The sequence below is a fragment of the Streptosporangiales bacterium genome (genome assembly GCA_009379825.1).
Classification (GTDB): Bacteria; Actinomycetota; Actinomycetes; order Streptosporangiales; family WHST01; genus WHST01.
In genome coordinates this window covers 1-45,710 of the sequence record WHTA01000047.1, presented here as the reverse complement: position 1 = coordinate 45,710, position 45,710 = coordinate 1, and the positions used below count along the sequence as shown (strand labels likewise).

The 45,710-nt window shown below is 68.8% G+C and carries 44 protein-coding genes and 2 pseudogenes; 27 read left to right on the top strand and 19 right to left on the bottom strand.

All coding sequences use genetic code 11. The annotated features are described in order from the left end of the window. Positions 1-441: 441 nt before the first annotated feature. The 3 genes from GEV07_20365 to GEV07_20355 all read right to left on the bottom strand — a co-directional run bounded on the left by GEV07_20365 (position 442) and on the right by GEV07_20355 (position 4,812). A complete protein-coding gene (locus GEV07_20365) occupies positions 442-2,034 on the bottom strand; it encodes a hypothetical protein (protein ID MQA04970.1) in 1,593 nt (530 codons plus the stop codon). A 613-nt stretch (positions 2,035-2,647) separates the two neighbouring features. Further along, on the bottom strand, positions 2,648-3,934 hold the full coding sequence (locus GEV07_20360; protein MQA04969.1) for a divalent metal cation transporter: 1,287 nt from the start codon (positions 3,932-3,934) through the stop codon (positions 2,648-2,650). A gap of 113 nt (positions 3,935-4,047) precedes the next feature. After that, entirely contained in the window at positions 4,048-4,812 is a 765-nt protein-coding gene (locus GEV07_20355; protein ID MQA04968.1) for a phosphotransferase, read from the bottom strand. A 12-nt stretch (positions 4,813-4,824) separates the two neighbouring features. Between GEV07_20355 and GEV07_20350 the strand changes: the two are divergent. Beyond that, positions 4,825-5,286: pseudogene (locus tag GEV07_20350) on the top strand (aldo/keto reductase). A gap of 18 nt (positions 5,287-5,304) precedes the next feature. Here GEV07_20350 and GEV07_20345 read toward each other — a convergent pair. Further along, a complete protein-coding gene (locus GEV07_20345; protein ID MQA04967.1) occupies positions 5,305-5,682 on the bottom strand; it encodes a DoxX family protein in 378 nt (125 codons plus the stop codon). 223 nt (positions 5,683-5,905) lie between these two features. Between GEV07_20345 and GEV07_20340 the strand changes: the two genes are divergently transcribed. The 3 genes from GEV07_20340 to GEV07_20330 all read left to right on the top strand — a co-directional run bounded on the left by GEV07_20340 (position 5,906) and on the right by GEV07_20330 (position 9,262). Beyond that, positions 5,906-7,582: a DNA-binding response regulator gene (locus GEV07_20340; protein MQA04966.1), complete on the top strand. Its 1,677-nt coding sequence runs from the start codon at positions 5,906-5,908 to the stop codon at positions 7,580-7,582. Between the two features lie 130 nt (positions 7,583-7,712). Further along, a complete protein-coding gene (locus tag GEV07_20335; GenBank protein ID MQA04965.1) occupies positions 7,713-8,549 on the top strand; it encodes a methyltransferase domain-containing protein in 837 nt (278 codons plus the stop codon). 38 nt (positions 8,550-8,587) lie between these two features. Then, positions 8,588-9,262, top strand: coding sequence for a hypothetical protein (locus tag GEV07_20330; GenBank protein MQA04964.1), 675 nt, complete (start codon positions 8,588-8,590; stop codon positions 9,260-9,262). Between the two features lie 34 nt (positions 9,263-9,296). Here the strand turns inward: GEV07_20330 and GEV07_20325 are convergent, their stop codons facing one another. From GEV07_20325 to GEV07_20310, 4 genes are all read right to left on the bottom strand, one after another. After that, a complete protein-coding gene (locus GEV07_20325; protein MQA04963.1) occupies positions 9,297-10,364 on the bottom strand; it encodes a nitronate monooxygenase in 1,068 nt (355 codons plus the stop codon). Between the two features lie 66 nt (positions 10,365-10,430). Beyond that, the gene (gene katG / locus GEV07_20320; protein ID MQA04962.1) at positions 10,431-12,665 is read right to left on the bottom strand and encodes a catalase/peroxidase HPI; all 2,235 of its coding nucleotides are present in this window, start codon (positions 12,663-12,665) and stop codon (positions 10,431-10,433) included. A gap of 29 nt (positions 12,666-12,694) precedes the next feature. Next, positions 12,695-13,126, bottom strand: a complete 432-nt coding sequence (locus GEV07_20315) for a transcriptional repressor (protein ID MQA04961.1) — start codon at positions 13,124-13,126, stop codon at positions 12,695-12,697. A 40-nt stretch (positions 13,127-13,166) separates the two neighbouring features. Next, positions 13,167-13,481: a hypothetical protein gene (locus GEV07_20310; GenBank protein MQA04960.1), complete on the bottom strand. Its 315-nt coding sequence runs from the start codon at positions 13,479-13,481 to the stop codon at positions 13,167-13,169. An 81-nt stretch (positions 13,482-13,562) separates the two neighbouring features. Between GEV07_20310 and GEV07_20305 the strand changes: the two genes are divergently transcribed. From GEV07_20305 to GEV07_20295, 3 genes are read left to right on the top strand one after another with little or no spacing between them, the layout of a single operon-like run. Further along, positions 13,563-13,925, top strand: coding sequence for an alpha/beta fold hydrolase (locus tag GEV07_20305; protein MQA04959.1), 363 nt, complete (start codon positions 13,563-13,565; stop codon positions 13,923-13,925). A 12-nt stretch (positions 13,926-13,937) separates the two neighbouring features. Beyond that, positions 13,938-14,123, top strand: coding sequence for a hypothetical protein (locus tag GEV07_20300; protein ID MQA04958.1), 186 nt, complete (start codon positions 13,938-13,940; stop codon positions 14,121-14,123). Further along, the gene (locus GEV07_20295; protein ID MQA04957.1) at positions 14,120-14,494 is read left to right on the top strand and encodes a hypothetical protein; all 375 of its coding nucleotides are present in this window, start codon (positions 14,120-14,122) and stop codon (positions 14,492-14,494) included. Before GEV07_20300 ends, GEV07_20295 begins: the two co-directional genes overlap by 4 nt. Positions 14,495-14,557: 63 nt before the next feature. Here GEV07_20295 and GEV07_20290 read toward each other — a convergent pair whose 3' ends face one another. Both GEV07_20290 and GEV07_20285 read right to left on the bottom strand, forming a co-directional pair. Further along, positions 14,558-15,634, bottom strand: coding sequence for an OmpA family protein (locus GEV07_20290; protein MQA04956.1), 1,077 nt, complete (start codon positions 15,632-15,634; stop codon positions 14,558-14,560). Beyond that, positions 15,631-16,179 (bottom strand): hypothetical protein, encoded by a 549-nt coding sequence (locus GEV07_20285; GenBank protein ID MQA04955.1) that lies wholly within the window; start codon positions 16,177-16,179, stop codon positions 15,631-15,633. The genes GEV07_20290 and GEV07_20285 overlap by 4 nt, the downstream gene beginning before the upstream one ends. Before the next feature lie 130 nt (positions 16,180-16,309). Here GEV07_20285 and aceB point away from each other — a divergent pair, with 130 nt between their 5' ends. Continuing rightward, positions 16,310-17,911, top strand: coding sequence for a malate synthase A (aceB, locus tag GEV07_20280; GenBank protein MQA04954.1), 1,602 nt, complete (start codon positions 16,310-16,312; stop codon positions 17,909-17,911). 34 nt (positions 17,912-17,945) lie between these two features. Here the strand turns inward: aceB and GEV07_20275 are convergent, their stop codons facing one another. Further along, on the bottom strand, positions 17,946-18,629 hold the full coding sequence (locus GEV07_20275) for an RraA family protein (GenBank protein ID MQA04953.1): 684 nt from the start codon (positions 18,627-18,629) through the stop codon (positions 17,946-17,948). Positions 18,630-18,641: 12 nt separating this feature from the next. Further along, positions 18,642-18,827 carry a hypothetical protein gene (locus GEV07_20270; GenBank protein MQA04952.1) on the bottom strand — a complete coding sequence of 62 codons (186 nt, stop codon included), beginning with the start codon at positions 18,825-18,827 and terminating at the stop codon, positions 18,642-18,644. Positions 18,828-18,955: 128 nt separating this feature from the next. Here GEV07_20270 and GEV07_20265 point away from each other — a divergent pair, with 128 nt between their 5' ends. Both GEV07_20265 and GEV07_20260 read left to right on the top strand, forming a co-directional pair. Next, positions 18,956-19,387 carry a hypothetical protein gene (locus GEV07_20265; GenBank protein MQA04951.1) on the top strand — a complete coding sequence of 144 codons (432 nt, stop codon included), beginning with the start codon at positions 18,956-18,958 and terminating at the stop codon, positions 19,385-19,387. 378 nt (positions 19,388-19,765) lie between these two features. Further along, positions 19,766-20,704 carry a pyridoxal-phosphate dependent enzyme gene (locus GEV07_20260; GenBank protein ID MQA04950.1) on the top strand — a complete coding sequence of 313 codons (939 nt, stop codon included), beginning with the start codon at positions 19,766-19,768 and terminating at the stop codon, positions 20,702-20,704. A 92-nt stretch (positions 20,705-20,796) separates the two neighbouring features. Here the strand turns inward: GEV07_20260 and GEV07_20255 are convergent, their stop codons facing one another. Next, positions 20,797-21,948 (bottom strand): MFS transporter, encoded by a 1,152-nt coding sequence (locus GEV07_20255; protein ID MQA04949.1) that lies wholly within the window; start codon positions 21,946-21,948, stop codon positions 20,797-20,799. 101 nt (positions 21,949-22,049) lie between these two features. Here GEV07_20255 and GEV07_20250 point away from each other — a divergent pair. Beyond that, positions 22,050-22,487: pseudogene (locus GEV07_20250) on the top strand (AsnC family transcriptional regulator). 8 nt (positions 22,488-22,495) lie between these two features. Here GEV07_20250 and GEV07_20245 read toward each other — a convergent pair. Further along, positions 22,496-23,947, bottom strand: a complete 1,452-nt coding sequence (locus GEV07_20245; protein ID MQA04948.1) for a hypothetical protein — start codon at positions 23,945-23,947, stop codon at positions 22,496-22,498. Positions 23,948-24,485: 538 nt separating this feature from the next. Here GEV07_20245 and GEV07_20240 point away from each other — a divergent pair. The 5 genes from GEV07_20240 (at position 24,486) to GEV07_20220 (ending at position 30,943) form a co-directional block, all read left to right on the top strand. Beyond that, positions 24,486-26,576, top strand: coding sequence for a hydantoinase/oxoprolinase family protein (locus tag GEV07_20240; protein ID MQA04947.1), 2,091 nt, complete (start codon positions 24,486-24,488; stop codon positions 26,574-26,576). A 28-nt stretch (positions 26,577-26,604) separates the two neighbouring features. Next, on the top strand, positions 26,605-28,815 hold the full coding sequence (locus GEV07_20235) for a 5-oxoprolinase (protein ID MQA04946.1): 2,211 nt from the start codon (positions 26,605-26,607) through the stop codon (positions 28,813-28,815). 9 nt (positions 28,816-28,824) lie between these two features. After that, positions 28,825-29,322 carry an acetone carboxylase subunit gamma gene (locus GEV07_20230; protein ID MQA04945.1) on the top strand — a complete coding sequence of 166 codons (498 nt, stop codon included), beginning with the start codon at positions 28,825-28,827 and terminating at the stop codon, positions 29,320-29,322. A 3-nt stretch (positions 29,323-29,325) separates the two neighbouring features. Next, complete coding sequence (locus GEV07_20225) at positions 29,326-30,216, top strand: 3-keto-5-aminohexanoate cleavage protein (GenBank protein ID MQA04944.1); 891 nt, start codon at positions 29,326-29,328, stop codon at positions 30,214-30,216. A gap of 415 nt (positions 30,217-30,631) precedes the next feature. Continuing rightward, a complete protein-coding gene (locus GEV07_20220; protein MQA04943.1) occupies positions 30,632-30,943 on the top strand; it encodes a hypothetical protein in 312 nt (103 codons plus the stop codon). Between the two features lie 154 nt (positions 30,944-31,097). Here the strand turns inward: GEV07_20220 and GEV07_20215 are convergent, their stop codons facing one another. Continuing rightward, on the bottom strand, positions 31,098-32,435 hold the full coding sequence (locus tag GEV07_20215) for an MFS transporter (GenBank protein ID MQA04942.1): 1,338 nt from the start codon (positions 32,433-32,435) through the stop codon (positions 31,098-31,100). A 60-nt stretch (positions 32,436-32,495) separates the two neighbouring features. Continuing rightward, positions 32,496-32,939: a heme-binding protein gene (locus tag GEV07_20210; GenBank protein MQA04941.1), complete on the bottom strand. Its 444-nt coding sequence runs from the start codon at positions 32,937-32,939 to the stop codon at positions 32,496-32,498. Between GEV07_20210 and GEV07_20205 the strand changes: the two genes are divergently transcribed. After that, positions 32,840-33,940 carry a dihydrodipicolinate synthase family protein gene (locus GEV07_20205; GenBank protein ID MQA04940.1) on the top strand — a complete coding sequence of 367 codons (1,101 nt, stop codon included), beginning with the start codon at positions 32,840-32,842 and terminating at the stop codon, positions 33,938-33,940. The two genes, GEV07_20210 and GEV07_20205, sit on opposite strands and share 100 nt — an antisense overlap. 4 nt (positions 33,941-33,944) lie before the next feature. On the opposite strand, the gene GEV07_20200 is transcribed toward GEV07_20205, so the two are convergent. Continuing rightward, positions 33,945-34,478 (bottom strand): flavin reductase, encoded by a 534-nt coding sequence (locus tag GEV07_20200; protein ID MQA04939.1) that lies wholly within the window; start codon positions 34,476-34,478, stop codon positions 33,945-33,947. Then, on the bottom strand, positions 34,478-35,953 hold the full coding sequence (locus GEV07_20195; GenBank protein MQA04938.1) for a 4-hydroxyphenylacetate 3-hydroxylase: 1,476 nt from the start codon (positions 35,951-35,953) through the stop codon (positions 34,478-34,480). Before GEV07_20195 ends, GEV07_20200 begins: the two co-directional genes overlap by 1 nt. 91 nt (positions 35,954-36,044) lie before the next feature. On the opposite strand from GEV07_20195, the gene GEV07_20190 reads away from it, so the two are divergent. From GEV07_20190 to GEV07_20145, 10 genes are all read left to right on the top strand, one after another. Then, positions 36,045-36,617 carry an amino acid synthesis family protein gene (locus tag GEV07_20190; GenBank protein ID MQA04937.1) on the top strand — a complete coding sequence of 191 codons (573 nt, stop codon included), beginning with the start codon at positions 36,045-36,047 and terminating at the stop codon, positions 36,615-36,617. A gap of 112 nt (positions 36,618-36,729) precedes the next feature. Then, on the top strand, positions 36,730-37,902 hold the full coding sequence (locus GEV07_20185; protein ID MQA04936.1) for an amidohydrolase family protein: 1,173 nt from the start codon (positions 36,730-36,732) through the stop codon (positions 37,900-37,902). Between the two features lie 388 nt (positions 37,903-38,290). Then, complete coding sequence (locus GEV07_20180; GenBank protein MQA04935.1) at positions 38,291-39,067, top strand: MarR family transcriptional regulator; 777 nt, start codon at positions 38,291-38,293, stop codon at positions 39,065-39,067. A 95-nt stretch (positions 39,068-39,162) separates the two neighbouring features. Then, positions 39,163-40,026, top strand: a complete 864-nt coding sequence (locus GEV07_20175) for a xanthine dehydrogenase family protein subunit M (GenBank protein ID MQA04934.1) — start codon at positions 39,163-39,165, stop codon at positions 40,024-40,026. Further along, positions 40,023-40,535: a 2Fe-2S iron-sulfur cluster binding domain-containing protein gene (locus GEV07_20170; protein ID MQA04933.1), complete on the top strand. Its 513-nt coding sequence runs from the start codon at positions 40,023-40,025 to the stop codon at positions 40,533-40,535. Before GEV07_20175 ends, GEV07_20170 begins: the two co-directional genes overlap by 4 nt. After that, positions 40,522-42,957, top strand: coding sequence for a molybdopterin-dependent oxidoreductase (locus GEV07_20165; GenBank protein ID MQA04932.1), 2,436 nt, complete (start codon positions 40,522-40,524; stop codon positions 42,955-42,957). Before GEV07_20170 ends, GEV07_20165 begins: the two co-directional genes overlap by 14 nt. Continuing rightward, positions 42,954-43,658, top strand: a complete 705-nt coding sequence (locus tag GEV07_20160; GenBank protein MQA04931.1) for an enoyl-CoA hydratase/isomerase family protein — start codon at positions 42,954-42,956, stop codon at positions 43,656-43,658. Before GEV07_20165 ends, GEV07_20160 begins: the two co-directional genes overlap by 4 nt. Before the next feature lie 13 nt (positions 43,659-43,671). Further along, on the top strand, positions 43,672-44,457 hold the full coding sequence (locus tag GEV07_20155; protein MQA04930.1) for an FCD domain-containing protein: 786 nt from the start codon (positions 43,672-43,674) through the stop codon (positions 44,455-44,457). Beyond that, on the top strand, positions 44,450-44,947 hold the full coding sequence (locus GEV07_20150) for a flavin reductase (GenBank protein MQA04929.1): 498 nt from the start codon (positions 44,450-44,452) through the stop codon (positions 44,945-44,947). The genes GEV07_20155 and GEV07_20150 overlap by 8 nt, the downstream gene beginning before the upstream one ends. Then, positions 44,944-45,567 carry a UbiX family flavin prenyltransferase gene (locus tag GEV07_20145; GenBank protein MQA04928.1) on the top strand — a complete coding sequence of 208 codons (624 nt, stop codon included), beginning with the start codon at positions 44,944-44,946 and terminating at the stop codon, positions 45,565-45,567. The genes GEV07_20150 and GEV07_20145 overlap by 4 nt, the downstream gene beginning before the upstream one ends. 26 nt (positions 45,568-45,593) lie before the next feature. Here the strand turns inward: GEV07_20145 and GEV07_20140 are convergent. Next, positions 45,594-45,710: IS982 family transposase (locus GEV07_20140; GenBank protein ID MQA04927.1), on the bottom strand; the 117-nt coding region annotated here is incomplete at its 5' end.

Here is a 45,710-nt window from a genome sequence, read left to right as displayed (position 1 = left end):
GTGGACTACCTTGAGCATGGGCGTACCTTCCCGAACCAGCGCGCCAACGCTGGCCCTGATCAGAACTGCATGGGCTTCAGATCATCCTTCGAGAAGGTACGCCCCTCCCGAAGCACATCCACAGGTTCTGATCATTGCTCCTCGTCTCGGCGGCTCTCGCCTTGATGTCGACGATCGTCATCGGCGTGTATGTAAGGATTTCGCCGTGACTGGACTGGGTTCAGGACCGGGTGATCTCTCTGCGCAAGGTTGCTCGGCTGATGCTATGGCGCCCGCCAATGACCAAAGACGCATCGAGGCGGGATCGCAGGGAGAACGGCCCCTCGGGCCTAGTGCCTGAGGGGCCGTTTTCATGCCTTGTGCTAGCGGATCTGCTGACGATGAGGGTTGGTCGAGGCCTCGCTTGTCTGGATAACGGTGCCGCCGCAGGGCCAGGCGTTACTAGTCCATCGTCTGCGGGTTCAGATGATCCACGATGCCGCCCCTACTGGGCTTCTCGATCAACGTGCGGAACACCACCATGCCCCTCGCGGAGTCAGGCGTATGCACACCGTCCGATGCGTAGACGGGAATCCCTGGCCCGCGCTTGAACAATGGGCCTGTGTAGGGGTATGCCGACCAGTTGTCCGAGCCCTGTGGGCCAGGGCCGGCGATGTCGTAGTACGCGATCTCCTTCAGTCTTGTCGGCTTGCTGAAGTCGATCACGTCGACTCCGCCTGTGTACCAGGCGTTGACCAGCAGGTCCCGCTTGATACCCATGACCGCCATGCCCATGTGAGCCGAGCAGTACGCGGTCGGGGCCGGGTCGGGCCGCAGGTCGCCCACCTGGAACTCGCTCAGGAAGGCTCCCGTGGCGACACGCGAGAAGAACATCCGCCCGGTCTTGTGTTCTCCTGCCGGGTGCCAAGGCCGCGCCTGCCATGTCGTCATCGGCGGGCAGCCGCTGCCGAAGGACTCGTCGACCCAGTTCACGACGGTCGCATCGTTGTTGAACATGGCGGAGTGGAAGAAGTCGATCGCTCCGGGGATGTTCCCGCTGCCGCCCGAGCTGACCGCGTCGTCGGCGACCTGGATCGGGTTGGCCGTGTCGGGAATTCCGTTCTCGTCGATCCGCCACACCTGGCCCTGCTCGGCGCAGGCGCCCCCGGCCAGGCGCGCCTGGACGTGGACGACGATGTCGTGGCAGGCCACCGCGGCGGGTTCGAACGGACCAGGGCACGGCTCGCCAGGACCGGTAACCGAGCGCTCGCACCAGTCGTTGACCCCGTCCGGGTCACCTGGGTAGCTGATCGCCGGCTGGGTCGCCAGCTCGCTGGCCGCCGACGGGTCGTCGAGCGGCACCTCGACTACCTGGATGACGCCATGCTCCGGGTTGGCCGGGCTGCCCGGATCCTCGTCGTACGGGTTCGTGGTGTTCAGGTGCTCGGTGTCACCACAGGTAGGCCCCGCACGCAGCGGGTAGGACGAGACGTAGACGAGGAGTTTGTTGGTCTCGTCCACCTCGCCCGGCCACAGCGTAATGGTGTGTGCGCCGCAGTCGGTGTACACCGCTTCGACCTGGGTGATCTCGGCGAAGGGGTCGGCGGGATCGTCGCTCATCTCGAAGATCCGGACGCCTTCCCAACCGGTCGGATCACCGTGGTCCGCCGACCGTGCGGCTCCGCACTCGGAGGACGCCATGGTGCGGTCCACGGCCAACATCATCAGGTCGGCTACACCGTTTCCGTTGCGGTCCCAGACGATGGGGTCGTTCTGGAGCCCGTCACACGAGAAGTCCCTCACCAGCCGCGGACCGGCCGGGTTCGAGATGTCGAAGATGCGGAAGCCTCCGACCGCGCGGTCATTGCGGTAGTAGCCGACGAACGCGTGGTTGCCCAAGAACGCGAGATCGGAGTTGATCGCCGAGTTCGGGGACGTCGACAGAAGCTTCATGTTGCGGTGCTGGTCCGCGTTGTGCGATGCGCCCGCTGCGCCGGGCATCGTGCCGAACGCGACCACCATCGCGAGGCCAAGCGCCAGAAGTACTCTCCGCATGCCACACCTCCATTGGTGGGCTAGAAGACATGGGGACGGACGTTCGCCGCCAAGGTGCGGCTTCAACGGCACTCCATAGGCGCCTCCTTGACAACTGGCGCGCCGACGATGGCGGCCTACCCGGCCGGATGCCCGGGTAGGCCGCCCGGAGTTCCTGCATCAGCCACAGGCCCTTCTGTAGTACACGAACCGGCCGCTGGTCGCGTAGTCCGGATGGAAGGCGAGGCCGAGCAGGATGAAGTGGCCGCTGAACAGTGTCTTCGCTAGCGACCCTCAGGGGGCGAGTCATGGCCGCTGATAAAGAGCATCAAGACCGGGCAGTGAAGACAACCGAGACGAGTCGTCGCATATCGCACCTCCATTGGTGTATCGATATGCGCAGAGGCAGACCCCCCGGGCCGTCTGGCTGGTGCGCGCCTACCCGGGGATATTACGCCGGACGGCACGCAGTTGGTACCGCTCGCCTGTGTCCGGATCCGTACCGACACGACGTGATGAGTCACGTCGACGGCGTTCTTGCTGGTCAGAATTGACCGGACGAAGGGGTGAGCAGGGAAACGATCATGGGCCAGCGCCCCAGGGTCAGCGCCTGGGGCCGGCTTCATGCCCTGTGCTAGAAGAGCCCGATGATCTCGTTCACGGCCATCGCGACGAACAGCAGCAGTGCGACTGCCATGACCACGTTCGTCGGGATCTTGTTGCGGAAGTCCTTCTCGATGTTCCGCGAGTTGAGCAGCCACAGCAGGGTGCCCGCCATGAAGGGCACGAACAGAGCGCCGAGCGCGGCGTAGATGATCACGAGCAGCACGGGTTCGTCGAAGGCGTGCAGCAGCATCGGTGGGAATGCGCACCAGACCAGGAAGCCACGGAAGTACCAGCTCTTCTCGGTCAGGTACGTGTCGGCCTTCTCGTCTGGCGCCTTGGAGACGGTCCTGGCGTAGTCGGCGAAGAGATAGGCGCCGGCGTTCCAGCCGCCGAGGATGGAACCCGCTGCCGCGGACCAGAAGCCGACCAGGAACAGCCACTTGATGAACGTGCCGAACCGTTCGCTGAGCGGGCCGGCAAGGGTGACCAGGCCCTCTTCCCCGTCGATGGTGGTGCCGGTGCCGTACAGGACACTCGCGCCGATGATGAGCATCGAGATCATGAAGACGGCAGTGATGATGTAGCCGACGCTCGAGTCGACCCGCATCGTGGGAATCCAGGACGAGCTCCGCCAGCCTCGCTCGCGTACCCAGTACGTGTAGGCAGCCAGCGAGTAGGTGCCGCTCACCCCGCCGATGACACCGAGTGCGTAGAGCACGGAACCCTCGGGCAGGGTGGGCACCAGCCCGGTGAGGATGTTCTGCTGCAGCCCCGGGAGCAGGAAGATCGCGAGCGCTACCACGGTCACGAACATCAAGCCGACGAAGAACTGCATGATCCGCTCGAAGAGGCCGTAGCGCCCGACGAGCAATATGCCGAAGCCGAGGATGCCGTGGATGATGGCCCATCCCCAGACCGGCATGAGCCCGGGGAACATGGCATTGACGGCGAGCGCGCTCGCCGATGTGATCGCCGCGCCGAAGAAGAACGTCACGAGGCAGAGGTAGACCACGAAGTATCCGCTGGCGACCCGGCTGAGGGAGTGCCAGCCCTGGACGATCGTCTTCCCCGTCGCCATGTACCAGCGGCCCATCCCCTCGACGAGCGAGAACTTGATCAGCGCTCCCAGGATGATGGCCCAGATGAAGACGGTGCCGAACTGCGTGCCGGCAACCAGGGCCGTCACCATGTCCCCGGCTCCCACCCCCGTGGCCGCGATGATGAGCCCCGGCCCGACGATCCTGAGTCTTCCCCTGAACTTCGTCGGAACCTGCGTCGCGGAATGCTGCCCTTCGGTGGCGCCGGTGTCGGCCATGGCAAGCCTCCTCATGCTTGGGCACCCAACTGTGCCGGACTAAATCACGTTGGGGAACCCCCGTGTGACGGAGCGCAGTCTTCAGCAGGTGGCCCAGCTCGCGGCGGGACGCCTCAGCCTTCGTCCAGCACCGCCCTGATCACGTGCCGGGCGTTGTGCGCCATCGCGGGGTTCGTCGTCCGGTAGTACGGCAGTGCGATCAGCGCCTGCGACAGCGTCCGCCCGCGGCCACGACGCCAGGACGCGTCGTCCACGTCGAGCGCCGCACGAAAGACCTCTCTCGCACCGGCCGGCAGCAAGTTCCACGCCGGGAACAGGTCGCAGGCCGGGTCGCCGAACCCCATGCAGCCGAAGTCGAGCACAGCAGTCAGCCTGCCGCCGTCGCCCAGGAGATTGCCCGGCATCAGATCGGCGTGCAGCCACACCGGCGGCTCCGCCCATCCTGGCGCCCGCAGCGCGTCGTCCCATACGGCGGCCACGGCGTCGCAGTCGACGCCCTCATCCGGAACTCCGCGCAGGCTCTCGATCGCCGCTCGGGTATCCGCGTCGAGCGAGGCGACCGGCCCGCCTCGGTGTGCCTGCGGCGCAGCCGGCAGGGTGATGCTCCGGATCGCAGCCACGAACGCGGCCAGGTCCTCGGCAACCAGGACGGGCTCGCTCAGTGCCCCTGCTACGGGATGCTCGCCTGCCAGCCACCGGTACACCGACCACGGCCACGGATACCCCTGGGCGGGCTCCCCGGCTCCGAGCACCTCAGGTACGCGCGTGGGCAGACAGGGCGCGAGACGAGGCAGCCACTCCTGCTCCATCGACACCTCCTCGACCCCGCCCTGCACCACCGGCAGGCGTACGACCATGTCGTCGACCAGCCGGTACATGGCGTTGAGCGTGTATCGAACTGCATGCCGTCGCACCTCGACCGGCTGCTCGCGGCCACCTCGGTCGTGCCCGCCGTCAACCAGATCGAGGTCCACCCCTACTTCCGCCAGTCCGAACTGCTGGCCTACGACGACGAGCACGGTATCCGCAACCAGGCCTGGTCGCCGATCGGCGGGATCACCTTCTACCGGGACGGCAGCAAGGGCTCCACGCTCGAGGACCCGGTCATCGTCGCGGCGCACGGCAGGTCGCCGGCCCAGGTGATGCTCCGCTGGCACCTGCAGCAGGGGCGGCAGGTGATCCCGAAGTCGGTCACGCCGTCGCGGATCGCGGAGAACTTCGACGTCTTCGACTTCGCACTGACCGACGAGCAGCTCGCCGCGATCGACGCGCTCGACACCGGCGTCCGCGGCGGCCCGGAGCCGGACCAGATCACCCGCGAGAACTTCGGTATCGAGATCCCAGAGGCCTGAGCCAGCCGCCGCATTGGGTCAGCTGATGAAGGACTGAGGATCGAAGCGGCCCCAGGCCACGAAGCCGGCCAGGGCGAGGTAGACCAGGGTCGCCGCCATGCTCTTTGTCTCGGAGCGACGAAGGTGCACGATGAATGCACCCACCATCACCAGCACCAGACCGAGCGCAGCAAGCGGCACCAGCACCGGTGCGATGTCGAGCGCGGCCGGCAGGATCAGACCGATCGCGGCCAGTATCTCGAGGGCACCGATCGTCTTGATGGCGCCGGCACTCCAGTCCTCGACCCAGGCCTGCTTCTTGGCGATCTTCTCCTTGGGCACGACGATTTTGGCGCCGCCGGCGAAAGTGAAGACGACGGCGAGCAGGCCGGCTATGATCCACAGAGCGATGTTCACGAGGGTTCTCCTTGCAGCGTTGTCAGCCGTACGACGACGCAGCCCGGCGGAATGTGAGCTTGCGATGGCTTTCTGTGCCAGACCTTGCGGTATGGGTGAGCCAGGACGGCTGGTGGCCGCGCATTGTCACCAGGGCTATCCCGGGCCGCCCCTGTCGTGCGAGATCCATCGCTGGCAGCGTCGGCAACCGATGTGACGCGTCGTGTTGGTCTACTTTGGGTAGATGGGTCACCGAGAGACCGGATCGGTCGCGGGGGCCACGACTGTGCTCGAGCGGGGTCGGGCCGCCTGTCTTCGTCACCGCTGGGTCGACGCCTTCGCCGACCTGTCCGCGGCGGATGACCGCTCGGCTCTCGACGCTGCCGATCTGAACACGCTGGCGAACGTCGCCTACCTGATCGGCCGCGACACCGTGGCCGTCGACGCCTTCCAGCGTGCCCATCAGGCCTTCAGGGAAGCCGGTGACGTGGGCCAGGCAGTGCGGTGTGCGTACTGGCTCGGACTGGTGTTGATGGGATCCGGCCGGCATGCAGAGGCGACCGGCTGGTGGGCGCGCGGCCAACGGCTGCTCGACGAGGAGGGGCACGATCGCGTCGAGCAGGGCTACCTGCTGATCCCGCCTGCGCTGCGGGATCTGCAAGGTGGCGACCCGAGCGCCTGCTACGAAGGATTCTGTGCGGTGTTCGCGATAGCCGACCGTTTCCATGACCCGGACCTGGATGCGTGGAGCAAGATAGGGCGCGGGCGGGCGTTGGTACGGCTGGGGGAGGTCGAACGCGGCCTCACCTTGCTGGACGAGGCGATGGTCGCGGTGACCGCAGGCGACACCTCGCCGATCGTGACCGGGCACGTCTACTGCGTGGTGCTCGTCACCTGCCGGGAGGTGTTCGACCTACGGCGGGCGCAGGAATGGACCACGGCGTTCAGTCGCTGGTGCGCCACCCAGCAAGGGTTGAAGCCGTACCGGGGTCAGTGCCTGGTGCACCGCTCCGAGATCATGCAGCTGCGCGGCAACTGGTCCGAGGCCATCGACGAGGTCCGGCGGGCGTGCGCGCACCTGGCCGACCCGCCGGGCGATCCGGTGCTTGGCATGGCCGAGTATCAGATGGGGGAGCTGTTGCGGCTCCGCGGTGAGTTCACCTCGGCCGAGGATGCCTATCGACGCGCGGGTGAGTGCGGACATGCCGTCCAGCCCGGCCTCGCCCTGCTCCGCATGGCCCAGGGCCGCACCGAAGACGCCGTCGCGGCGATCCGCAGAGTGGCCGCCGAAGCCGAGGGCGACCGCGTCGAGCGAGCCAGGGTGCTCGCCGCGTACATCAAGATCATGCTCGCGGCGGCCGACGTCGGTGCAGCGCGTGCCGCGACGGAAGAGCTGGAGCGGCTGGCCTCGGATTTCGACACCGTCTACCTGCACGCTGTCGGCGCGGCCGCTCGCGGTGCGGTCACGCTCGCGGAAGGCGATGCCCATGCCGCGTGTGGCTCGTTCCGGCGCGCCTGGCAGGCGTGGCAGGACCTCGATGCGCCCTATGAGGCGGCCGAGGTGCGGCTGTCGATGGCGAAGGCATGCCGTGAGCTGGGCGATCACGACACCGCGGAGATGGAGCTGCGTGCCGCCCGCAGGACGTTCGAGAACCTCGCCGCCGCTCCGGCGATGGCTGCGGCGGCGGAACTGTCTCGGGACGCCGCCCGCGCCGATGGGACAGGGCTGACACGCCGCGAGCTGGACGTGCTGCGGCTCGTGGCTACGGGGGCGACCAACCGAGAGGTCGCGCATGCCTTGGCGATCAGCGAGAAGACGGTCGCGAGACACATGAGCAACATCTTCGGCAAGCTCGGGGTCACGTCCAGGGCCGGCGTCACGGCCTACGCTTACGAGCACGCTCTCCTTCCCGGACGCTGACCCGGCTACGCAATTCTTCCCACGCGCCGCCCACCCGGAATTGGGTGTTTCGTTCGAAGCGGCGAAGGCGTCGCATCCCCGATCCTCGGACCACGGCCAGCCCGAATGTCCTGGCAAGGAGATGACACTGATGTCCACACAAGTACCGTCCACTGAGCAGATCCGGCAGTCGTGGGAGATGGTGGCGCCCGGGTTCGATGAGTTCGTCTCGCCGCTGACGATGACGCTCGGGCAGGTCGTTCTCGACGAACTCGGTGTCGGGCCGGGGACCGTGTTCCTCGACGTCGGCGCGGGCAGCGGCGCCCTCGCCATTCCCGCGGCGCGGCGAGGCGCGGACGTGCTCGCCATCGACCTGGCCCCGACCATGATCGAGCGGCTCAACGCACGTGCGCGGGGAATGCCGAACCTGCGAGGCCGCGTGATGGACGGCGAACACCTCGACCTCGCGGACGACTCGTTCGATGTAGCCGCCTCGGTCAACGGCGTGACGTTGTTCCCTGGTGTCGACGGCGGCATCGCCGAGATGGTGCGGGTGACGAAGCCGGGCGGCAGGGTCGTTCTCGTGTGCTTCGCATACGGCATCGAGTACGCGGAGTGGGTCGCGTTCTTCTTCGCGGCGGTAAGGACGGCGGTGCCCGATGCACCGCTACCTCCGGTGGATCCACCGCCGCTGCCGTTCCAGCTGGCGGATCCGCAGAAGTTGCGGACCAAGCTCGTCGAGGCCGGGCTGGCCGATGTCTCGGTCGAGGTGGCGAGCTGGGATGTCCAGGTGCAGTCCGCGGCGCACTACTGGGACGTGGTCACCGCGAGCAACCCGATCGCCACGCGGATCGTCACCCAGCTCACTACCCAGCAACAGGCGGATGTGCGGCAGGTGATCGACGGCATGCTGCGTGAGCGGTCGGACGGCTCGCCAGGCGCTGTGCTGCGCAGTCCGACGAACATCGGTGTCGGCACCAAGCGCTGAACAGGCCGTGGACCACACGACTACGAACAAGGAGAGCCATGACTGCCAACGAGATGTCCGGGGCTCGCTACGGCGCGATCGCCGTGGCGACGGCACCCGTCGTGCTCGCTGTCGCGTTCGTCGCACATCCGTTCATCGCGCGCATGCCCGACGCGGAGGCGATAGCCGCCGCCGTCGAGGCGAACCAGACCGGCTGGGTCGCCGTGCACCTCCTCACGCTGCTCGGTGTCGCGTTGACCGCGCTGGCGTTCGTCGCGATCCGGGCACACCTGCGGGATGCGGGCGAGAACCGGTTCAGCGCGAGGGCGTTGCCGTGGGTTCTGTTCGGCAGCGCGTTGTACGGGTTCCTCCCAGGACTGGAGTTCGCGCCGCTCGCGGCGGCGCGTACAGGCGCAGATGTGGCTGCCGCGCAGGACACGTTGACGCCGATTTTCCTGCCGGTGCTCGCGGCGAGCGCGATCACCTTCGCCATCGGCGCCGCGGGGTTCGCGAAGGCCGTCATCGACAGCGCAGTCCTGAGCAGGTCGTTGTCGCGTGTCGTCGCGATCGCGCTGATCGTGCTCGCGATCTCGCGGTTCGTCCCGTTGGGGGTGGTGCAGTTCTACGTCCAGTCCGCGGCCGGGCTGGTGGCGCTGTGGCCGCTTGCCCACAGCCTCTGGCGAGCCACTACGCCGGCGCCGAACATCGGCCGGCGGCCCGCTGCGGCTGGTTGAGACAGCAGTCCGTCACGCCGCACCGCAGGTCGCGTCAGTGCAGGCCGAGGAGCTCGGCGGCGTCCTGCCACATGGTGGTCACCACCTGGGCGGCGGGTTCCTTGGTGGCGAGGGCCGCGCTCTGCCCGGCCCAGTGGTTGGCGCGGTCCAAACCGGCTGGGGCGCCGCGCCGCCACTGGGCGACGAGCTGGCGCTGTATCGGGTAGGGGGCCGGTGGGGAAGCATCCGGCGCCGTCCAGGCCGTGAGGTACGGGGTAGGCGCGGCTCGTCCCAGCCGGCCGGAGTACGCCCGCGTGGTCACCGTCGCCTCCGGGGCGAGTCCGTCCAACGCCGCCGACCATTCGGCGGCGATACCCGTCTCCGGGCAACGCAGCAACGCGGTGCCGACCTGTACGGCGCTGGCGCCGAGCGTCAGCGCGGCCGCCACGCCACGTCCGTCGGCGATGCCGCCGGCGGCGATCACCGGTACCCGCAGGTGGTCGGCGAACCTGGGGAGCTGGGCGAACAGCCCTACGTCGACGTGTTCCGCGCCGTCGGGCTGGAACGTGCCGCGGTGACCGCCGGCTTCCATGCCCTGCGCGACGATCGCGTCCGCGCCGGCGTCCTGTGCGGCCAGTGCGTCGTGCAGTGTGGTTGCGCACGCGAACCACGCGATGCCTTCGTCGTGCAGACGTTGCACGAAGGCGGGCTCGTAGATGCCCATGATGGAGGAGATCACCCGCGGTCGTGCCGCGAGCATCGCCGCGCACTGTTCCTCGAACGCCGGGGCGGCCGCGCCGGGAGGCCCGGCGGTGCCGAACCTGCCGAGGAACGCCCGCGCGGCCTCGGCGCGCGCATCGTCGTCGACCGGCGGGTCCGGGATCCAGTTGTTGAGCTGGAACACGCCGTCAGGTGCGCCGGCGCGGAACTGCTCGGTCCACTCCGCGATCCGCGCCGGGGTGTCGAGGACCACGCCGCTGGCACCCATGCCGCCGGCGCCGGCCACCGCAGCGGCGAGCTCGGGAGGGCACGCGCCGGCCATCGGCGCCTGGATGATCGGCAGCCCAAGCCCGTAGGTGCGGCAGAACGACTGCACCCGCTCCGCCGTCCGGTCCGAGCTCATCTGCCTCTCCTCACGCCACGCCCTGGGGTGTCCGGGTCGGCCGGCGGCCGACCCGGACACCGGTGGTCAGGCTACGTCGAACCGGTCGAGGTTCATCACCTTGTCCCACGCGGCCACGAAGTCGCGCACGAACTTCTCCCGCGCGTCGTCGCAGGCGTAGACCTCGGCGACGGCGCGCAGCTCGGAGTTCGAGCCGAACACCAGGTCGGCGCGGCTGCCGGTCCACTTGACCTCGCCGGTGGCGCGGTCCCGGCCCTCGAAGGTCTCGGCCTCCTCGGACGTCGGCTTCCACTCCGTGCCCATGTCGAGCAGGTTCGTGAAGAAGTCGTTGGTCAACGACCCCGGCGTCGAGGTGAGCACACCGAGCGACGAGTTGTCGTAGTTCGCACCGAGGACGCGGAGACCGCCGACCAGCACGGTCATCTGGGGCGCGCTCAGCGTGAGCAGGTTCGCCCGGTCGATGAGCAGGTGCTCGGCCGGGAGCGGGTTACCCTTGCCGAGGTAGTTGCGGAACCCGTCGACGCTGGGCTCGAGGTAGGAGAACGAGTCCACGTCGGTCTGCTCGGCCGACGCGTCCATCCGGCCCGGCGTGAACGGCACCTCGACGTCGTAGCCGGCGTTCTTGGCGGCCTGCTCGACACCGGCACATCCGCCGAGGACGATCAGGTCGGCCAGCGAGACCCGCTTGTTTCCGCTCTGCGAGGAGTTGAAGCTCTCCTGGATCCCCTCCAGCGTGCGCAGCACCTCCGCGAGCTGGCCGGGGTTGTTGACCTCCCAGCTCCGCTGCGGCTCGAGGCGGATGCGACCCCCGTTGGCGCCGCCGCGCTTGTCGCTGCCGCGGAACGTGGATGCCGCCGCCCACGCGGTGGAGACCAGCTGCGAGACGGACAGCCCCGAGCTCAGCAGCTGGCTCTTCAGGTCGGCGATCTCGCCGGCCCCGATCAGCTCGTGGTCCACCGCGGGGATCGGGTCCTGCCAGATCAGCGTCTCGCTGGGCACCTCGGGCCCGAGGTAGCGCTGCACCGGGCCCATGTCGCGGTGGGTGAGTTTGAACCACGCCCGGGCGAACGCGTCCGCCAGCTCGTCGGGGTTCTCCATGAACCGCCGCGCGATCGGCTCGTAGACCGGGTCCATCCGCAGCGACAGGTCCGTGGTGAGCATGGTCGGCTTGTGCTTCTTGGCCGGGTCGTAGGCGTCCGGGACGGTCGCCTCGGCGTCCTTCGCGACCCACTGGTGCGCACCTGCCGGGCTCTTGGAGAGCTCCCACTCGTGCTCGAAGAGGTTCTTCAGGAACCCGTTGCTCCACTGCGTCGGCGTGGAGGTCCAGGTGACCTCGAGCCCGCTGGTGAGGGCGTCGGCACCCTTTCCGGTGCCGTGGCCGCTGTGCCAGCCGAGGCCCTGCGCCTCGAGCGGGGCGGCCTCGGGGTCCGGGCCCATCTTGTCGTCCGGGTGGGCACCATGGGTCTTGCCGAAGCTGTGGCCACCGATGATCAGCGCGGCGGTCTCCTCGTCGTTCATCGCCATCCGGCCGAAGGTCTCCCGGATGTCGTGGGCCGCGGCGACCGGATCGGGTACGCCCTCGGGACCCTCAGGGTTGACGTAGATCAGACCCATGTGCGTTGCGCCGAGTGGGTTCTCCAGCTCGCGCTTGTCGCCGCCGGAGATGCGCAGTTCGCTGCCGAGCCACTCGGTCTCCGAGCCCCAGTAGACGTCGGTCTCGGGCTCCCAGGTGTCCTCGCGGCCACCGGCGAAGCCGAAGGCCTCGAAGCCCATCGACTCGAGTGCCACGTTACCGGTGAGGACCATCAGGTCGGCCCAGGAGATCTTGCGGCCGTATTTCTGCTTGACCGGCCACAGCAGGCGACGGGCCTTGTCCAGGCTCACGTTGTCCGGCCAGCTGTTGAGCGGCGCGAACCGCTGCTGGCCGGCGCCGGCGCCGCCGCGGCCGTCGCTCACGCGGTACGTACCTGCGCTGTGCCAGGCCATCCGGATCATCAGCGGACCGTAGTGCCCGAAGTCGGCCGGCCACCAGTCCTGCGAAGTGGTCAGCACCTCCTGGATGTCCCGCTTCACAGCGGCCAGGTCGAGGCTGTTGAACTCCTCGGCGTAGTCGAACTCCTCGCCCATCGGGTCCGCCACAGCGGGGTTCTTGGCGAGGATCTTCAGGTTCAGCCGGCTCGGCCACCAGGCACTGTTGGTGTCACCGTGCGTCGGGTGCGGTAGCCGGCCGCCGTGCACGACCGGGCAGCCTCCGCCCTCCGTGGTCGCGTCTGCGGCGCCTGCAGCTTGGTTCTCAGACATCGATTCCTTCCGGGGATCGCAGCGGGTGCTCAGGAACTGGTTACGGTGGAGCAGTCGGGGCACAGGCCCCGGTAGACGACCTCGGCCTCCTCGATGGTGAAGCCGTGGTCGTCGGACGCGGTCAAGCAGGGTGCGGCACCGACGGCGCAGTCGACGTCGGCGATGGCGCCGCACGACCGGCACACGACGTGGTGGTGGTTGTCCCCGACGCGCGCCTCGTAACGCGCCACGGAGCCCGGCGGCTGGATGCGCCGCAGCAGCCCCGTGGCAGTCAGCGCGCGAAGCACGTCGTATACCGCCTGGTGGGACACCTCGCCGACATCCGCACGCACGACACCGATGATCGTGTCCGTGTCGGCGTGTGGATGGTCGTGCGCCGCGGCGAGTACCGCCAGCCGAGGACGCGTCACGCGGAGAGCTACCCCGCGCAACATGCGCTCGAATTCGGAACTCGTCGGCACGCTTCGAAGTCTGCCGCAATTTCTGGAATCAATCAAGAAATCATTCGTCAGCCCCCCGTGGCAGACTGCACCGGCAGCGAGACCGCGAGTTCCGAGGAGCGCCCGGTGGCCGACTTCGTGCTGATCCATGGGACGACGCAGTCCCCGGCCGGCTGGCAGCGGCTCGCTCGCGAGCTGGACGGTCGCGGTCATCGCAGCACGGCGGTCGACCTTGCCGGCGGCGACGGCCGGCCGGCGGCCGAGCACGCCGACGCGGTCGCCGCCCAGGTGCCGGCCGACCTGGTCGGCCCGGTCGTGGTCGCGCACTCCGGGATGGGCCTGGTACTCCCCGCGGTGGCCGACCGGCTCGGCGCACGGCACCAGGTGTGGCTCGCCGCGTACGTCCCGGACGGCCGCCGCAGCCTCGTCGAGGAGGTCTCCGCAGGCACCGACCGAGGTGTTCGACCTCGAGTGGTTGGGCGTGGACCCGACCGCCGACCCGGTGCTGGCCACGTACTTCCTGTTCCACGACTGCGACCTGGAGACGCTGCAGTGGGCGCTCACCACGCTGCGGCTGGTCGCTCCCGAGCGCCTGTACCACGAGCCCGTCGGGCTGTCGCCGCACATCCCGTCCACGTACGTGGTGGCCACGGCCGACCGCACCCTGCGGCCGGAGTGGTGCCGAGCCGCGGCGGTCGACCGGCTCGGGGCCGCCGTGGTCGAGATCGACGCCGGTCACTGCCCGCACGTGTCGAGACCGGAGGGCACCGCCGCCATCCTCGCCAGGGTGGCGTCCGCCGGGCCTACGCTAGCGCGGTGAGGTGGTGCGGCGATGTCGGTTGAGCGTCTCGAGAAGGCCGTGGACGAGCTCGTGCGGGCACAGCGGCTGCGGCTGATGGCCAGGTTCGGCTACACGCACGGGGCCGCCGGCGGCTGGCACAACCACAACCTCACCCATGCCACCGACGTCGGGGAGCGTGGGGGTTGCCCTCGCCGGGCGGCTGGTGGCCAGCGGTGACCTGCCGCCACACCGCACCGTCCGAGAGCGGCAGCCTGCGGGCGTTGCCGCTGACCGAGCTGGACCGCACCACGGGTTTCCTCGCCGACCAGCAGGTGTTGTTCAGGGATCACGAGTACGGGCTGCAGCAGAGCCGGGAGCTGTTCCCGCACCAGGCGCTGAACTCCGGCCGCCTGGGCGAGCTGCATGGCGGGCTCGTCGCGGGCCGGCTGGACTGGCCGGGCGCGGTCGACCTGGCAGGCGGCTGGGCGCGTGGTGAGTCCAGCCGACGGGTCGACGGAGCGGACCGGGCGCTGTCCGGCGGGCGCAGGCTGGAGAGCCAGCGGCAGCGCGACCACACCCGGCAGCGACCGGCCGACGGGCGCGGCTGACGCAGTCCCCGGTACGGAGGGTGCTGCCGTACCGGGGACTGCCGATCGTGCCGACGGTACGCCTTACACCTCGAGCCCCTCGATCACGCCGACGCCCGGCACGTACATGTCGAGGGTCTCCCTGTCCTCCGTCGGTGCGGTGAAGTAGAACCACACGTCGCTCGTCTGTCCCTCCTCCAGCTCGGTCGGGATGCCCGACCTGATCGCCTCGCCCTTGCCGGTGATGTAGGAGCGGAGCTTGGTGCCGCCCTCGTTGTCCTGGAGCACCGTGTTGGACGCGTCGTCGGTCACCAACGTGTCGCCGCTGAACAGCGGCATCACCGGCACGCCGTACTCGCCGGCGGAGACGGCGGTCGTCCGCATCCGCACGTAGACGAACGGTCCCTGCTTCTTGACCTGCATCACGTCCACCTGGATGGTGCCTTCCTCACCGTCGAAGTTCTTCAGCGTCCGCTGGTACGCGCCGAGCGAGCCTTCGACCTGCTGCCCCTCGGCCGGTTCCGCGGCCTCGGTGTTGGGGCGCGAGATGTCCGTCGAGCTGGTGTCGTCGGTCGGCTCGGTCTTCGTGGTCGTGTAGGTGATGGTGACCCGCCGGTTCTTCGCCTTGTCGGCCGCGGACCGCTCCGGGTCGACCGCCAGGCTCTTCTCGCCCTTGCCGACCGGTTTCAGCTCGGTGTCGGTGCCGGTGAGCCTCGGTTCGAGCGCGTCGGCCACCGCCTTCGCCCGCCTGGTCGACAGATCCTGGTTGTACGACGTCGACCCGTCCGTATCGGTGTGCCCGACGATGTCCACCGGCCCGGTCGCCTCGGACTCCTCGATCCGGTCGGCCACCTCGTCGAGCGTGTCCTTGGAGCTGGAGTTGAGGTCCGCGGAGTCCTTGGCGAAGAGCATGTCGGTGTTCAGGGTGAGCTCGCGCTTCCTGCCCTCGCGCCGTTCGCCGATCAGCACCAGTGGTTCCCTGCGGTCCTGCAACGACTCGGACTGGCCGGTGACCTGCACGGTCGTGGGCTTGCCCTTGGCGCCCTCGCCCGGCTTCTTCCAGGCGGGCGAGGGCGACTCGGCGCCGGCCGTGCCCGGCACCGCGACCAGGGTGAGCGCGGCGACCGTCAGGCCGATCAGCGGGAGACGCGACCGCCTCATGCCGACACCTCGACACCGGGCAGCGGACCGACGTTCTTGAAGACGACGGTCATCGACTCCACCGAGTCAGGGGGAGCGGGGTAGTCGGCGTACAGCGCCGTGGGCTGGTCGAGCGGGAAGTCGTCGAGCTCGTTGGAGCACACGCATTCCTTGCCGCCGCTGAGGACCGGGTACTTGCGCATGTTGTCGGTGTCGAGGAGATACACGCCCGTGACGTCGTTGCCGAGCGTCTCGCTGCTGAACGCGTCGCTGGGCAGCGGGTCGGAGCCGCCCTTGCTCTGCGGGGTGACGGCGAAGACCAGCCGCACGACGTCGTCGTAGCGCTTGAGCGCGATGACGTCCATGGTGACCTTGTAGCTGCCGCTCTCCGCCGTGTATGTGGCGATCGAGTCCTTCACCCTGCCGTTCCCGCCGACCTCGATCTGCGGTGGCTTGTCGTCCGCGATGTCGTCACCGCCGCCGAAGAGGGTGCAGCCATTCAGCGCGCTGACGCCGAGTACGGCCGCGACCAGCCAGCCGGCGGCGAACCGCCTTGTCCTGTCCAAGACCGTTGCTCCATTCCGGTTGTGTTCGTACGGTGCGATGCCGCGGGGGTGCGGTCGGTTCGGCGGCGTTTTACCTCGTACCGGCCCGTCGCCTATCTTGTGGGGACGGAGCGGCCCGGGAGGAGCACTCATGACGATGCCCGACGGCGTGCAGGTGACCGGTGCGGTCAAGGCCGGCTACGACGAGATCCTCACCACCACGGCGCTCGAGCTGGTGGCGCTGTTGCACCGGGAGTTCGAGCCGCGGCGGCAGCAGCTGCTCGACGCCCGCAGGCAGCGGGCCGCGGCGCTCGCCGCCGGCGGAACCCTCGGGTTCCTCGACGAGACCAGCGCGATCCGTGCGGACGACTCGTGGCGGGTGGCCGATCCGGCGCCGGGACTGGTGGACCGGCGGGTGGAGATCACCGGTCCGACCGACAGGAAGATGACGATCAACGCGCTGAAGTCGGGCGCGAAGGTCTGGCTCGCCGACCAGGAAGACGCGAACACCCCGCTGTGGGAGAATGTCGTCGGCGGTCAGCTGAACCTGCTGCACGCGGTGACCGGCTCGATCGACTTCACCAGCCCCGAGGGGAAGAGGTACGAGCTCGGCGACGGCGAGCTGGCGACCATCGTGGTGCGGCCGCGCGGCTGGCACCTGCCGGAGAAGCACGTCCTCGTCGACGGCCAGCAGATCTCGGGCAGCCTCGTCGACTTCGCGCTCTACCTAACCGCGTGTGGCCGCAAGCAGGTCGACCGCGGGTACGGGCCGTACTACTACCTGCCGAAGATGGAGTCGCACCTGGAAGCGCGGCTGTGGAACGACGTCTTCAACGCAGCGCAGGACTTCCTCGGCATCCCGCGCGGCACGATCCGCGCCACCGTGCTGATCGAGACGTACCCGGCGGCGTTCGAGATGGAGGAGATCCTCTACGAGCTGTGCGAGCACTCGTCCGGGCTGAACGCCGGCCGCTGGGACTACATGTTCAGCGTGATCAAGTGTTTCCGTACCCGCGGCAAGGAGTTCCTGCTGCCGGACCGCAACTCGGTGACGATGACCGTGCCGTTCATGCGGGCTTACACGGAGCTGCTCGTCCGCACCTGCCACAAGCGCGGTGCGCACGCGATCGGCGGCATGGCGGCGTTCATTCCCAGCAGGGACCCGGAGATCAACGAGGCGGCGTTCGCCAAGGTCAAGGACGACAAGACCAGGGAGGCAGGCGACGGCTTCGACGGCTCGTGGGTGGCACACCCGGGCATGGTGGACATCTGCAAGGAGGCGTTCACCGCGGTCCTCGGCGACCGGCCGAACCAGCTCGACAACCTGCGCACCGACGTCCAGGTGACTGCCGATCAGCTGCTCGACGTCGCCGCGACTCCTGGCTCCGTCACCGAGGAGGGGCTGCGCAACAACATCAGCGTGGGCATCCAGTACCTCGAGTCGTGGCTGCGCGGGTCAGGTGCCGTCGGCATCAACAACATGATGGAGGACGCCGCGACGGCGGAGATCTCCCGCAGCCAGGTGTGGCAGTGGCTGCACAACGGCGTCGAGCTGGCCGGCGGCAGCACCGTCACCCGCGACCTGGTGGCCCGGCTGATCGAGGAGGAGATGGCGGCGATCCAGGCGAGGATCGGCATGCACGAGTACGCCGGCGGCCGGTGGGACGACGCGCGCGCCACCTTCACCGAGATGGCCCTCTCCGACGAGTACGCCGACTTCCTCACCCTGCCCGCCTACGAGCGCATGCCCTGACCGGCGTGCCTGCACCTTCGGCGGACGGGTGAGCCTAGTCACATCCCCGGTTCTGTAGTGTCTCGTCGACCCAGGTGCGGTCCCAGTTACCGGCTTCGATCTGCCGCATGGCCTCTTCTTCCTTGGCGAGCACGGCCTTGGCGTCGGTGAGGACGCCCGCGGCCGCGTCCGCGGGCACCACCACTACACCGTCGCCGTCGCCGACGAGCAGGTCACCGGGGTTGATCACCGCACCTCCGCATGAGATCGGCACGCCGATCTCGCCTGGTCCGTCCTTGAACGGGCCACGCGGGGTGAGTCCCTTGGCGTAGACCGGGAAGCCGAGCTCGCTGATGGCAGCGCCGTCGCGTACGGGGCCGTCCACGACGAACCCTGCTACGCCGCGGCGACGTGCATGCATGCACATCAGCTCACCGAGGAGAGCGTGCGCGACCTCACCGTCGCCGGCGATCGCGATCACGTCGCCGGGTTCGGCGATGTCGATGGCCTTGTGCACCATCAGGTTGTCCGACGGCCGAGTCCGGACGGTCAGCGCAGGGCCGACGAGTGGCACGGTGGGGTCGCCTACAGGTGTGATGCCGTCGGCGACGGTGCGGAAACGCCCGAGGACGTCTGCGATGTTCGGGGTAGGCAGCTGCGCTGCGGCAAACTCTTCGACGAGCTCGCGTGGCACCCGCTGGTAGTCCGTGCGTACTTGGAAGCCCAGGCGTTCGGTCATCGTCTATCTGTATCAGAGCGCCTGGGCCCCAACAACGCTCGTCGAGCGGTGGAGCCGGCGGGCGGCGGCGGTGAGCAGGACGATCGCGGCGGTGGCGAACACCGCGTTGCCGATCAGGTCGACGGTGGGGTCGCTGCCGGCTGCGGCGTGCTGGGGGAAGCCGTGCCAGGCGTAGGTCAGGGTGGCGCCTGCGGCCAACGCGAGCTCGTGGGCGTCCGTCCATACGCCGTGACCACGACCGTACGAGTGCTGCGACGGTGGCCAGCAGGGTGCCGTAGACGGCGACGGTCAGCCAGGGCAGCTGGTTGAACCAGGTCGCCAGCGCCATGAAGACCGAGCCGGCGAGCAGCGCCGTACCGCCGACGAGCGAGGGACTCGGTGCGGGCGGGCCGCAGGGCGAGGGCTGCCGGTCCGGTTTCTGGAGCAGCATCGCGACGACGACCAACCCGACGACGACCAACCCGACGACCGTGATGCCGGACCCGACGAACTGCGGCATGGCGGCGACGAAGTCGTCGTTCTGCAGTGACGACAGCGCGGTGAGTGCCGCGCCGAGCGTGAACACGACGGCCGTGACTGTGATGCCGATACGGCCGAGCCACGGTGTCGTGCTGCGCGTGCGGGCGAGGATCTCCACCAGCGCGATGGGCACGCTGATGCTCCACACCGTGTGCAGGGTGAGGACGAAGAGCGTCCACCAGCCGCCCATGCCGAGCGCGGGGATGTGTGCGGGCTGGAGCAGCCGCAGGCCGGCGTAGTGCGGGTTGAACAACGACTGCGTGGTGAACGCTTCCTCGAACACCCCGTAGGCCAGCGCGAGCACGATGATGGTCGGCCAGCCGCCGCCGGTACGGCGCGCCACCTCACGGATCAGCAGTGCGCCGCCGCCGTACAACGCGGCCATGAACGGGAGTACGCCGAGCATGCTGATCGATATGTTCCCGAGCAGGTACTCACCGACCAGCGGAGACAGGACGAACAACCCGAGCGCGGGAACCAGACGGCCCATGCGAAACCCCTTCCTCGTCACGACGGTTGGAGCGTATGCGCGCAGGCCGGCGGCCGAATCGGTCGAGCGACCAGTGACTCGTCGACTGTCGGCTATGCCTGACTGGCCAACCGGTAGGTTCGGTGTCATGACGACGAAGCCACTGTCCGTGCAGCACATCGAAGAAGCTAGCCGAACGATCGATCCCGTCTTCCGCGACACGGCACAGTTCAGCGACGAGGTGTTGTCGCGCGAGCTGGGCAGGGACATCGTCGTGAAGGTCGAGACACTCAACCCGATCAGGTCGTTCAAGGGACGCGGCGCGGGCTACTTCATCCAGCAGGTGCCGGCCGGCCACCACGTCGTCTGCGCGTCGGCAGGGAACTTCGGCCAGGCGATCGCGTACGCCGGCCGGCAGCGCGATGTCCCGGTGCGGGTGTACGCGGCGACGAACGCCAACCCGATGAAGGTCGAACGGATGCGACTGCTCGGCGCGGACGTCGTGCAGGTCGGCGACGACTTCGACGCGGCAAAGGACGCTGCGCGCGCGTACGTCGCGGAAGGCGACGGCCGGCTGTTCGTCGAGGACGGCAAGGAACCACGCATCTCGGAAGGGGCCGGCAGCATCGCCGTCGAGCTGGCACCGCTCGACCTCGACGTGGTGCTCGTGCCGGTCGGCAACGGTGCGCTCATCACGGGAATCGCACGCTGGCTGAAGGAGCACTCACCGCGCACCCGCGTGGTCGGGGTCTGCGCGGCCGGTGCGCCGGCGATGGTGTTGAGCTGGCGGGGCGAGACGGAACGGTTGTCCGCGGCGACGGCGCAGACGATGGCCGACGGTATCGCCGTACGGGTGCCCATCCCCGAGGCCGTCGACTGGATGCGGGCCGACGTCGACGACATGCTCCTGGTGGACGAGGAGCACATCATGACCGCGCTGCGCATGGTGCGCGACACCCTCGGCCTGCTGCTCGAGCCGGCCGCGGTCGTCGGCATCGCCGCGCTGTTGCAGCACTCGGTGCCGTCCGGCGCGACCGCGACGATCCTCACCGGCAGCAACTTCTCCGCCGACCTGTTCGCCGGCTAGCCTCCATCTTTCACGTGTGGTCACGCCAGTGCGCTGTTCGCGCTGATCACCGAGCTGCTTGCGGCCGCCTGGTGACTTGCTCGTCAGACCGGTCACCGCGCCGGTGATGAAAGACCGAGGCTAGGTACGGCGACGGCGAGCCAGCTGACCGCTGCCGGGACGAGGAACACGGCGTACACCTGGTGCCAGCCGAGCTGGTTCGCGGCATGCCCGGCGAACAGCGGAGCGGAGAGCCCGGCCAGCCCCCAGCTGGTGAAGACCACGCCGTACGTCGCCCCGAGCCGGTCGGTGGGGAAGCGGTCCGCCGCGGCCGCCGGGGTGAGCGCGGACAGGGCGCCGTACTGCGTGCCGAGGACGAGCAGAGCGGCCAGGCTCACGGCGCGGCTGTCGGTCAGTGCCAGCGCGACACAGGCGACGACCAGGGTCGCTGCCGTCAGGTGCATGGCCACCGGCCGGCTCAGCCGGTCGGAGAGCGGCCCCACGACCAGCCGGCCGCCGAAGTTGCCTGCGCTCAGCAGCGCGACCGCGAGTGCGGCCGTGTGCGGCCCGCCGGCGAGCGCACCCGCGTGCGCGAACGCGGCCAGGCCGGGAGCACTGCCCAGCCCGAAGGCGAGCCACAGCCGGAGCGTCGTACCGGAGTAGACCGGGCCGCGCCGGCTCGACGGGTCTGGCCGTGGCGGTGCCTGCGCGGGCAGGAGCATCGCGGCCACGAGCACCGTCGCCGCGGTGCCGATCGCCAGTACGCCCAGCGTGCCGGCTCGCCCGACGACGTCGAGCAGCACGGCAGCCACCGGGGCGACCACGACCGTGCCACCGGCGTACGCACTCACCACGAGCCCGAGGGCGAGCCCGCGCCGTGTCGTCACCGCGCCGGCCACGCGGACTGCGGTGGCGTAGCCGGTACCCGTTGCCAGCCCGAGCAGTGCGCCGAAGCTGAGCACCACCGCGAGCAACGACGAGGCGACCGCCGCGCACGCGAGACCCGCGGCCGCGCCGAGCGCCGTGCCCACCGCGAGCCGGCGCGGTGCGACCCGGTCCGCCAACCGGCCGCCACCGAGCACACCGGCGGTGAAGCCGACCAGGCCGACGGAGAACGTCACCGCGAGCGAAGCGCGGGAGACGTCCAGCTCGCGACCGAGTACCGGTACGAAGACGTCCCAGGCGAACAGCGAGCTGACCGCGAGGTCGAGCAGGATGGCTCCCGCGATGGATCGAGTGCTCGACACAGGCATGTCAGTCATCATGCCGTGGTTACAATCGCCGGGTGAGATGGGCCAACGGCAACACCGAGGACGATTCCGAGCCGAACGTCCCGGACGCGCCGCTGAACGCGACCGACAGTCAGATCCTCAGCCTGCTACAACTCGACGGCCGCATGCCGTACCGCGAGATCGCACGCCAGGTCAACGTGTCCGAGGGCACCGTGCGCAGCAGGGTGAAGCGGTTGCAGGCCGACGGCGTGCTGACCATCGCCGCGATCGCCGACCCGTTCAAGCTCGGTTACAGCATCCAGATGTTCTGCTTGCTCAAGGTGGAGCTCAGCAGCAGGCAGTCGGTCATCGACGAGCTGGAGGGCTGGCACGAGATCACGTACATCTCGTCCTGCACCGGCCGCGCCGACCTCTACGTGCAGATGGTCTGCAGGGATGCAAACCACCTCTGGGAGATCCTCTACGAGCGGCTGCCCACCGTGCCGGGTGTCACGAACGTGGAGACCTTCCACGAGATCAGGATGCACAAGGTCTCTTACGTCTACCCGAGCTTCGGTGAGCAGCCGCGCTGACCGTTCGACTACGTTGGCGCCGACTCGCGTGCCGTCGTACTGGCGGGCTTCTCCACGGCGAACAGCGTGGGCCGCCACCGTTGCTGCAACTTGGACAGCACGACGTACGTGGTGGCGCCGACGAGCACCGCAGGCAGTGATGCGGTCAGGTAGGGGAACAGCGACGAGTTCGGTATCAGCGTGTAGGGGTTCAGGATCGACAGGTAGGTGAGGCTGCCAACGAGCAGCGAGACCAGGCCTGCCGGGTTGAACCCGCCGAGATACCAGTACTTCGACTCGGTGCCCGTGACGTACAGCGAAGACACCACCATGGCGTTCTTGCGGCCGAGGATGAACCAGTCCGCGATCTGCACACCGATCATCGGGCCGGTCACCATGCCCAGGAAGGCCATGAAGATGCCGATGTTGTCGAAGATGGTGCTGGCGAAGAAGACGAGCACGAGCAGCATCGGCGCGAGCACGAGTGCGACGGTCTTCCGCCACGAGATCCGGCGGCCGAAGCCGGCGGTCTGCTTGACGGCGAGCGTGCTGACGTAGACACCGACCAGGGTGGAACCGAGGTTGGCGAATGCGATGAACGTCAGCACCACCAAGGCACCCACGTCACCGGTGATCTTGGGCACCCACACCGTGGGGTCGGCCTCGCCGGTCATCAGCGCACCGAACAGGCTGACGGCTGCGACCAGTGCCCAGGCGAGCCCGAGACCGAGCATGGTCGGCAGCACGGTCTTGCGCGCGTCCGAGACCATGCGCACGATGCCGCCCATGTATCCCCACCAGCCGAACGTGCCGCCGATCAGCATCTCCACGACCGTGGTGTAGTTCTGCAGCCGGTTCTCGGTCGGCTCGATCGCGGAAGCGTTGCCGATGGCCGCGGCACCGTACTCGCGCATCAGGAGGTAGACCAGGTAGATGGCGAGCAAGGCGATGCACCCGGCGATGATGGGGCCGCTGCGGCTGAGTGAGCGCGCGCCACGGCTGACCATGAAGCCGAGCACGAGCAGGCCGGCGACCGAACAGACGATGGCCGCCGCCGTACGTGACGAGTCGTCGATCACGCCGAAGATGATCAGCACGGAAGCCGCCGCCCGGCCGAAGAAGATCATCAACACGGTGTTCCAGCCGATCGCGTTGAGGATCATCACCAGCAGGCCGACGTACGCGCCGCGGCTACCCAGTTGTGGCTTGGTCGAGAGGGTGGTCTCGACCCCGTGCTTCGTGCTCACCGGCGCGGTGGCGAGGGTCACCAGGTACTGCCCGATGAGCGCACCTGCGGCCATCGCGAGCATGCCCATCTTGGCGTTCAGGAAGAGCGCCGCGGTGCCGCCGATGACGAACGACCACGTGGCGATACCGGTGCTCGTGCACACCGTGCCGAGGACGAAGCTGCTCCAGTTCCGCTCGGCTACGGGAACGGGCAGGCTGGACTTGGGGACGGTAGTCGTCGGTTTCACAGCCATCCCCAAACCAGCAGTACGACAGGCACTGCGATGCCGAGGAGCGCGAGCAGGACGAGGTCCTTGGCCGCGAACTCCTCCCCGTCTCCATCGAGTCAATTGCGGACGGATCCAGCTGAACGTGGTCGTCCAGGTCCCTGGTCATGACGAACCTTCTCTAGGAACGGCTTCTCCAGAAGCGGCGAAAGGTGCTGGAGTGCGTAACTGTTCCTGCTAACCGATACGGGTTGCGTAGCAACTGTGCCATTTATCTACGCACTGGTCCGGCATACTGGCAGCGGCCCGATCGCATGTCAACGACGGGCCTTCGATACGTGACGATGCCGGAAGCTGCTCGCTGCCGGGCCCGTCCGAGCCGGCCCCTCGTGTTTGACAGTGCGTCGGGGCAGTGCCAGGATGCGAATCTATGCGTAGTTTTGAGACTAATTTCCTACGCAATGCGTAGACAGACCTTCGATCGAATGCGCATCGCGGCGACAAGGGAAGGAAGCCTGTGAACGACTCTCGACCTCTCGTGCTCGGCATCGATGCGGGCGGCACGATGACCGACACCCTGCTCGTCGACGAACGTGGCCGCTTCGCAGTGGGTAAGGCCTCCACGACGCCGCACAACGAGGCGGAGGGCTTCGTCGAGTCCGCGCACGACGCGGCCGGTTACTGGGACCTCACGGCGCGCGAGACGTTCGAACGGCTCTCCGTCGTGCTGTACTCCGGCACCGGCATGCTCAACACGCTGCTCTCCCGTACCGGCCAACGGGTCGGCCTGCTCGTCACGCGCGGCATGGAGGACGCCGTGCTGATGGGGCGTGGGCTGCAGTCGTGGGCGGAGTACTCGTACCCGGACCGGCTGCACGCGGTCACCCACGCACCGCCTGACCCGCTGGTGCCGAGGAACCTGGTCAGGGGAGTCACCGAGCGCATCGACCAGTTCGGCAAGGAGATCGCGCCGGTCTACGAGCACGAGGTCGTTGCCGCGGTTGCGGACCTGGTCGAGCAACAGGTCGAAGCCATCTGCGTGTGTTGCATGTTCTCCTACGTGGACGACAGGCACGAACGGCAGATCGCCGAGATCGTGCAGCGGGAGCTGGCGAAGCACGGCGTAGACATGTCCGTCTACCTGTCGTCGACCGTGCGCCCTGTCATCCGTGAGCAGTCGAGGCTGAACAGCGTCATCATCGAGGCGTACGCGGCGGACAGGAACAGGCACCAGCTGCTCGGCGTCGAGGAAGCGTGCCAGTCCCGCGGTTTCCGCTACGGCGTGCAGACCGTGCTGTCGTACGGCGGGCTTGCCGGCGTACGGTATCCGCGGCTGCACGAGACGATGATCTCCGGGCCGGTCGGCGGCATCCTCGGCGCCAAGTACATCGGCGACATCATCGGCGCGGACTCGGTCGTCGTCTCCGACATGGGCGGTACGAGCTTCGACATCAGCGCCATCACCCGTGGCACCGTGCCGATCGAGAACGAGCCCACGCTCGCGCGGTTCAAGCTGAACCTGCCGACCATCGCCATGGACACCATCGGCGCGGGTGCAGGCACGATCATCAAGGTCGACCCGCTGACGAAGAAGGTCAGTCTCGGCCCGGAGAGCGCAGGGTCGGTGCCCGGCCCCGTCGCTTTCGACATGGGGGGTACCGAGCCGACCGTCTGCGACTGCGACGTCATCATGGGCCGCCTCAACCCCGACTACTTCCTCGGCGGCAAGGTGAAGCTGAACGTCGAGCTGGCGAAGCAGGTGATCAAGGAGAAGGTCGCCGACCCGCTCGGTATCGACCTGTACGAGGCCGCAGAGGGCATGGCGAACCTGCTGGAGATGGACGCCAAGGAAGCCATCAGGCAGATGATCTCGGCGCGTGCGGTGGACCCGGCCGACTACTCGCTGATGGCATACGGCGGTTCCGGCCCGCTGCACATGGCCGAGTACACCAGGGGGCTGGGCTTCAAGAGCGTGCTCACGTTCCCGTTCGCGGCCGCGTTCTCCGCGTTCGGCTGCACGACGGCCGACTACCTGCGTAGGTACAGCCGGTCGGTGCAGCTGGCCATCCCGCCGGACGCCGACGCGGAGCACCGTACGTCGGTGGTCGAGGAAGCGAACGCCGTGTGGTCGGCGCTACGGGACGCGGCGCGTGCGGAGATGGCCGAGGAGGGGCACGACCCCGCCAAGGTGCAGCTGCAGCTGTTCGCCATGATGCGCTACACCGGGCAGCTGGAGGACGTGGAGGTGCCGCTCGACCTGCAGGAGCTGAGCGCAGACACCGACCTCGACGTGATGGTCGCGGAGTTCGAGAAGCTCTACACGGCGATCAACCGCGCCGTCGCGCAGTACCGGGAGGCCGGTCACAGCATCACCGAGCTCGGGCTGATCGCCAAGGTCGACAAGATCAAGCCGAAGCTCACCCGTAGCCCGCTGGAGGGCAAGCAACCGCCCGCCGAGGCGTCCAAGGGGAGCCGGCCGATGTACTACAACCGCCGGTGGCACGAGGCGGCGCTGTGGGAGATGGACCTGTTGCGGCCGGGCAACGAGATCGTCGGCCCGGCCGTCGTCGAGCATCCCGCAACCACGCTCGTCATCCCGGCAGGAGACCGGGTCTGGGTGGACGAGTGGACCATCCTGCACTACGAGCACGCCTGACCGCGGCACCGAGGAGAAGGGTGACCTGATGCCCACAGCGCAGACGCCGAACGCGTCCACGAACTTGAAGGACAACCTGCTCGAGAGCGACCGGCTGCTCGCGGAGACCGGCCACTACGCCGGGCTGGAGAAGCTGGAGCTCCGCCAGGAAGACCCGCTGAAGTACGAGAGCACGCACATCAAGCTGCGCTCCATGGTCGTCTCCGCGCGCGAGATGGCCAGGCGCATCTCCGCGTCACCCGGCGTGCGCGAGGTCGGGGAGAGCGTCGTCGCCTTGTACACGCCTGAAGGCGACGCGATCGCACTCTCGACCGGGATCATGGTGCACGTCCACACCGCGAGCCGGTTCATCAAGTGGATGATCCAGAACGACTACGAGGAGTCCCCGAAGATCCGGCCGGGCGACATCTTCGCCAACAACGACGCGTTCATCGGAACCGTGCAGGCTCCCGACGTCATCGACGTCGTGCCGATCTTCCACGACGACGAGCTGATCGGTTGGGTCGCGGCAGTCGTGCACGAGCTGGAAGTCGGTGGCATCACGCCGGGCGGCGACGTCGCGCTTGCCCAGGAACGGTTCACCGAGGGCCTGTTCGTATGTGCGGAGAAGGTGGGGGAGAACGACGAGCTCAGGCGCGACTACCTGATCAGGCTCGAACGAAACCTGCGGATGCCGATCTACTGGGTGCTCGACGAGAAGGCAAAGGTGGCCGCCTGCCTCGAAGTGCGTGAGCAGGTCAAGGAGCTCATCGACCAGATCGGCATCGACTACTACAAGAGGGCGACCAAGGAGTTCATCGAGGAGGGCCGGCGTGCGCAGCTGGCCAGGGTGCGCCAGCTGACCGTGCCAGGCACGTACCGCGGGCACACGTTCTTCGGGCACGTGACCGAGGGCAAGCAGGGAGTGCTGCCGCTCGGCCAGAAGAACTGGCTGTACGCCATTCCCATGGAGATGCAGATCTCCGCGGACGGCAAGCTGCACCTCGACTTCGACGGCACGAACTCGTGGGGCTACCACTCGATGAACTGCACCCCCGCGGGCATGGACGGTGGGCTGTTCGTCACGCTGACCCAGCACATGAACTTCGACGGCAAGGTGAACGACGGTGCGTGGCTCGCCACCGACATGAACCTGCCGCCAGGCACCTGGACCAACCCGCAGGTCGAGACGGCGGCGACCGCGACCTCGTGGGCGTTGCTGTTACCCGCGTTCGGGTGCTTCCAACGGATGCTCAGCCGTGGCTTCCTCGGCCGTGGCTACAAGGAGGAAGTGTTCGTCGGCCAGGTGAACAGCCCGATGATCGAGATGGGCGGACAGAGCCAGTACGGCAGCATGTTCGGCATCGCGCTGTTCGAGTGCGCTGCGGCGGGCAGCGGGGCGCTCGGCATAAAGGACGGGCTCGACACCGCGTACGTCGGCTGGAACCCGGAGTCCGACATGGGCAACATGGAGATCTGGGAACAGGACATGCCCATGGTGTACCTCGGGCGCAGCATCAGCCCGAACTCCGGCGGCTACGGGCGTTACCGCGGCGGCACGGGGTTCGAGTCGCTGTGGGTGGTCAACCGTACGCCGCAGCTGATCATCGCGACGTCCGAGCACTCCAGCCGGGTGTTCGACAACGCCGGCATGTGCGGTGGTTACCCGGCGCCGACGGTGCAGCTGCACTACGCGGCCCACGACACCGACCTCGCGTCCGCGACGAGCGAGCGCAGGCCGCTGCCGCACGCGCTCGGCACCGACCCACACCGCACGGACATCGAGAAGGCCGGCCTCGGCGACGTACGGGTGGTCGAGGGGCCGTACCTGGCCGAGCCGCTGCGTAACGGCGACATGTTCGCGCACTCGTACAACGGCGGTGGCGGTTACGGCGACCCGCTCGAACGCGACCCGGCCTCGGTCGCCCGCGACGTCGCCAACAACTACGTGACGGCCGAGGCGGCGGAGTCGGCCTACGGCGTGGTGGTGCGTTCCGCGACGAACTCCTGCGAGGTCGACGCGGCGGCGACACAGGCGAGAAGGCAACGCATCCGCGACGACCGGGTCGGCGGTGCCGTACCGGTGCGCGACTGGATCGCGGGTGAGCAGCAGCGCGTGCGTGGCGGACAGTTCGCGCCCGAGGTGCGCGAGATGTACCGCGACAGCATGGCGTTGTCCCCGAGGTTCGCCACGGAGTTCCGGGCGTTCTGGGACCTGCCCGAGGACTTCAGCTACGAGCCGAGCGACGCGGCGGAATAGGGGACGCACTTGACCAGCTACGACAAGACCGTGATTGAGGACCTCATCGACGGCTCCCTGCCCTGGCCGGCGGCCAAGTCGATGATGAGCTCGTACAAGGACGACGACAGGTTCGAGACCTACCTGGCGATCCTGCAGGAGCGCGTCTCGTGGCCGGAGCGGATCCTGCTGCCGGTCGGCGAGCACCTCTACATCGTCGAGGGCGCGGCCGGGCGGGTCGTGAAGTGCGACTGCGGGCACGAGTTCGGCGACTACAGGGAGAACTGGAAGCTGAGCGCCCTCGTGCGGGTGCGCTCTGACCGGGAGAGCATCGAGGAGATCTATCCCGGCCGGTACGCCTGCGACCCGGAGTGGATGGAGATCAGGGAGTTCATCTGCCCCGGCTGCACGACGTTGCTCGAGGTGGAGGCGGCGCCACCTGGGTTCCCCGTCGTCTTCGATTTCCTGCCCGACCTGGACACCTTCTATGGTGACTGGCTAGGCAAACCGTTGCCAGGGAGGGAGTGAGCCGTGAACCGCAAGGTCATCATCACCTGTGCTCTCACCGGTGCAGGCGACACCGTCGGGCGCAGCGAGTACGTGCCGGTGACTCCGGAGGAGATCGCCAACTCGGGTATCGAGGCGGCACGGGCCGGCGCCGCGGTGGTGCACGTGCACGTACGCGACCCGAAGACCGGCCAGGGCTCGCGCGACGTGGCGTTGTACCGCGAGGTGGCCGAACGGATCCGCGCCAGCGACGTCGACGTGGTGCTCAACCTGACCGCGGGCATGGGCGGTGACCTGTTCATCGACCCGGAGAACCCGCTGCAGGCGGTGGAGGGCACCGACCTGGTGAGCGGTCTGGCGCGGCTGCCGCACGTGGAGGAGCTGCGGCCGGACATCTGCACCCTCGACTGCGGGTCGTTGAACTTCGGCGAGGGCAGCCAGCTCTACATCTCCACGCCGGACATGCTGCGGGCCGGAGCGCGCCGCATCCAGGAGCTCGGTGTGCGGCCGGAGCTGGAGATCTTCGACACCGGCCAGCTCTGGTTCGCCAGCAAGATGGTCGAGGAAGGTCTCATCGACCGCCCGTCGCTGTTCCAGCTGTGCATGGGCATCCCGTACGGAGCGCCGGCCGACGTACTGCACCTGCAGGCGATGGTCAACCAGCTGCCCGAGGGCGCGCAGTTCGCGTCGTTCGCGCTCGGCCGGATGCAGATGGCGTGGGCCGCGCAGTCGGTGCTGCTCGGCGGGCACGTACGCGTCGGTCTGGAGGACAACCTCTACCTGGCCAAGGGCGTCAAGGCCACCAACGCGCAGCTGACCGAGCGCGCCGTCGACCTGGTGAACCTGCTCGGTGCGGAAGTGGCGTCCCCCGACGACGCGAGGCAGATCCTCGACCTACCGGCCAAGGCGAGGTGACCACGCGCCGCCGGGGGCAAGCTCGCGATAGCCACGCCGGGCCCTTGCGGCAACCTCGGCGGACGTGGTGGTGGCTGGCCGTGCGCTGCGGCGCGCGCGGTGATCGTTCTCGGTTCGTGAACGAGGATGGCTGGCCATGGAATGTGGTGACTCCCGAGCACCTCCCAGGTGCCCGAGTTCGCACCGGTGGATGCGATCGAGACGGCACGATATCGACCGCGCAGCCGGGCGCCGCATCCGCATTGGTCTGTCCCAAGCGCACATCCGCCCCTGGGGCCGATTCGGCTGAGGCCGAATCGGCGAGCTGTCGGCGGTGACAGGATGCTAGTTGTCGTCTGACGCAGTGCCATGAGGGAGGCGCAGTGAGCGGACTACCGAATGTCGATGACGGGGCCCTGAGCGGTCGCATCCCTCGATGCCCGAGCCGGGTGGGCCTGGCGAGCGCGTTGAGCCGAGCAACCAGGCTGGGCCCGGCCGGCGGAAGCGCCGCGGCCGGCCGTGGCTGATCGCCGGGATCGCGGGTTTCGTGGTCCTGGCTCTGGTGTGTGGAGCTGCGGGAAATGCATCTCTTTCCAGACGCTGGCAAGTACTCCGCGTCCGGTGTAGAGGAGCCCTGCGACCTTGTCTATCCGGAGGCGCTCCGCCTTCGGGCAGAGCATCCGCAGGGCGAGCCGCGCAGCAGCGTGCACACGTTCCTGTTTACCGGCGCAGGCACCCTGGACTGTGAAGTCCACTACGTACAGGGTGCGGGAGACGTTTCAGCGACCTTCAGCATGTTCGCGATCACGGAAGGACCCGCCGGGGCCGAATAGGCCGGCTGGTGACTCGGTGCCGGCACAGTTTGTCGTGCCGGCACCGAGCATGCTGTTCGTCGGTCGTCGTCAGCTGGGCAGCGGTTTGCCCTTCGTCTCCGGCCCGGCGAGGAAGGTGAACACCAGGCCGAGGATGTAGATCATCCCGATCACCAGCGCTGCGGTGCTCACTGCGCCGAACGCGTTCACGAGGAGGCCGGAGACCATCGTGGCCGCCGCCACGATGATCCTGGTCGAGTTGAACACGATGGTGATCGCCGTGCCGCGCACGTGGGTGGGGAACAGCTCGACCGGCCAGGTCGCCATCCAGGTGAACAGGCCGAGCGTGAAGACCCCGTTCGCCGCGGCCGCGATGAAGAGGGTCGCCGGTGTGGCGAACATGAACAGCACCACGTTCATCACCAGCGCACCGATGAAGTACGCGAACATCGTCGGTCTTCGGCCGAAGAAGTCGTTCAGGAAGCCCATCGAGAAGTAGCCGATGATGCCGCCGACGTTGTACCAGAACGCCGTGGACGTCGCAGTGGCCACCGGGTCGAGTCCGTTCTCGGCGGCCATGGCCGCGCCGAACTGGGGCACCCAGGTAGAGACCGCCCACCAGCCGCCGAGAGTCGTCGTGGCGAGCACGAGCAGGATCAAGATGCGTCGGCGCAGGATCGGCTCGTGGAACAGGTGCGCGACGGTGAACCTGGTGAGTGCCTTGTCGGCGTCGCTGAGCTCGGTGCCCTCACGGCGCCGCTTGCGGGCTGCGCGGCGCGCGTCGTCGGCGTCGGTCCACAGCTTCGGGTCCCTGACGTACCTGCGGATGAACAGCACCAGCACTGCCGGCAGCACGCCGATCAGGAACATGTAGCGCCACGAGCCCGGGCCGCCCTGGACGAAGATCCACACCGCGGTCGCCAGCAGGAAGCCGACGCCGAAGCCGCCCTGCAGGAACGCGATGCCCCGGCCGCGGCTCTTGTCCTTCCACATCTCGGAGACCAGCGCCGCCCCCGGCGCCCACTCCGCGCCCATGCCGAGCCCGGTGAGGAAGCGGAACGCGATGAAGAACCAGTAGTTCGGCGCCAACGCCGTGAGTCCGGTGAACGCCGCGTACCAGATGATGGAGAACATCAGGACGCGCCTGCGCCCGAAGTAGTCGGCGAGGACACCGGAGACCATGCCGCCGACTGCCCAGGCGACCAGCGTCACCGCGAGGATGCCGGCGAAGTACAACGCCGAGGCGTCGGGCCCGACCAAACCGGCGACGACCTGCTGGCCGACGAGGACGGCGACGTAGGTCTCGAAACCATCGAGACACCAGCCGAACCATGCGGCGATGAAGCCATTGCGCCTGTCGCTGCGTGAGACGCCGGTGCTCGTTTGCTGTCCTGCACTGGGTCTGTTCGTAGGGTTTTCGACGTTCATTTCCCGACTGCACCCGCCTTGTTCGTGTGAGGTCGTCGGACGGTTGGGTGAGGGAACGGCTCAGTGAGCCGGCGAGCCGAGGGGTGACTCGCGTAGGAAGTAGTCGAGTGCCGCTTCGGCTACCTCGACGTCTTGCGTGGCGGTGCCACTGCTCACTCCGATGCCCCCGACCACCGCGCCGTCGACGACGACGGGGATGCCGCCGCCGATGGTGGAGAAGTGCCCGCCGTTCGTACCGCTGATCCGCCATCCGGGACTGTTCGGGTTGGCGTCGTCGCCGTAGAAAGCGGTGGTGTTCCGCGCTGCGGCCGCGGTGAAGGCCTTGTCGATCGCGATCGCGACACTGGAGACCTTGCCGCCGTCGAGACGTTCGAACGCGATGAGGACGCCCGCGTCGTCGACCACTGCGCTGCACATCGGCACCCCGATACGGTCGGCGTGCTCTGCCGCGCCGCGCAGAATGCATCTGGCGTCCGCGATATCCAAGCGGCGGGTGGTCAACATTGGCCGATCCTCCTCTGCGTGCGGCCTATAATACGGTCATACAATCTCTTTGTCATGGGGTGAATTCGACCGCTGTTCAGGAGGCCCTGGTGGGTGTCGACACTTTGCGCGGTGTGGTTGGTGCCTGTTTGACGCCGTTCGCGCCCGACGGTCGGGTGGACGAGACGGCGCTCGCACGCGAGCTCGACTTCATGGCCGGCCACTGCGATGCGATCTCGGTGCTCGGCGCCGAGGTCTCCGAGTACCGGTTGCTCTCCGATGTCGACCGCAGGCATTGGCTGCGGCACGGCATCGCGGCCGTGGCTGGTCGGGTGCCGGTGCTCGCCGGTGCCTCGAGTGCGCGGATCGCCGAGGTGGCCGAGCTGGCCGAGCTCGCCGCCGACGCCGGCGCCACGTACGTCCAGGTGCTGCTGCCGAAGCGGCCGTGGGGGCCGGAAGCCAGCGTCCGCGAGGTGGTGACGTACTTCGAGCGGGTCACGGAGGTGAGCCCGCTGCCGGTGGTGGTTTACCACAACCCGTCGCGCGGCTCCGACCCTTCTGTGCAGGCGCTGATCAGGATCAGCGAGCTGGACGGCGTCGTGGGGTTCAAGGAGAGCTCGCGCGACATGTCGCGCATCGGCAGGCTCATCGCGGAGATCGACCTGGCCGGCAACGCGCGGTACCTGACGACCATGCAGCCGCTGCTCGCCACGCTGCTGCAGGGTGGCTCGGGCGCCATGATGCCGGCACCCGCGACGCTGCTCGGCAGTCGCGTACTGCGGGCCTTCGACGCCGGCGACATCGCCGCCGCCCGCACTGCGCAGGCGGTGTTCGCGGAGTTCCCCAGCCGCTGGTCGGCGTACGGGCTGACGCCCGTCATGCGGTGCGCCATGCGACACCTCGGCATCGACATCGGCGTCGGCCTGCCGCCGTTCGAGCCGGTCGCCGAGGCGGACGACGCGGCGATCGGCCGGTTCCTCGCCGACGCCGGCCTGACGCCCGATGCGGTAGCGGTGGGTTGACATCTCACACCAACGGCCCGGTGGCGGACCACGACTTGAGCAGCTGGTCCTCGGGTGCCTCGAGCGCGCCGAACCGCCGGTCGAAGTAGAGCAACGGGCGTCGGCCGGGTTGGTGCCCGCATTCGGTGACCGTGCCGACGAAGATGGAGTGGTCGCCGCCCGGATGGCTCTCCACGACCGTGCAGCTGAAGTACGCGATAGCGGCGGAGAGCACGGGCGGCTGCCGGGTGACGAGTGGCACGCCGGCGAACCGGTCGGCGCCGTACGTGGCGAACCTCCTGGCCAGCTCGACGTGCTCCTCGCCGAGTACGTTCACCGCGAAGCTCCCGCTGTCCCCGAGCGCCCGGTGGGTCGGCAGCGAGCGCTGGATGCAGGCGAGCAGCTGGGGCGGTTCGAGCGACAGCGAGCAGACGGCGGAGGCGGTCATGCCGGCGGGACCGGTCGGCGTGGTCGTCGTCACGATGGTCACGCCGACCGCGAGCAGCGACATCGACTCCCGGAACTGGCCCTGCTCGGGCACCTGACCGCCTGCCGTCATCAGACCACCGCCGTCGCCTCGGGTTCGTTGTCGCTGTACACCCCGTAGCCGGCCAGTGCGGAGTCCACCAGCCCGGTTGCCATGTCGAAGTCGTAGTTGTTCGCCATCCGCATCTTCACCACGAACGGCGCACCCGCGTAGAACATCTCGTACTGGTGGTGCCGGCTGGCGAACTCCGAACCCACCAGGTCCCAGGCGAGCTTGAGCAGCTTGACCCGCTCCGGCATCGGCGTGCCCGGCGACTGGACGTAGCGGCCGAGCTGCTCGGCGATCTCCGGGTCGCGCAGGTCGTTCACCGTCGCCGGCAGCTGGATCAGCCCACCGCCACACAGGTCACGTACCAGGTGCAGCAGCTTGCCGTAGATCTCCGGCTGCAGCGTGGTGTTCGCGAACGTGAGCGCGCTACCCGGCCAGGCGACGCCGTTGTCGTCCAGTTCGCAGTCGTACTCGGCGGCGAGGACGAGACCGTTGGTCATCGTCGCGTGCGCGGCGAGCTCGCCGAGGGTGCCCTGCACCGGGGGCAGCTTGTCCACGCCGTTCATCGCGGCCACCTTGGCAGCGACGCCGGTGAGCAGGTCGAGCTTGGTGGCCAACCGGACCTGCGCCTGCAGGTTGCCGAGCAGCCAGGCCGGCGTCTGCCACCACTGCGCCTGCACCCGGTCGAGGTCGCGGTAGACGAAGACGTGTTCCCAGGGGACGAACACGTCGTCGTACACGACCAGCGAGTCGGTCTCGTCGAACCGGCTTGCTAGCGGGTAGTCGTAGCTGCTGGTCGCGGCGTGCGCGTACGACCGGCGCGGGAAGATCTTCACGCCGGGCGCGGAGACCGGCACGACGACGGAGATCGCGTAGTTCTCGTCGCCGGGGCGCAGCGGCACGATGCTGCTGAGCTGGATCCAGTCCGCGAGCACCGCGCCGGTGCCGAGCATCTGCGCGCCCTTGATCACGATGCCGCCGTCGCGTTCCTCCTTGACGCCGGCGTACAGGTGCGGGTCGGCCTGCTGGTGTGCCGGCTTGCCGCGGTCGATCTGCGGCGGCACGATCGTGTAGGCGGCGTAGATGTCGTTCTCCGCCGCGTACCTGTGGAAGTTCACCACATTGGCGGCGAAGTCGCCGTCGAAGACGTGCGGTGCCGCGGCGAAACCGGTGAGGAAGCCCGCGACGTGGTCGGGGGAGCGGCCCATCAGGCCGTACGTCTGCTCCGCCCACAGCCGCAGGCCACGGCGGCGCCTGGCGAGGTCCTCGGTGCTGTGGGGGAGGAGGAAGGCGACGTTGTGCGCGTTGCCGGTCTCCGGCGAGGTGTACGTCATCACCTCACGGTTCGCGGGGTCCGACGCGAAGTCGTACAGGTGTGCGACCGAACGCACCGCGCCGCGGAACGCGGGGTGTGTGGTGACGTCGGAGACGCGCTCGCCGTCGATGTAGACGCTCCTGCCGTCGCGTAGGCCCTCGACGTACTCGACACCGCTGCGCATGACCACCTGCCTCGAGATCTTGATTAGATGACTTTTGTAAATTACTTTTGTCATCTACTCGTGGTCAAGCAACAGTTGCTCGGGAGGTGCAGTGGCCTACCAGATCCGCAAGCGGTTCCATGCGGTGGAGGAGATCAGCCACGACGGCGGGCCGGTCGCCGCGGTACCGCTGCGCAAGGCAGTCGTCGCGGCGGTGATCGCGAACCTGTACGCCGACGGCTACGCGGCGGATCTCGCCGAGCTCATCGGGCCGAGCGCGGAGCTGGGCGCGGAGCTCACCCGGCAGGGCATCGAGCTGCTCGGCGGCCGCGCCGAGGGCTACGGCAAGGGCGCCATCGTCGGCACCTCGGGCGAGCAGGAACACGGGGTGGCGTGCCTGACCACGCCGTTCGGTGACGCCCTGCGCGCCGGCGTGGGCGGTGGTGCGGCCTGGGTGAGCTCGGCCACGAAGGTCGGAGCCGCCGGCACCGCGCTGGACATCCCGCTCGCCTACAAGGACGCGCTGTTCGTGCGCTCGCACTACGACGCCATGACGCTCTGCATCGCGGACGCGCCGCGTCCGGCCGAGATCGTCGTGGCCATCGTGCTGTCCAGTGGCGGCAGGGTGCATCACCGGGTTGGTGGCCTCAGTCTCGAAGACGCGGTAGGGGATGGTGTGCGATGAGTGCTCTGCTCGCCGAACCAACAGAGATCGAGCTCGACGCCGACATCGTGTGGGACGATGCGATCGAGGTCGACGACTACGCACCGGCCGGTGTCGCCGGTGAAGGGATGCGATGACCACAGCGCTGGTGAACATCGGGGACTCCCATTCCGGTGCCACCGACGGTGCACCGCTGCCCGGCGACGCGCTCGTCCTCGACGGCGGCCAGGTCGCGTGGATCGGTGACTCAGGCGCCGTCACGGCGGGCGACCACGAGTGCGTGGTCGACGTCGCGGGCGCGGCGGTCGTCCCCGGCCTGATCGACTCGCACGTCCACACCACGTTCGGTGACTACACGCCGCGCCAGGGCATGATCGGCTTTCTCGACAGCTACCTGCACGGTGGCACGACGCGCGTGATCTCCGCGAGCGAGGTGCACGTGCCTGGCCGGCCGAAGGACGTCGTGGGGATCAAGGCTCTGGCCGTTGCAGCCCAGCGCTGCTTCGCCGACTACCGGCCGTCGGGCATCACTGTGCACGCCGGCTCCGTCGTGCTGGAACCCGGCCTGACGGCGGACGACTTCGCCGAGCTGAAGGCCGCCGGCGTCTGGTTGGCGAAGGCCGGCTTCGGCGCGTTCGGCACGCCGATGGACTACGTACCGGTCGTGCGCGCTGCGCGCGAGGCCGGACTCGTGGTGATGGCACATACCGGCGGCGGCTCCATCCCCGGCAGCCTGTCGAAGATCTCCGCCGACGCCGTGCTGGCCATGCGTCCGAACATCTCGGGGCACGTCAACGGCGGCCCGACCGCGCTCGACCTGGAGGAGAACGCGCGGCTCGTGGACGAGGGCGACGGCATCGCGCTGCAGCTCGTGCAGGCCGGCAACCTGCGGTCGGCCATCGACATCGCCAACCGGGCGCTTGGCGCCGGTGCGTTCGAGCGGCTGCTGATCGCGACCGACACCCCTACCGGCACGGGCGTCATCTCCCTCGGCATGCTGCGGCAGATGGCCGAGCTGGCCTCGCTGTCCGAGCTGTCGGCGCGGCAGGTGGTGACGGCCGCGACCGGCAACGTCGCCGACGTCTACGGGCTCGACGCGGGCCGGCTGGAGGTCGGTCGGCCGGCCGACCTGCTCGTCGTGGACGCACCCGTCGGCGGGAGTACGTCCGACGCGTTCACGGCCCTGGACAACGGCGACCTGCCTGCCGTCGCGGTGTCGATCACCGCCGGCGAGGTGCGTTTCACGAGGAGCAGGAACACCCCGCCGGCGAGCAAGCCGGTGACCGTGACCGGGGCGGGCGCATGACCGCCGCGGCGCAGGGGATGCTCTTCTCCCAGATGGAGCCGCCGGCGGAACTGCTCGACGACTTCCACGACTGGTACGACACCGAGCACATCCCCGTACGGCTGGCGCTGCCCGGTTTCGAGCGCGCGACGCGTTACCGCGCACTCGAGGGCAGCCCGGAGTATCTCGCCATCTACGAGCTGAGCGACCTCGCGACACTCGACAGCGACGGCTACCGGCAGCTGAAGGACCAGCCGTCGCCGCGTACCGACCGGATGCTCGCGCAGGTGCGCGGGTTCACCAGGTTCACCTGCGAGCTGACCTCTGACACCGGCCCCGCGGCGGCGGGCGACTACCTGTCCGTCGTGGCGTTCGCCGTGCCGGAGGCGGACGAGGCGGCCCTCGACGACTGGTACGAGAACGAGCACGTACCGGCGCTGATGAAGGCGGCCGGGTGGCTGCGCGTGCGCCGGTGGCGGGTGCTCGCCGGCGCCGGTGGCCCGTGGACGCACATCGCGCTGCACGAGCTGGCCGACCGCGACGTGCTCGACTCGCCGGAGCGCGCCGCGGCCCGCACCGGGCCGAAGCGGGACGCGCTCGCCGGCAGGCCCTGGTTCGAAATGTCGGGGCGTTGGCTCTATCAGGTGTTGAATCGGTACTCGTGAGCGAGAAGCGGAGTTCTGCGACGAAGGCGACCGGACGCCGCGCGAGCCGGTCGAGGCCCGCCGGCAAGGACGCGCAGGGACGGTCCGTCGACAGCCCCGAGTTCCGTGGCTACTTCGGCGGCATCGCCGAGGCGCACCGGGTGATCCGCAAGGTCTTCCGGCTGGTCGACGAGCAGGCGAAGAAGGCCGGCCTCGAGCCGCTGGAGCACAAGCTGCTCATCCAGGTGCTCGGCGCTCCGGACGCGCCGCTGTCCGTCTACGCCGCGGCGGACCGGCTGGACATCTCCTCGGCGCTGGCGTCGCGCCTGATCAAGAGCCTGGTGGAGCGCGGGCTGGTCGACCGGGTGCCCGGCGAGCACGACCGGCGGGTCACGAAGGTCACCATCACCGCGGCCGGCCGCGAGCTGCTTGCCCGTGTCGACGCCGACGTACGGCAGCACGTGGATCTGTTCCAGCGCGAGCTGACCGACGACGAACGCGACGGTGCGCTGCGTATCTTCTCGTTCTACCTCGGTCGCTGAGCGCAGTCCCGTCGCAGATCTCACGCTTACATTGTCTGTTTGTCTTACGGTATTATCGTCGTGCCAGTCTGCGTCACGGGTGACGGAGGCACGACATGTATCCACGCGCATTCGCCTACGCACGTCCGCACACCGTCGACGAAGCGCTCGACCTGCTGGCCGAGCACGGCTCGGACGCCGGCGTGCTCGCCGGCGGGATGAGCCTCGTGCCGCAGCTGAAGTACCGGCAGCGCGGCCCCGCGGTCGTCGTGGACATCGGCGGCCTGCGCGACCTCGCGGGTCTGACCCTGGACGCCGGCGTGCTCCGCATCGGTGCCTTGACCAGGCACGCGGAGGCAGCCCAGTGGTGCGGGCACGCCGGGCTCGCGATGGTCGCGGAGCTGGCCGGCCGGATCGGCGACCCGCAGGTGCGCAACATGGGTACGGTCGGCGGCTCGCTGGCGGCCGTCGAACCGACGGGGGACTGGGGCGCTGCGCTGCTCGCCGTCCGCGGTGAGGTGGTCGCGCGGGCCGGCGCAGGGCAGCGGACGATCGCCGCGGACGACCTGTTCGTCGCGACGCACACCAGCTCGCTGCGCCCCGACGAGCTGCTCACCGAGGTCGGCGTCCCCGTGCCTGGCGGGCGGTTCGGTACCGCCCAGGCGAAGTTCGAGCAGCGAGCCGGTGCGGCGTTGATGAGCTGCGCCGTGTGCCTGGAGCTCGACCCGGACACCGACCAGGTCCTCGCCGCCGGGGTCGCCGCGGTGGGCCTGGCAGGGCACCCGGTGCGCCTGGACGCGGTGGAGCAGGCCGTACACGGGCAGTGGTTCGACGAGGCGTTGCTGGACGAGGTCGCGGCGATCGTACGCGGCCGCGATCCCGACTACCGGCGGTCGGTGCTCGGCCGGCTGGTGCGCGACGCGCTGCGCGATGCCGCCGCCAGGGCCCGCGCGACCGACGACGGCGAGGAGGCCGGATGAGCAGCGAACCCAGCGCCGCAGCCAGACAGGTGGTGCTGCGCGTCAACGGCACCGACCACCGCGTCGACGTGGAGCCGCGCACCCTGCTGGTGGACGCCATCCGTGAGCGGGTGGGCCTGACCGGCACGCACATCGGCTGCGACAGCACCAGCTGCGGCGCCTGCACCGTGCTGCTCGACGACCGGCCGGTGAAGTCGTGCACGCTGTTCGCCGTCCAGGCCGAGGGCGCGGCCATCCGCACGGTGGAGAGCGTGGCCGCGCCCGGTGGTGCGCTCCACCCGTTGCAGCAGGCCTTCGAGGACGAGTTCGCCTTCCAGTGCGGGTACTGCACCGCAGGCATGTTGATGTCGTCGCTGGCCATCTACGAACGCGGCGGCACCCCGACCCGCGACCAGATCAGGAACGGGCTGGTCGGCAACCTCTGCCGCTGCACCGGGTACGAGTCGATCGTGGACGCCGTGCAGGCGGCGACGTCCCGGCGGGAGGGAGCCGACGATGACGGCACCTGAGACGGCGCCCGCCGTAGGGCAGAGCCTGCCACGCGTCCGCGACCGCGAGCTGCTGCGCGGCGAGGGCACGTACGTCGGGGACGTGCGGCTGCCCGGCATGCTCTACGGCGTCTTCTACCGCAGCCCGCACGCGCACGCGCGGATCACGCGGCTGTCGCTGGAACGCGCGCTGGCACTGCCCGGCGTCGTGCTCGGCATCACTGCGGACGACCTGACCAGCCGCGTGCACGCGATGCAGCCGTTCCCGTTCCAGAGCCGCAACCCGTTCCGTGGCGGGAACCCGGCGATCAAGTTCGCCGACCGGGTCGGGCTGGCGAAGGACAAGGTGCGTTACGTCGGCGAGGCCGTGGCACTGCTCGTCGCGACCGACAGGTACGTCGCGGAGGATGCGCTCGAGCTCGTCGACGCCGAGTACGAGGTGCTCCCGCCGGTGCTCGACGCCGAGGAGGGCGCAGCCGACGACGCGCCCAGGCTCTACGAGGAGTGGGACGACAACGTCACGCTGCGGTTCGAGGTGTCGTCAGGTGACGTGGACGCGGCGTTCGACGACGCCGACGTGGTGGTCGAGCGAACGTTGCGGCACCACAGGTTCAGCGGCACACCCATCGAACCGCGCGGCGTGGTCGCTGACTACGACGAGGCGGCGAACACGCTGACCGTCTGGACGTCGAGCCAGATCGCGCACGCCGTCGGCGTGCTGCTGGAGAACAGCATCAAGGCCGACCCCGCGGTGTCGGTGCGGGTGATCACGCCGCGCGTCGGTGGCGGCTTCGGGCAGAAGTGGGGCTTCTACCCGGAGGAGCTGGTGGTGCCGGTCGCGGCGATGGCTGCCGGGCGGCCCGTGCGGTGGATCGAGACCCGCCGCGAGCACATGCTGGCCACCAACCACGCGCGCGAGCAGATCCACCACGTCGGCATGGCGCTGAAGAACGACGGCACCATCGTCGGTCTGCGCGACCGCATCTACGCCGACCTCGGCGACGCGTACCCGGTGGGCGGGCTCGCGTCGATCGTCACCACCCCGATGTTCGTGCCAGGTGCGTACAAGATCAAGAACTACCAGGCGGACCTCTTCGGCATCGCGACGAACAAGACCCCGTTCGGCGCGCACCGCGGCTTCGGCAAGTCCGAGGCGGCGTACTGCATCGAGCGGATGATGGACGAGGCGGCCACCGCGCTCGGTCTCGACCCGGTCGAGGTGCGGATGCGCAACTTCATCCCGCCCGAGGAGTTCCCCTACGAGTGCGCCACCGGCTCGCGCTACGACAGCGGCAACTACCCGGAGGCCATGCAGCGGCTGGCCGAGCTGCTCGACTACGACGGCTGGCGTGAACGGCAGCAGGCGGCGCGCGCGGAAGGTCGGCTGCTCGGTATCGGCACCATCCTTGCCATCGAGCCGTCGTCGTCCACCCGGATGGGTTCGTACAACAACGGCTACTACAGCGTGCGCGTGGCGATGGACCCGGCCGGGCAGGTGCTCGTAGCGACCGGCGGCAGCGACGAGGGGCAGGGCCACTCGACGACCATCGCGCAGCTGGTCGCGGACGAGCTCGGCATCCACCCGGACGCCGTACGCGTGGTGGAAGGCGACACCGACCACACGCCGTACGGCTCCGGATCGTACTCCAGCAGGTTCTCCGTCGTGGGGACGTCGGCGGTCACCATGGCGAGCCGGAAGATGGCCACGAAGCTGAAGCGGATCGCCGCGCACCTGCTCGAAGCAGACGCCGCCGACCTCGACCTGACGGCCGGGCAGGCGCGGGTCAGGGGCACCGCAGGCGGTGCGGGTACGGCGATCACCGTGCGCGACCTCGCGCGGGTGGCGTACCACCGCATCCACGACCTGCCGCAGGACGAGGATCCCGGCCTGGAGATGCTGTACCACTACCGCGACCCGAACGTCGACTTCCCCGCCGACGAGCGCGGCCGGGTGGCGATGTTCTCCAGCTTCCCGTACTCGGCCGACGGTGCCGTGGTGGAGATCGACCAGGAGACCGGGAGGCTGCAGATCCTCACGTACGTCAGCGTGCACGACTGCGGCAACCACCTGAACCCGAAGATCGTGGAGGGCCAGCACCTCGGTGCGCTCGCGCACGGCCTCGGCGGTGCGCTGTTCGAGCAGTTCAGCTACGCGCCGGACGGGCAGCCGCTGAACCGGAACTTCCGCGAGTACCTGATCCCCACGGCGGCGGACATGCCGCCGCTGACGCTCGAACACATCATCACGCCGAACCCGTTCACGCCGGGCGGTTACAAGGGTGCAGGCGAGACCGGGACGGTGACGCCCGTGCCGTGCCTGGCGAATGCCGTCGAGGACGCCGTCAGGCACCTCGGTGGCCGCATCGACCGGCTGCCGCTGCAGCCGGAGATCGTGTGGTCCCAGCTCCCCAGGGAGCAGATCGGGAGAGAGGTGCCTCGATGACGGAGCAGCTGGTAAGGGTCGAGCGCGACGGTCCGGTGGCGTACGTGACCCTCGATCGCGCGAGCGAGCAGAACAAGGTGACGTACGCGATGATGCGGCAGCTCATCGCCGCGCTCACCGAGGCGGGCTCAGCCGACGTGCTCGTGCTAGGTGCGGAAGGTGCGGACTTCTGCCTCGGCCGCGACCAGAGGGAGAAACCCGAAGGGGTGTCGCTGGCCGACAACCTGACGCTCATCACCGAGGTCAACGGGTTGCTCGACGGCTACGGCGGCGTGTCCGTCGGCCTGGTACGCGGGCGGGCGCTGGGGTTCGGCAGCGGGCTCGCCATGCACACCGACATCACGCTGGCCAGCGACGACGCGACGTTCGGGTTCGACGAGATCACGCACGGCTTCCCGCCGCTGGTGGTGGAGACGTTCCTCGCCGACTACCTGCCGCGCAAGGCCGCGCTCGACCTGGTGCTGACCGGCAGGCACGTCGGCGCCGCGGAGGCGCTCGCGATGGGCATGGTCAGCCGGGTCGTGCCGGACGCCGAGCTGGACGCGGTCGCCGCCGACGTGGTGGCCGGGCTGCGCGCTGCGCCGGCGAGCGGGCTGAGCCGGGCGAAGACGTTCCTCCACGAGGTCGGCCAGGTGCCGCCAGTGGACCGGGCCGCGTACGGGGTGCGCGAGCTGGTTTCCTGGCGCCAGGCGAACCAATGACACCACCTGACCGGTGGCCGCGGGGGAGCGGGCTGGGATCATTGACGTGTCGCCGCGTGATGCCGGCGGATCTGGTGTTGTACCGCACGAGGAGGTGAGGGACGTGGCTACCGGGGATCTGCGCGTCGCCGCGGTGGCGGCGCCGTTGCGTACCCAGGTGGTGCGCAACCTGCGGGAGGCGATCCTGAACCGCACCTTCAAGCCCGGCCAGCGGCTGGTGGAGCGCGAGCTGTGCGAGCTGACCAAGGTGAGCCGCACCACGGTCCGGGAGGCACTACGGCAGCTGGAGAGCGAAGGCCTGGTCGACCTGGTGCCCAACCAGGGGCCGGTCGTGGCGAGTATGTCCGTGGCCGAGGCACGTGACATCTACGAGGTGCGCGGCGTGCTCGAGTCGCTGGTCGTCGGCAGGTTCGCGGAACACGCGACCGACGAGCAGCTGGCCCGGCTGGCCGAGGCCGTCGACGAGTTCGAACGGGTCGTCCGGGGCGGCGACGTCGCCGAGATCGTGGTGCGCAAGGACGACTTCTACGACGTCCTGCTCGAGGGTTCTGGCAACGTCGTGGTGCGGCGGGTGCTCGAGTCGCTGTGGGGGCGGATCGCGTACCCGCGGTCCACGTCGCTGCGGCGGCCGAGGCGGCCGGACGAGGTCGCCGACGAGGTACGACAGGTGGTCGACGCGATCATGCGCCGCGACGCGGCGGCCGCGCGGCGGCTCTCCCGCGCGCACGTGGACAAGGCGGCGAGTGCTGCGCTCGAGGTGCTCGAGCAGGAAGCGGCGGAGAAGACCACCGATGCCTGAGTCCGAGGCCGAGCGGGCGACCGTGGGCTTCGGCCGGCTGGCCGTCGCCGTCGCCATCGTCACAACGCTCGACGGCGAGCACCCGCACGGCTCGACGGGGATGGCGTGGGCGGAACACGCGGACCCACCGTTGTTGCTGACCACGTTGAAGGTCGCCGGCCGCACCCGCGAGCTGGTGGCGGCGACCGGGGTGTTCGGGGTGAGCGTGCTCGCCGACGGCCAGGTCGGCTACGTCAAGAAGTTCGCGTCGAAGTCTCGGGTGCCTGGTGACCGGTTCGAGGGCGTCGACCACACGCGCGGGGAGCGGCTCGGTGTGCCCCTGCTCACCGGCTGTGTCGCGAACTTCGAGTGTGAGGTGCGCGATATCCATCCGTTCGGTGGGCATGACATCGTGGTGGGCAACGTAGTGTCGACACTGCTGACCACCGACGACCGGGCCCTGGTGCACTACGACGGCCACCTCTGGTCGCTGAACGAGGTGACACCATGACCGACCCGCGCAAGCGGATCATCGTCGCGATCACCGGTGCGTCGGGCACGATCTACGGTGCCCGCACCGTAGAGCTGTTGCGCGACATGCCCGACGTGGAGACCCACCTCATCATCACCGCCGGCGCGCGGAAGACGCTCGCGTACGAGACCGTGCTCGACCCCGACGAGTTGACCGAGATGGCCGACGTCGTGCACCGCGACAACGACCTGGCGGCGTCGATCTCCAGCGGCTCGTTCCGTACCGACGGCATGGTGGTGGCACCCTGCAGCATCAAGTCGCTGTCGGCCATCGCGAACAGCTACGACGAGAACCTCGTGACGCGCGCCGCCGACGTCGTGCTGAAGGAACGCCGGCGCCTGGTGCTGGTGGTACGCGAGACCCCGTTCCACCTCAACCACCTGCGGCTGATGACCCAGGTGACCGAGGCCGGCGGCATCGTCGTACCACCGGTGCCCGCGTTCTACAACCACCCGCAGACCGTCGACGACATCGTCAACCAGACGGTGGGTCGCGTACTCGACCTCTTCGACCTCGACTCGAGCGTGGTGAAGCGCTGGCTCGGCGGCCAGGACGCCGCCAAACGCGCCCGCATCCACCGCAACGGCCAGACCGACTAGGGCGCCCTAGATGGTTGATTCCTTGGTCAGTGGTCGTAGGCGGTTAGTGATCGTTTGCTGGTGACGCCGGTGGTCCAGTTGGTCCAGATGCCGGAGGTGAGGGCGAGGAGTCGCTGGGCGATGCGGGTGAAGACTCCGGTGGG

Bases quoted from the DNA above. Each gene is read 5' to 3' on its own strand.
- GEV07_20265 (MQA04951.1), top strand. From the start codon at position 18,956: ATGAAGACCGAGCCGGCGAGCAGCGCCGTACCGCCGACGAGCGAGGGA.
- GEV07_20220 (MQA04943.1), top strand. From the start codon at position 30,632: ATGCCCGAGCCGGGTGGGCCTGGCGAGCGCGTTGAGCCGAGCAACCAG.
- GEV07_20160 (MQA04931.1), top strand. From the start codon at position 42,954: ATGACGGAGCAGCTGGTAAGGGTCGAGCGCGACGGTCCGGTGGCGTAC.
- GEV07_20325 (MQA04963.1), bottom strand. From the start codon at position 10,364: ATGAGCTCGGACCGGACGGCGGAGCGGGTGCAGTCGTTCTGCCGCACC.
- GEV07_20170 (MQA04933.1), top strand. From the start codon at position 40,023: ATGAGCAGCGAACCCAGCGCCGCAGCCAGACAGGTGGTGCTGCGCGTC.
- GEV07_20290 (MQA04956.1), bottom strand. From the start codon at position 15,634: ATGAGGCGGTCGCGTCTCCCGCTGATCGGCCTGACGGTCGCCGCGCTC.
- GEV07_20335 (MQA04965.1), top strand. From the start codon at position 7,713: ATGTCCACACAAGTACCGTCCACTGAGCAGATCCGGCAGTCGTGGGAG.
- GEV07_20255 (MQA04949.1), bottom strand. From the start codon at position 21,948: ATGATGACTGACATGCCTGTGTCGAGCACTCGATCCATCGCGGGAGCC.
- GEV07_20200 (MQA04939.1), bottom strand. From the start codon at position 34,478: ATGACGGCAGGCGGTCAGGTGCCCGAGCAGGGCCAGTTCCGGGAGTCG.
- GEV07_20145 (MQA04928.1), top strand. From the start codon at position 44,944: ATGACCGACCCGCGCAAGCGGATCATCGTCGCGATCACCGGTGCGTCG.
- GEV07_20300 (MQA04958.1), top strand. From the start codon at position 13,938: ATGTCGGTTGAGCGTCTCGAGAAGGCCGTGGACGAGCTCGTGCGGGCA.
- GEV07_20165 (MQA04932.1), top strand. From the start codon at position 40,522: ATGACGGCACCTGAGACGGCGCCCGCCGTAGGGCAGAGCCTGCCACGC.
- GEV07_20245 (MQA04948.1), bottom strand. From the start codon at position 23,947: ATGGCTGTGAAACCGACGACTACCGTCCCCAAGTCCAGCCTGCCCGTT.
- GEV07_20365 (MQA04970.1), bottom strand. From the start codon at position 2,034: ATGCGGAGAGTACTTCTGGCGCTTGGCCTCGCGATGGTGGTCGCGTTC.
- aceB (MQA04954.1), top strand. From the start codon at position 16,310: ATGACGATGCCCGACGGCGTGCAGGTGACCGGTGCGGTCAAGGCCGGC.
- GEV07_20260 (MQA04950.1), top strand. From the start codon at position 19,766: ATGACGACGAAGCCACTGTCCGTGCAGCACATCGAAGAAGCTAGCCGA.
- GEV07_20275 (MQA04953.1), bottom strand. From the start codon at position 18,629: ATGACCGAACGCCTGGGCTTCCAAGTACGCACGGACTACCAGCGGGTG.
- GEV07_20330 (MQA04964.1), top strand. From the start codon at position 8,588: ATGACTGCCAACGAGATGTCCGGGGCTCGCTACGGCGCGATCGCCGTG.
- GEV07_20340 (MQA04966.1), top strand. From the start codon at position 5,906: ATGGGTCACCGAGAGACCGGATCGGTCGCGGGGGCCACGACTGTGCTC.
- GEV07_20185 (MQA04936.1), top strand. From the start codon at position 36,730: ATGACCACAGCGCTGGTGAACATCGGGGACTCCCATTCCGGTGCCACC.
- GEV07_20355 (MQA04968.1), bottom strand. From the start codon at position 4,812: ATGTACCGGCTGGTCGACGACATGGTCGTACGCCTGCCGGTGGTGCAG.
- GEV07_20215 (MQA04942.1), bottom strand. From the start codon at position 32,435: ATGAACGTCGAAAACCCTACGAACAGACCCAGTGCAGGACAGCAAACG.
- GEV07_20235 (MQA04946.1), top strand. From the start codon at position 26,605: ATGCCCACAGCGCAGACGCCGAACGCGTCCACGAACTTGAAGGACAAC.
- GEV07_20210 (MQA04941.1), bottom strand. From the start codon at position 32,939: ATGTTGACCACCCGCCGCTTGGATATCGCGGACGCCAGATGCATTCTG.
- GEV07_20195 (MQA04938.1), bottom strand. From the start codon at position 35,953: ATGCGCAGCGGTGTCGAGTACGTCGAGGGCCTACGCGACGGCAGGAGC.
- GEV07_20360 (MQA04969.1), bottom strand. From the start codon at position 3,934: ATGGCCGACACCGGCGCCACCGAAGGGCAGCATTCCGCGACGCAGGTT.
- GEV07_20240 (MQA04947.1), top strand. From the start codon at position 24,486: ATGACCGACACCCTGCTCGTCGACGAACGTGGCCGCTTCGCAGTGGGT.
- GEV07_20150 (MQA04929.1), top strand. From the start codon at position 44,450: ATGCCTGAGTCCGAGGCCGAGCGGGCGACCGTGGGCTTCGGCCGGCTG.
- katG (MQA04962.1), bottom strand. From the start codon at position 12,665: ATGTCTGAGAACCAAGCTGCAGGCGCCGCAGACGCGACCACGGAGGGC.
- GEV07_20175 (MQA04934.1), top strand. From the start codon at position 39,163: ATGTATCCACGCGCATTCGCCTACGCACGTCCGCACACCGTCGACGAA.